The following is a 55,017-nucleotide window of genomic DNA, read 5'->3' as shown; positions in this document are numbered from 1 at the left end:
CATGTGAAACAGCAATGAAGCGAGCGCAAATCCTTGCAGCGCAAACCCTGTGGCCGTCAGCAGGAAGGCGCGACGCCGGTGTTCCGCGATCACGGTACCGCCCGGGGCCTTGGTATGCGCAGGCTGATTTGCCGATTCGGCTCGGGCAGCCTGTCGCGCAAGCCAGGTGATCCAGAAATGGACCGGCAGGCAGACGGCCAAATTGAGTGCGGCGAAGATCAGGTAAATCGCGCGCCACGAAAAATGGTCATGCAGTTCGACCGTGACCGGCCAGAAGATGGTCGAGGCAAAGCCGGCAATCAGCGTCAGATGCGTGATGCTGCGCTGGGCATTGCCGGGAATGATCTGCACCAGCGTTGCAAATGCTGCATTGTAGAGCACCAAAGCCGAGACGATCTCGATCGCGACGATGCCGGCGACATAGGCCACCGGATTGAAGGCGGAGGCGCAGATGATCAGGATGACGGCGGCGGCAGCCGAGCCGATCGTCATGATCCGGCTTGCCCCATACTGGTCCATCCAGCGCCCGACACGCGGCGCGATGAGGCCGCCCGCCAGAAGGGAGGCGGAGAAGATGCCGAAGACGACTTCCACCGGCCAGCCGAAGTCAGCCGCCATGTCCGGCGCCAGAATGCTGAAGCTGTAGTAGAGCGTACCGTATCCAATGATTTGCGTCAGCCCGAGACCGAAAATCAGGAGCAGACGGTTGCGCGGCGAGGGCGAGGTCATAAGCTTTTCAGCCCGACCCGTTGCTCCAGTTTTGCCGCATCCTCCTTACGCTCGCTATAACGGTCGGTGAGGTAGCCTGAAACATCGCGCGTCAAAAGCGTGAACTTCATCAGTTCTTCCATCACATCGACCACGCGGTCGTAATAGGCCGACGGTTTCATCCGGCCATTTGTGTCGAATTCCTGATAGGCCTTGGCGACGGAGGACTGGTTGGGAATGGTGATCATCCGCATCCAGCGCCCGAGAATGCGCATCTGGTTGAGCGCATTGAAGCTCTGCGAGCCACCCGAGACCTGCATGATCGCCAGCGTTCGCCCTTGCGTCGGCCGTACCGACCCGACCGACAACGGGATCCAGTCGATCTGCGCCTTCATGATGCCGCTCATGGCGCCGTGCCGCTCCGGGCTCACCCAGACCTGGCCTTCCGACCACAAGGATAGCTCACGCAATTCCTGCACCTTCGGATGGCTCGCCGGTGCTGCGTCGGGTAGGGGCAAGCCTTCCGGATTGAAGAACTTCACCTCCGCGCCGAAATGCGTCAGCAGACGGCCCGCTTCCTCGGCAAGCAGGCGGCTGTAGGAGACCGTCCGGAGCGAGCCGTAAAGAACGAGAATGCGCGGTGGATGACTGGAGCACGGCGCGCGTAACGCACCGATATCAGGCTTACGAAGATGGTCGAGGCTGGCTGCGGGCAGATCAGACAAGACGCTTGCCCCCGGCATCGAGCACCTGTTCGCCGTCTTCCTTGGCAAACGCGCCCTGATGCGTATCCGGCAGAATATCGAGCACGACTTCGGACGGCCGGCAGAGCCGCGTGCCGATCGGCGTGATGACGAACGGCCGGTTGATCAGGATGGGATGTGCCAGCATCGCATTCAGAAGCTGGTCGTCGCTGAGGGCCGGATCGGCAAGGCCAAGCGCGTCGTAGGGCGTGCCTTTTTCGCGGATCGCTGCGCGGACGCTGAGGCCAGCAGCCGCAATCATCGTCTTGAGCTGGTCGCGGCCCGGCGGGTTTTGCAGATAGTCGATCACTGATGGTTCGATCCCGGCATTGCGGATCATTGCCAGCGTGTTGCGCGACGTGCCGCAATCGGGGTTGTGATAGATGGTGACGGTCATGATTGGCCTCGGCGCGGATGTTTAAATGTTGGTGGAGGGCTGCCGCAGCAACCAGTTCATCAGGATAAGCGCACAAAGCGCGCCCAGAAGTTCGGCAATGACGAAACCCGGCAGATCGAGCGGCCGGATTCCGGAAAAGGTGTTGGTCAGCGAGCGAGCCAGCGCCACGGCGGGGTTGGCAAAGGACGTTGACGCGGTGAACCAGTAGGCGGCGGTGATATAGAGCCCGACCAGCCATGGGATGGCCTTCTGATCGAAACGGATGCCGGCAAGGATGACGGCGACGAGGCCGAAAGTTGCGATCCACTCGGAAAACCACTGGGAGCCGCCGGTTCGGAGCGTCACAGAAGCCTCGATCACCGGAAGATCGAACATCAGATGCGCCGCTATCGTCCCGGCAATGCCGCCCACAACCTGTGCCGCGACATAAAATCCGAGGTCGCGGCGCGCCATATCGCGCTTCAGTGCGAAAACCAGCGATACGGCCGGATTGAAATGCGCGCCGGAGATCGGCCCGAAAATGGTGATCAGCACCACCAGAATGGCGCCGGTCGCCAGTGTGTTGCCGAGCAGCGCCAGCGCCGTATCGTCCGTCAGCCTATCGGCCATGATGCCGGAACCGACCACGGTCGTTACCAGCAGGCAGGTTCCAAGCGCTTCGGCGACAAGACGGCGTGGCAGATCGAATGCCGGCATCATTCGGCTTTCGCCGGGTTGATCGATGCGCCTTCCATTGCGCCGATCTGGCGCAGATGTGTTTCCATCGCCAGCTTGTCGATTGAGCTGTGCGGCAGGCTGAGAAAAGCTGTGATCCTGTTTTTCAAGAAACGTGCGGCCAGCGAGAAGGCCCGCTCTTTCTCGAATTCGGTGCCTTCGACAGCGGCGGGGTCCTCGACACCCCAATGTGCAGTCATCGGATGGCCGATCCACACAGGGCAGGCCTCGCCGGCCGCATTGTCGCAAACCGTGAAAATGAAATCCATCCGCGGTGCGCCGTCGACCGCGAACACGTCCCAACTCTTCGAGCTGAAGCCGGTCGTTGGATAACCGAGCGCCTTCAATTCCTGCAAAGCGAGGGGATGAACGGTTCCCTTTGGATAGCTGCCTGCCGAATAGGCCTTGAAGAGGCCTTTTCCTTCAGCGTTCAGGATGGATTCGGCGAGAATTGAGCGGGCTGAATTTCCCGTGCAGAGAAAGAGCACGTTGTAGATGCGGTCAGGCATGGCCTTTTTCCTTCGGCGTACAGCAGGGAACGAGATCGGCGATCAGCGGCGCGCACAGATCGGGATGACCGGCGCAGCAATCTTTCAGGAGGAAAGTCACCACTTGGCGCAGGCTGTCGAGACTGGCGCGATAGACGATGGACCGGCTTTGCCGCTCGGCCGTGATCAGGTCGGCCCGTTGCAGGGTCGCCAGATGGGTCGACATGGTGTTGTGGGGGACCCCGAGCAGCCGGGCGATTTCGCCGGCTGGCAATCCGTCCGGCTCATGGGTGACGAGCAGCCGGAAGGCATCCAGGCGCGTGGTCTGGGCGAGGGCGGCAAAGGCATTGACGGTGGTTACATTGTCCATGTGTCGAGAACTATCGACATAATAATCATTCGTCAAGATCGATTTGCCGCCACCGGCTGGCGATGCTGATCATCGAACAGTCTGTCACGGACGCGCCGTCTTGCCGTTTTTCCGCGCGCATGAGATGCCAGAGCGAGAAGACGGCCCGGCGGTTCCGGGGCTGGACGAGGACAGTGACGATGCCGCAGCTGGTCGATGGGAAATGGGAAACCGGCGATGTCGCCGCCAGCGAGATGAAGAACGGCGCCTTTCACCGCGAGCCGACCAGCTTTCGCAACTGGATCACGGTGGATGGATCGCCGGGGCCTGATGGCCAGCCCGCTGTACCCGCCGAAGCCGGCCGCTATCAGCTTTTCGTCGCCTTCATCTGCCCCTGGGCCTCGCGCACCTTGATGATGCGCAATCTGAAAGCCCTGCAGGACATCATTTCCGTGTCGATCTCCGAGCCGGAACTGGGCGAAAACGGCTGGACCTATGCGCAGCCGCAGGATGCCGGCCCGCGTGCCGGCAAGATCCGTTACCAGCACGAACTCTATACGGCGTCCGACCCGCACTATACCGGCAAGGTCTCGGTCCCGGTGCTCTGGGACCGCAAGGAAGGACGCATCGTCAACAACGAATCGGCCGATATCATCCGCATCCTCAACACCGCCTTCAATCACCTGACGGGCGATAACCGGGATTTCTATCCGCACGCCCTGCGCCCGGACATCGACCGCTGGAATACGCCGGTCTACGAGCGGGTCAACAACGGCGTCTACCGCGCCGGCTTTGCCAAGACGCAAGGCGCTTACGAGGAAGCGGTGACCAGCCTTTTCGACATGCTGGATACGCTGGACGCCCATCTGTCCGCCAACCGCTACATCGCCGGGATCTATTTCACCGAAGCCGATATCCGCCTGTTCGTCACGCTGATCCGCTTCGATGCCGCCTATCACGGCGCCTTCAAATGCAATCTGCGGCGTCTGGAAGACTATCCGAACCTGTCGAACTATCTGCGCGAAATCTATCAATGGCCGGGCATTCGCGAAACGGCCAGGATCGATCATATCAAGCGCGGCTATTACTCCATCGCCCATATCAACCCGACCGGGATCGTGTCGCTTGGCCCGGTGCTCGATCTCGATCGCCCGCATGACCGCGCGAGGCTTGCAGGGCAGGGTGTTGCTGCTGGCTGACCGCCCGATTTGATAAGCAAATAAATCCTTGAGGGACCAGCAAAGCCATTGCCGAATGGTAAAACATCATTATTTTTAGTGGGTGTTCTGATGGATAGAGCTCCCCGACCGGGGCGCCCAGACGATTTGCCCGGCAGCCGGATGGCAACCGCTCTTGCGAATTGCTCACATTCCGCCCTCCCGGACGACGACGATGGCGCTCCAGCTGCGGTTCTTCTCGTTTCCGAACGTCCGGCAAAGCCGAGGCCGGCGGCACGTGACCATTCGCCAGAATGCTCTGCATCTGTGGTCGAGGTCCGGAAAGAACACAACATTTCTGAGAATTTTCCGACGGCTGGTTCAAAAAGGCAATCTGACACTCATCCTCTCGTCTGGAGAACGGGCGATTCTCGGCGACGGGTCCGGCGTTCCGGTCACCGTGCGGACGCTGGACGAGGAGGCCGAAAAGGCGATCCTGCGCGATCCGGGCCTGCGGTTCGGGGAAATGTATGTCGAGGGGCGCATCGTCATCGAGAAAGGCAACATTTTCGACCTGTTGTCGATGGTCAAGGCCAACGGTATGGAAAGGGCTGCAACGATCAGCAACACGGCGACGGCGCTCCTGCATGTGGCCGAACAGCAGATCAAAAGCCGCCTGCCGGTCAATCGCAACAGGCACAATGTCGCCCATCACTATGATCTCGACGGCAAGCTGTTCGACCTGTTCCTCGATCAGGACTGGCAATATTCCTGCGCCTATTTCGATCCGCCGGGCATCGGCCTCGACGAGGCGCAGACGGCAAAAAAGCGCCATATCGCCGCCAAGCTTTTGCTGGAGCCGGGCCATTCTGTGCTGGAGGTCGGCTCTGGCTGGGGCGGCATGGGCATGTATCTGGCCGAATCCTCCGGCGTCGATGTTACCGGCATCACGCTGAGCGAAGAACAGCTGAAAGTCTAACGCAGCCGGGCACAAAAGCGCGGGCTTGAGGATCGCGTGCGGTTCGAGCTGCAGGATTACCGTACGATGACCGATCGCCAGTTCGACCGTATCGTCTCAGTGGGCATGTTCGAGCATGTCGGCATGGTCAACTACGGCAATTTCTTCACCAGGATGGCAGGATTGCTGGCACCCAAGGGCGTGATGGTGCTGCATTCGATCGGCCAGGCGGAAAAACCCTGGGCGACCAATCCCTGGATCGAGAAATACATCTTTCCCGGCGGTTACATGCCGGCGCTGTCCGAGGTGGTGCCGGCGATCGAGAAGGCCCGGCTGGTGATCCGCGATATCGAGATCCTGCCGATGCACTATGCCCACACGTTGCGGGCCTGGCGCGAACGGTTCACCGCCCGCAAGGAGGAAGCGATCCGGCTTTATGACGAGCGTTTCTTCCGCATGTGGGAGTTCTATCTGGCATCGTCGGAAACGGCCTTCCTCTACGACAAGCTGTCGATCTTCCAGATCCAGCTGTCGCATGAACTGGAGGCCGTGCCCTATACGCGCAATTATATCGGCGAGCGGGAGGAGCGCCTGCGGGCGTTCGAGAGGACCCGCGCGCCACTGGAGCCAGTGGAATTCTGAGCCATCCGCCGGCACGGCACCGGTATCCACCTGTGGACGCCCCCAGGCGAGGGGGCGCCTTCACTTGGCCTTGATGGCATGTGCATCTATGCTCCCTGCCAAATCAGCGCAAACCACGGAATGCCATGTCCCTGCCATCAAAATCCATCGCCGTCCTCATCGCCCAGGAAATCAAGGCAACGCCCGCCCAGGCGATCTCGGCCATCGAGCTTCTGGACGAAGGTGCGACCGTGCCCTTCATCGCCCGCTACCGCAAGGAAGTGACCGGCGGGCTGGATGATACGCAGCTGCGCAATCTTGCCGAACGGCTGGTCTATCTGCGTGAACTCGAGGCGCGGCGGATTTCCATTCTCGATTCGATCCGCAGCCAGGACAAGCTGACGGCAGAACTGGAAACCAAGATCGCCGGCGTCACCACCAAGGCGGAACTGGAAGACATCTATCTGCCCTACAAGCCCAAGCGCCGCACCAAGGCCGAGATCGCCCGCGAACGTGGCCTGGGGCCGCTTGCCGAAGCGATCCTTGCCGACCGGACGATTGCACCGGCCGACCGCGCCAGCGCCTATATCACCGCCGATGTGCCGGATGTGAAGACGGCGCTCGATGGCGCCCGCGACATCATCGCCGAAGGCATCAGCGAAAATGCCGACCTGCTCGGCCGGCTGCGTGCCCATATGCGCCAGGTGGCGCTGATCCGGTCCAAGGTCGTAGAGGGTAAGCAGGAGGCCGGCGCCAAGTTTTCGGATTATTTCGATCATTCGGAGAAATGGGCAACCGTGGCCGGACACCGGGCGCTTGCCATGCTGCGCGGCTGGAACGAGGAATTCCTCTCCGTCGATATCGTCGTCGATCTCGACGACACGTCGCCGGTCAAGCCGGTCGAGCGCACCATCGCCGCCGTCTACCGGGTTGGCGGCACTCTGCCGGGCGACAAGTGGCTGATGGAGATGATCGGCTGGACCTGGCGCATCAAGCTCTCCATGTCGCTGTCGCTCGACCTGATGCGCGAACTGCGCGAGCGGGCCGAAGAAGAAGCGATCCACGTTTTCGCCCGCAATCTCAAGGATCTCTTGCTTGCTGCCCCCGCCGGTTCGCGTGCCACGATGGGCCTCGATCCGGGCATCCGCACCGGCGTCAAGGTGGCCATCGTCGATGGCACCGGCAAGCTGCTGGAGACCACCACGGTCTATCCGTTCCCGCCGAAGAACGACATTCGCGGCACGCAGGCCGAACTCGCCAGCCTCGTGCGCAAGCACAAGGTCGAACTGATCGCCATCGGCAACGGCACCGGCAGCCGCGAGACCGAACGTCTGGTTGCCGATATGCTGACGCAACTGCCGGCCGGCCCGAAGCCCACCAAGGTCATCGTCTCGGAAGCCGGCGCGTCGGTCTATTCCGCCTCGCAGGCCGCAGCCGATGAGTTCCCCGGCCTCGACGTTTCCCTGCGCGGCGCCGTCTCGATTGCCCGCCGCCTGCAAGATCCGCTTGCCGAGCTGGTGAAGATCGAGCCGAAATCGATCGGCGTCGGCCAGTATCAGCACGATGTCGATCAGGGCCGCCTCAACCGCTCGCTCGAAGCCGTCGTCGAAGATGCGGTGAATGCGGTTGGTGTTGATCTCAATACCGCTTCGGCCCCGCTGCTTGCCCGTGTTTCCGGTCTCGGAAAGTCCTCTGCGGAAGCCATTGTCGCCCACCGCGATGCGACCGGCGCCTTTACCAGCCGCAAGGAGCTGATGAAAGTGCCCCGCCTTGGCGCCCGCACCTTCGAGCAATGCGCCGGGTTCCTGCGCATCCGCGATGGCAAGGAGCCGCTCGATGCTTCCTCGGTGCATCCGGAAGCCTATGGCGTTGCCAAGAAGATCGTCGCCGCCTGCGGCCGCGACCTGCGCGCCATCATGGGCGACAGTGCCGCACTCAAGCAGCTTGATCCGAAAACCTTTGTTGACGAGCGTTTCGGCCTGCCGACGGTCAAGGACATTTTTGCCGAACTCGAAAAGCCCGGCCGCGACCCGCGCCCGAGCTTCAAGACGGCAACCTTTGCCGACGGCGTCGATGACATCAAGGACCTGAAACCCGGCATGCTGCTCGAAGGCACGGTCACCAACGTCGCCGCCTTCGGTGCCTTCGTCGATATCGGCGTGCATCAGGATGGGCTCGTGCACGTCTCCCAGCTTGCCGACCGCTTTGTCAAGGATCCGCATGAGGTGGTGAAAGCCGGCGATGTCGTGCAGGTGCGCGTCACCGAGGTCGATGTCCCCCGCAAGCGTATCGGTCTTACCATGCGCAAGGACGGTGCCGCTGAGTCAGGCGCTAACGAGATGAAGAGCGATCCGAAGGCCGCCCACCAGGCCCGTCAGACCCTGGCCCGCACCCAGCAGCAAAAGCCGCAGGCACCGTCGCAAGGCGCATTTGGCGCCGCACTCGCCGAGGCGATGAAGCGGAAATAGGACGCAGAGCATCGGGAGATCTGGTTGCCGGCATGTCCGGCATCCGGCAATCGGATTCCGTGCTGATTGTCTTCGTCTGCCGCCGGGGGTAAAACTCAAGATATGCAATGGAGCGATCAGGCCATCATCATCGGCGTCAAGCGGCACGGGGAAACCTCCGTCGTCGCCGAGGTGATGACGCGGGCGCGCGGCCGCCATCTCGGGCTTGTGCGCGGCGGCCGGTCGCGGACGATGCAGCCGGTGCTGCAGCCCGGCAATGAGGTCGAGGTCACCTGGCGGGCGCGGCTCGACGAACATCTCGGCGAATTCAGGATGGAGCCGGTGCGTCTTCGCGCCGCCCGGCTGATGGAGGCGGCAACCTCGGTCTATGGCGTCCAGGCCATGGGTGCGCTGCTGCGGCTTTTGCCCGAGCGCGATCCGCATCCGCATCTCTATGAAGCGCTCGATGTCATCCTCGAAAACCTGCACGATCCCAGAGACGCCGGAGAACTGTTCGTCCGCTTCGAGATCGCGGTTTTGAACGATCTCGGCTTCGGTCTCGATTTGGCGGAATGCGCGGCGACCGGCACGCGCGACGATCTGATCTATGTTTCGCCGAAATCCGGCCGCGCCGTCAGCCGTTCAGCAGGCGCGCCCTATGCCGACAAGATGCTGGCATTGCCCGGTTTTCTCGCCGAAGGTGGCGCTGCCGACTATGACAGTTTGGCCGCCGCCTTCCGCATGACGGCCTTCTTCCTCCACCGCCACGTCTACGAACCACGCGGCATCGGCCTTTCGACCGCCCGCGACGGTTTCGTCCAGGCCGCACTCAAGGCTCTGAAACCGCAAAGTGCTGCAGTCCCTCCATAAGGAATCCCGAAAGCATGAGCGTCGAACTCTACCCTGGAATGACCGTGTCCGGCATCGGCACGGTGCCGCTTGAGGCTGTTGCGCGCGACGGCGGATTGAAGGCGATGCTCGATCTGCTGGCAGGCGTTCATCCAGCACCTCCGATGGCCGCGACGCTGAAATTCGGCTTGAGCGAAGTCGAAGAGGGCAGGGTTGTCTTCAAGGGCCTGCCATCCGCCGAGCATCTCAATCCGCTCGGCACGGTGCATGGCGGCTGGGCGGCGACGATCATGGATTCCGCACTTGGCTGCGCCGTCATGACGACGTTGAATCCGGGCGAGGCCTATACGACCGTCGAGTTCAAGGTCAATCTGGTGCGCCCGTTGCTGCCCGGCATGGGCGAGGTGTTCTGCGAAGGCAAGATCGTCCATCGCGGCCGCACGCTGGCAACCTCGGAAGCCTGGTTGAAGGACAAGAACGGCAAGCTGCTGGCGCATGGCACGGAAACCTGCGCCATCTTTCCGGTCGAGAATCTGATGCGGTAGGCTTGTGTCCGTCCGATCCGGTTGGCGCCGCGCCTTCGTATGCTGCGCCGTTGAGACTTTGTCCGGGGAATAATCAAAGTTTGGCAATTTTCCCGTGAACAGATGGCCCTGCTCATCCGTCTCCGATTTGGCCTTTGGTTGAAAACCTGTATGGTCGGCAGCATTGCGCCGGTCCCGGTGCCAGGGAGAAAACATGCTCGAAGTCATTGCTTTCGTTGCTTTTGGTCTCGCGCTCGCAGCGCTTCTCAACGGACGCAAGACAGCCGAAAGGCTGGACACCGAGATTGCCGCACTGAAGGAACATCTGGCGCAGCTGGAGGCGCTTCGTCCTGTCGTTCCGAGTGTCGATGCGGCGGTTGAAGCCGCAGATCGGCCGGAGGTGCCGCAAAGCGCGCCGCAACCGCTGGACACGCCTCCCTTCGAACGCAAACGCCTGGCGGATATCAAGACGGGCGACGCGATCTTCGGCGGCCCGCCGCCCAGCCAGGATGCGGTCGAAAAAGCTTCGCGCGGCGAGCCCGTCGCTGCCCGCTCGAACGCAGCGACCACCATCGATGCCGTCGCCCCCCGCCAGAAGGAAAGCCTCGAAAGCCGCCTCGGCGCGCGCTGGGCGGTCTGGGTCGGCGGTATCGCGCTGGCGCTCGGCGGCATTTTCATGGTCAAGTATTCGATTGATGCCGGGCTGCTCAGCCCGGCTGTACGCCTGTTCATGGCGGCTATCTTCGGGCTGGTGCTGATGGCGATCGGCGAATTCATCCGCCGCCGCGCCGTGCCGCTGGTTGGCGACGCATTCCAGAATGCGATGATCCCCGGCATCCTGACAGCTGCGGGCGCGGTGACTTTGTTCGGCGTCTGCTATGCCGCTCACGGCGTCTACGGGTTCATCGGCCCGGTAACGGCTTTCGCGCTGCTGGCTCTGGTATCGCTTGCCACCGTCGCCCTGTCGCTGTTGCATGGTCAGGCGCTGGCCGGCCTCGGCCTGCTGGCGTCGCTGGTCACCCCGGCACTTGTCTCGTCTGAAAGCCCCAGCCCCTGGACCTTGTTCGGCTTTCTCGGCATCGCCTGGATCGCCACCCTTCTTGCCGCCCGCATCCGCCGCTGGACGGTCGTGCCGTCGATGGCCAATATCGGCCTTAGCCTCTGGGCACTCGCCTATATCGCTTCCTCGACGCCATTCGAAACCCGGCCGGTGACCCTGGTCATGCTGGTGATGATCGCCGGTATCGGCTTCGTCTGGCCCGGCCGGCAGGCCGGCATCATCGACAGCGAACCGGTAGAGACGGACCAACCGCTGGAGACTGCGCGCACGTCCTGGGAACGCACCATGACGCCGCCTTTCGTCGCGATCACGGTGACAGCCGGAATTTCCGCTTTGCTGACAGCGCTGGCGATGATCAGCCCGCTCGCCACCGCGTCCGGCTATCCGGTCATCGAGTTCGGGCTGATCGTTACTGCTCTGGCCGCACTTGGCGCGGTGCGCCGCTATGCCGTTTATCCCGCCATCTTGTCGGCACTCGTCGCTGTGATCGGCGTCTGGAGCATGACGGCGCTCAGCGGCCTTTTGACCTTTATCGACCCATCGATGCCTGGTCACATCGCAACGTTTACGGTGTCCGGCCACACCGCGATGTTGGCCAGCATGCTGCTGTCCTGCGCCTTCATCGCCCTTGGCGCCTGCGCCATCCACCTGCACGGCACGGAACGTCCGCCGCTGGCAACGATCTGGGCTGCCATCGCAGCCGTCGTGCCGGTCGCGCTCATCGGCATGTCGCTGCTGATGACCGGCAACCTGACATTCGACCTGCCGCACGGACTGTTTGCGCTGGCGGCGGGCCTGGTTCTCCTCGGGCTCACCGAATGGTTTTCGCGCAGAAAGGCTGCCAGTGACGGGCTCGATCTGCCACAGGCGTTTCTGATCGCCGGTTCGCTCGGCCTTTTCGTCATCGCCTTGCATGCCCTGACCGATGGTCTGGCAACCACGATCCTGATTGCGCTTTTCGGAACGGGCTATGTCGCGGCAACGCGCCTGCGGTCCTGGCCCGCATTGCCCTGGATGATGGTCGGCGCTGCCATTGCCGTGCTTGCCCGCATCGCCTGGGAGCCGACCATTGTCGGCTCGCTCCATCTTGGCAAAACACCGGTCTTCAATGCACTCCTCGCCGGCTACGGCATTCCGGCGCTGCTTTTGGTTCTCAGCGCATTCGAGCTTCGCCGGTGGCCGGACCTGCGGGTGCGCAATCTGCTGCAGGCGCTCGCCAGCCTGTTCGTGCTGCTGACGGTCGCCATCCTGGTGCGTCATGCCATGAACGGCGGCGTGCTCGACAGTGCGGTGCCGACGCTCGGTGAACAATCGATCTACACGCTGCTCGCCATCGGCGGCTCCGCCATCATGATGACGCTCGACCGAAAATCACCAAGCCCGGTCTTCCGTTATGGCAGCATGGTCATCGGCGTCCTGTCGATCCTGTCGATCCTTGGCGCCCATCTGATCGGCCTCAATCCCTATTTCAGCGGCGAACTGCTCGGCTCAGTGCCGTTCTTCGATCTGCTGCTGATCGGCTATCTGCTGCCGGGATTGGGCTATGCCGGTCTTGCCTGGTATGCGCGCGGCAAACGGCCGGTTCCTTATGTCACGGTGCTCGCCGTCGCCGCTGCCGTACTGGTGTTTGCCTGGGCAACGCTGTCGGTCCGGCGGTTCTGGCAGGGGCAGAACATTGCCGACTGGAAGGGTTTCCTGCAGGGCGAGACCTACACCTATTCGGTCGTTTGGCTGCTGCTCGGCGTCTTGCTGCTGGTGCTCGGCTCGCGCTTCAATGCCAAGAGCATCCGTATCGCCTCGGCGGTGCTGGTCTTCGTGGCGGTGCTGAAGGTTTTCCTGATCGACATGGCCAATCTCGAAGGTTTTCTGCGCGCGCTCTCGTTTATCGGGCTCGGTGCCGTGCTGATCGGCATCGGACTGTTCTACCAGAAGATCCTGTCCGGCAAGGCTGGCGCCGAGCCGCAAACGCCGGTGGACATCGACGCGCAACCCGGCCAAGTAAACTGACGACTACGATTCGACTGTTCTTTCGGCATGGATTTGACATGAGCCACACTGCCTCGCTTGCCGCAGCCTTTGCGCCTCACCAGGCCCTTGCGGAACAATTGCTGCCTTATGCCGTCTCCGGCAATGACGGTTCGCATGATGCTGCCCATCTGATCCGGGTGTGGAAGAACGCTCTGCGCATCCATGGCTCGGAGGGGGGAGACCTGCGCATCATCGCCGCCGCCGTGCTGCTGCATGATTGCGTCTCGGTCGAAAAGAATTCGCCCGATCGCGCCCACGCCTCGCGGCTTGCTGCCGAAAAAGCTTTCGAGCTGCTCGACGAACTCGGCTGGAGGACTGCGGAGATCACTGCGGTGGCCCACGCGATCGTCACCCACAGCTTTTCGGCCAACATCCCGCCGGAAAGCCTCGAGGCGAAAATCCTCCAGGATGCCGACCGGCTGGATGCGATCGGCATGATCGGCGCTGCCCGCTGCTTCTACATTGCCGGGCGCATGGGCAGCGGCCTTTATGATCCACTTGATCCCTTGGCGGAAGATCGTCCGCTTGATGACAAGGCCTTTGCCATCGACCATTTCGAGACCAAACTGTTCAAGCTGACGGATGGCTTCCAGACCGCGGCAGGCCGTGCGCTTGCCCGCCAAAGGCAGGAACGGCTGCGCGCAGTGCTCGGCATGCTGATCGAGGAAATCTAGCCAGTACAATGTGTTGGCCGGATTGCCGGAATCAGTACGCAATGCTCTTGAATCATAATCTGAATGCCTGGGAGTGACGACATGAAGGTGACCGGTCTCAACATCCATCCGCTGAAAAGCGGCCGCGCCATTGCACAGACCTCGGTTTCCATAAGGCACGACGGACTGGCCGGAGATCGCCGCTTCATGCTTGTCGATCCCGATGGAAAGTTCATCACCCAGCGCGAATTGCAGGCGTTGGCGCAGGTGGAGGCGACGCATGTGGCCGGCGGTGTGCATCTTAAAATGGGCACCCGCACGGCGACCGTGTCCTTCGATCCCGCGAGAAGGCTGGACGTCCGCGTCTGGGACAGCGAGGTCAACGCGGCCGTTTCCGAAGATCGCGCCAGTACGACGCTTTCCGGCTGGTTCGGCCGTCCGGTCAAGCTGGTGCTGATGGACGACCAGGCAAGGCGCGTCGTTGGCGATGAATGGGCAGACGAAGCGGCACCCGTCGGTTTCGCCGATGGTTTCCCGGTGCTGATCACCACCACCGCGTCGCTGGCCGATCTCAACGTCACGCTGATCGCCAAGGGCCAGGAGCCGGTCGGCATGGACCGTTTCCGCACCAATATCCTGATCGACAATGACGAGCCCTGGGAAGAGGACTTTTGGGAAAGCGTCGAGATCGGCGGCATCACCTTCGATCTCGTCAAGCCCTGCGCCCGCTGCATCATGACGACGCAGGACCAGGTGACCGGCGAGCGTATCGGCGGCAACCCGATCCAGGGGCTTGCCGAAAAACGCATGTCGGCCGACCGCCGGGTGCCGGGCGTTCTGTTCGGCTGGAATGCCATACCGCGCTCGGAAGGGACCATCAATCTCGGCGACGGGATGCGGATCGTCAGCAGACGGGAAGTGCGTTGGCCGATGAAGATCCGGGCTTAGTCAGATCAGCCTGCTTGGCCTGGGTACTGGTGAGGCCGGATACGCCTCGCTTGCCAATTTCAGTCGTCTATTCAGAGCTTTGAAGCTGCGCACACCGCAGGAATATCGCCACAGTTTCCGTGCGCGCTGCTGAACGAAGGCTTTCATACATCAATGTGGCTGATCCGAACGTCATTTTATTTCGCTTTTTTAGCAGGTTGTCACAGCGTAGATTGCCGCTTCAATCACACGGAGTCGCTTTATGTCCGCCGTTTCCACCGCTTCCGCCACGCGGGCGCCTGCCGCCAGTCCCGGTCTACCCTGGCTGATCATCATCGCCGGCTCCCTCATTGCCGTTCTGACGTTCGGGCCGCGCTCGGCCATGGGCTTCTTTCAGCTGCCGATGCTCGCCGATACCGGCTGGGACCGCACCACGTTCGGTCTGGCCATGGCCTTCCAGAATCTCGCCTGGGGCGTCAGCCAGCCGTTCTTCGGGGCGATCGCCGATAAATACGGCTCCTGGCGGGTGCTGGCCTTTTCCGGCCTCGTCTATGCGGGCGGCCTGATCATCATGGCCTTTGCCGATGCGCCGATCTGGCTGCATATCGGCGGCGGCGTCATGGTCGGCCTCGGCGTCGGTTCCGGCTCCTTCGGCATCCTGTTGTCTGCGTTTGCCCGCAATGTCACGCCGCAGCAGCGCTCGATGGCCTTCGGCATCTGCACGGCAGCCGGGTCGGCCGGCATGTTCCTGTTTGCGCCTCTCAGCCAGGGCCTGATCTCGGCTTTCGGCTGGTCGGATAGCCTGCTCTACATGAGCGCGCTGATGTTGCTCGTGCCGCTGTTTGCCATCCCGCTGCGCGGCAACTCCTCGTCCGGCAGCCAGAAGGAAGTCCAGTACAAGCAGTCGATCGCCGAAGCGCTGAAGGAAGCGCTTGGCCACAAGAGCTATCTTTTGCTGGTCACGGGCTTCTTCGTCTGCGGTTATCAGGTGGCTTTCATCACCGCGCATTTCCCGGCCTATATCGGTGATATCGGCATCGATGCGCGTTATGCGGTGATCGCGCTGGCCTTGATCGGCTTTTTCAACATCATCGGCTCGCTGGCCGCCGGTTTCATCGGGCAGCGCTATTCAAAACCCTATTTCCTGGCGTGGATCTATATCGCCCGCTCCATCGTCGTCTCTGCCTTCCTGCTCCTGCCGCAGTCGCCGGCATCGGTGATCATCTTTGCCGCCGTCATGGGCCTGCTTTGGCTATCGACGGTGCCGCCAACGAACGGCCTTGTCGCCATCATGTTCGGCACGCGCCATCTAGGCCTGCTCGGCGGTGTCGTTTTCCTGTCGCACCAGATCGGTTCGTTCCTCGGCGTCTGGATGGGCGGTTACCTCTACGACCATTTCGGCTCCTACGATCCGGTCTGGTGGCTCGGCGTGGCGCTCGGGATCTTTGCCGCCATCGTCCATTGGCCGATCGAGGAGAAGGCCGTCGCCCGCCCGGCCATGGCCTGAGCCCTGCGATTTCTTGCCCTCCCGCAGAAATAGCGGGAGGGCATTCTTGAAAATTGTCACAAAACTTTCTAAATCTCATCCACCGGCACTGCCGGTTTTGTTTTGATCCCATTATGCTCAATGTGAGCAAAATAGGATTGCCGCCGGAGGGGCGGCAAGAGGAGCAGTTCGATGACCATCGCACAGACCAATGCAGCTCCGCAGGCTTCCGGCGCGGTAAAGACCGCCGCCGAGCGCTTCGGCATCCTTGAACGGCCGGACCTGACGTTCACGCCGGAGATCGCCCGCGAGACGGCGCATCTCTATGAGCGCGTCAAACAGTTCGTCCCCGCCTTCGAATGGCCGGTCTATGCGCCCTATGTGCATGCCATCAACCGGCTGAAGAAGGAACGTGGCGCCGTCATCCTTGCCCACAATTACCAGACGCCGGATATCTTCCACTGCGTCGCCGATATCGTCGGCGACAGTCTGCAGCTGGCGCGCGACGCCACCAGGGTCGATTCCGAGATCATCATCCAATGCGGCGTGCATTTCATGGCCGAGACCTCCAAGCTCTTGAACCCGGAAAAAACCGTACTGATCCCCGACGGCAAGGCCGGCTGCTCGCTTTCGGAATCGATCACCGGCGCCGATGTGCGGTTGTTGAAGCAGCGCTATCCCGGCGTGCCGGTGGTCACCTATGTCAACACGTCTGCCGACGTGAAGGCCGAGACCGACATCTGCTGCACCTCGTCCAACGTGCTCGCCGTCATCGAAAGCCTGGAGAGCGACACCGTTCTGTGTATCCCCGACGAATATCTGGCGATGAACGTCGCCAAGCAGACCAACAAGAAGATCCTCACCTGGAAGGGCCATTGCGAGGTGCACGAGCGCTTCACCGCAGCCGAACTCCTGGCCTACAAGCAAGCCGATCCGACCATCGAGATCATCGGCCATCCGGAATGCCATCCGGACGTCATCGCCGTCTGCGATTTCTCCGGTTCGACCGCCGGCATGATCAACTATGTCAAGGACAAGCGCCCGCCGCGCGTGCTTTTGGTCACCGAATGCTCGATGGCCTCCAACATCCAGGCCGAGATCACCGGCGTCGATTTCATCAAGCCGTGCAATCTCTGTCCGCACATGAAGCGCATCACGCTGCCGAAGATCCTCGACAGCCTGCTGTTCATGACGGAGGAAGTCCTGGTCGACCCGGCAATCGCCGGCCGCGCCAGACTTGCCGTCGAGCGGATGGTGAATTTGAAGCAGTAAAGGGTAAGCCCCTCCCCCTTGTGGGGAGGGGTTGGGGAGGGGACTTTCTTTTAAATAAGGAAACCCCTCCCGGCCCTGCGGGCCACCCTCCCCACAAGGGGGAGGGAAAGTGCCAGTCCGGAGGAGGAAGAGCATGCTGACCGATCATTTCCGCCCACAGTCCTTCAACGGCATTGACGATATCGTCATCGTCGGCGGCGGTCTTGCCGGGCTTTTTTGCGCGCTGAAACTCAGCCCGCGTCCCGTCACCGTGCTCGCTGCGGCGCCGATCGGTCATGGCGCCTCGTCGGCCTGGGCGCAGGGCGGCATCGCCGCTGCCATGGGGCTTGGCGATACCATCGACAAACATGTCGCCGATACGCTGATTGCCGGTGCAGGTATCGTCGATGAAAAGATGACGCGGATGATGGTCGCCGAAGGCCCGGCCCGCATTCACGACCTGCTCGGCTATGGCGTTCCGTTCGACCGTGACCTCGAGGGCCAGCTGCTCTTGTCGCGCGAAGCCGCCCATTCCGAGCGCCGCATCGTCCGGGTCAAGGGCGACATGGCCGGCAAGGCGATCATGGAAGCCTTGATCGCGGCCGTGCGCAACACGCCGTCGATCCGGGTGCTGGAAGGTTATGTCGTCGAGGAGCTGGTGCGCCAGGGCCGCTTCATCTCCGGTGTCATCGCCCGCCCGGATGCCGGCCAGTCGAAGAAACGCGTGTCGTTCCCGGCCCGTGCCGTCGTGCTCTGCTCCGGCGGCGTCGGCCATCTGTTCTCGGTCACCACCAATCCGACCGAAGCCTGCGGCCAGGGCGTCGGCATGGCCGCCCGCGCCGGTGCCATCATCGCCGATCCGGAATTCATCCAGTTCCACCCGACGGCGATCAATATCGGCCGCGATCCGGCCCCCTTGGCCACCGAAGCCCTGCGCGGCGACGGTGCGCACCTGATCAATTCGGCCGGCAAACGCTTCATGCTGGATATCCACCCGGACGGCGAACTGGCGCCCCGCGATATCGTCTCGCGCGGTGTGTTTGCCGAGGTGCAGGCCGGACGCGGCGCGTTCCTCGATTGCACCAAGGCGGTCGGCGCCCATTTCCCCGAAGCATTCCCGACCGTCTACGCCTCCTGCATTTCGGCGGGTATCGATCCCGTCACGCAGCCGATCCCCGTGGTCCCGGCCGTGCATTATCACATGGGCGGTGTCTTGACCGACGCGGAAGGCCGCACCTCGATCGATGGTCTCTGGGCCGCAGGCGAGGTGACCTCCACCGGCGTCCATGGCGCCAACCGGCTGGCCTCCAATTCTCTGCTCGAAGCGGTGGTCTTTGCCGCACGCATTGCCGAAAACATCAAGGGCATGTTGCCGGAACCGAAGATCACCGATTGGGGCGACAATGCCGGCGAGAACGACGATCCGGTAACCTTGGAGGACAGCCCGCCATTGACGGCGCTGCGCCATGTCATGAGCGACCATGTCGGCGTCATCCGCAGTCAGGATACGCTGGTCAAAGCCATCCGGGCGATTGCCAACCTGGAGCGCCAGAACACCCGGCTGCGCTTCAGCAACATCGTCACCACAGCCAAGCTGATCACTACCGGCGCCTATCTGCGCACCGAAAGCCGCGGCGGCCATTACCGCTCCGATTGCCCGGAGCCAAGGCCGGAATGGAAGCACCGGACGTTCCTGACGCTCGCCGAGGCCGACCGGGTCGTTGCCGAGGTGACCGAAACGGAAAGTGTTTGAGACTTCCCTTCCCCTGCGGGGAGAAGGTGGCCCATAGGGCCGGATGAGGGGGGCTAAACACCCAGAATGTGCAGTGCCGCCCCCTCATCGCCTCGCAGTCGCTCGGCTCTTCTCCCCGCTGGGGAGAAGAGGAACTCACAACCGAAAGAAACCTGCCAATGACACCCACCGCCCTTCGTCCCGAACTGCCCGCCCTGATGGTCGAGGATCAGGTTCGTGCAGCCCTTCTCGAAGATCTCGGCCGCGCCGGTGACATCACCACCTATGCGACGATCGCGCCGGAGCGGACCGCGACTGCCGAAATGAATGCCCGCGAAACCGGCGTTGTTGCCGGCATGGCGCTCGCCCGCACCGCCTTCCGCCTGATCGACCCGGCGATCCGCTTCGAGGCTCTGGTGAAGGACGGCGACCATATCGCGCCCGGCACCGTGCTTGCCCGCATTTCCGGCCCGGCCCGTGGCCTGCTGTCGGCCGAGCGCGTGGCGCTGAATTTCCTCATGCATCTCTGCGGCGTCGCCACCTATACCTCGAAATTCGCAGCTGAAATCGCCCATACCGGCGCCAAAGTCTGCTGCACCCGCAAAACCATTCCCGGCCTGCGGGCGCTGGAAAAATACGCGGTCCGTCTCGGCGGCGGCTCCAATCACCGCTATGGCCTCGATGATGCGATCCTGATCAAGGACAATCATATCGCGGTTTCCGGCGGTGTCGCCTCCGCCGTCCATGCGGCGCGCGCCTATTGCGGTCATCTCGTCAAGATCGAGGTAGAGGTCGATGGGCTCGACCAGATGCGCCAGGCGCTCACCGCCAGCCCGGACGTCATCCTGCTCGACAATATGGGGCCGGATCTGCTGCGCGAAGCTGTTGCCATCAACGCTGCGCATTTGCAGCTGTCGGGCAAGACCTATCCCGCCGATCCGCGCCGGACCAAGCTCGAAGCCTCCGGCAACGTCAATTTCCAGACCATCCGTGCCATCGCCGAAACCGGAGTCGACTATATCTCGACCTCGAAGATCACCATGGCCGCACCGACACTGGATATCGGTCTGGATGTGGTCATCGGCTAGGACTATGCCGCGTCACGCATCGGCGGCATGACGGCGTTGCCATTCGTCGCCGACATCACCCATCGTCTTTGCCGCACCGTCCTTGATCCAGGCCATGAAGGCACGGTCGAACTCAAAGCCGGTGCCGCATTCGGCCGTCAGAAAACGGCGGACGTTTTGCGTGTTGCGGTAGGTCGGCGTGATTGGGGTGTCGCGGTCGATCGGATCGGCGTGCCAGTCGAAACCTGTCATCCGTCGTCTCCTATCGCTGCAGCACGAACGGGCAGACTACGCGTGCGCCGATCGTCAGCGTCTTGCCGCAGTCGTAGCGGCAGGTCTTGAATTGCCCGTTCAGGTCTTCGCTGCTCAGATTGCATTGGGTTACCGCCGGTTGGCCGGTGCTGCCATTGCCGTCGAAATAGTCGGGAATGGCAGGTTTTTCCTCTGGCGCGGTCAGAACGGCACCGGCGAGGAGAAGAGCTATCATCTTCATCGTTCGTCCTTTCGCTGTCACCACCTATTCAGCACAGCGCTGGTGAATTGCCGGGAAGGAACCTTTACTAAAAGGACGCGGTTGGCGCAAATACGCCGTCACACCGAATTTACCGTCCCCTGACGATTGCGGCCACCTTCGTCCTGACACTGGACTGGCCAGATCCGGGAGCGGCCGTGCGCCTCGTGCTCGGCAGTGTGCTTGCAGCCCTCAATCGATGCGCTGGCCGTCAAGCGTCTGGCGGTGCGGTCATTAACGATTACCGTTTTTCTTGGTGATCATCGCTAAATCGGCCACTCGGCTATACTGATCCACCGCCGGGTTTTCCAATCGCGCCGGTTGATCGTGGAACCGCTTGTCTCATCAGACGTTGCATGCTGAGGAAATCATCTCCACCGGAGGAATGTCTCATGAAACGCCTGTTCACCACGCTTGCCCTGGTTCTCGTCACGACAACCGCCGCGTTTGCGCAATCTTCATCCCAGACGGCCATCGCCAATTTCGTCGGCAAGGATGGCAAGGAAACCGGCCGGGCAGCCCTGACGCAGGGTAAGAACGGTGTACTGATCGAGGTTGAGGTCACCAACCTGCCGCCCGGAAAATGGGTGGCCTTCCATGTCCACGAAACCGGTAAATGCGACGCCGCGCACAATCACGAATCCGCCGGCAAACACTTCAATCAGGGCAAGACCGAACATGGGTTTCTTGCCGCCAACGGCCCGCACGCCGGTGATATGCCCAATCAATATGTCGGCGCCGATGGGGTCATGCGCGCCCAGGTCTTCAACAGCATGGTGGAGCTCGACAATGGCGAAGACGGTATTCGCGGCCGGGCGCTGATGGTGCATGCGAAATCCGACGACAACCGCAGCCAGCCCTCCGGCGATGCCGGCGACAGGCTTGCCTGCGCCGTCATCGAGTAGCGGATCAAGCGGCCGTAAACCTATCGGCCGCCGACTTTCAGGCCGGGGGCCGGCCGTTCGTCGAGAATCTGGCGACGGAAGCGGAAAAGCGCGGCGGGACGTCCGCCGGTCGCAGCCGTCAGCATGCCGGTCGGCTCGACCAGTTCGGCACCTTCGACCAGGCGGCGGAAATTCTGCTTGTGCAGGTGGCGGCCGGAAATCGCTTCCACCGTTGCCTGCAATTCGGTCAGCGTAAATTCCGGCGGCATCAGCTCGAAGATCACCGGCCGGTATTTGATTTTGCCGCGCAGCCGCGCGACGGCGGTGGCAACGATGCGGCGATGATCGTGGCGCATGGTCAGGCCCACCGGCGGAGTGCCGGTCGAAGCGGCGCGGCCGTCGATCACCGCTTCGCCGACAAGGCCGGCCTCATAGAGAAGTTCATAACGCTCCAGCACGCGCTCCTCGTCCCAAGGAAAATCGTCGAGCCCGAAGGCAAGGCGCGTGCGGGTCCGACGCTGCGGCAGGCCCATGCGCTCGTCGTGATGGCCGCCCTTTTCCCATTGGCGCAGCGCCGGCAGAATAAGCTGGTCGATCAGCACCGGTCGGCCTTGCCGCCAGTCTTCCCACGGCAGGTAGCTGTACCAGTCGCGCCAATGCGCGCCGGCCTCGGCCAGCCGCGCATTGTTTTCCGCGTCGGTGCGGGTCAGAGCCAGATAGCCGACCGACACCATATGGGTGCTGCTTTCGCCGGACGAACGGTGGCGGCCCTGGTCGCCGAATGTGTAGAGCTGTTCGATATAGCCGAGGTCGAGTGCCGTCTGCCGTTCGACGCTGTCGCGCAGGCTGGTTTCGAACGTCCGGTGACGGGCGGGATCGAACGGACCGAAGGGCAGGCCGTCGCGGCTGTCGCCTTGCTCTTCGCTGACCGCAAGGATGCGCGGCGCACGGTTGGTCACCGCGACGATCGCGGCGTTCAGGCCGATTTCGACGGTGACGGTCCGCTCAGCCGGCATGGACTGCAGGCTCCGGTAAAGGCGAGAAGACGAAGGGCACATTGCCGTCCGTATCGGCGCCACGGCCGATCGCCTTGATCGCCGCCACCAGCCGGCCATTGCGCGACAGCAAGCGGTCGCCGATCTCGATCAGCCGGGAATTGGGGGTGACATAGGCGGACGAGGCGCGCAGCCGCAGCGCAAGCGCGGTCTCGTCCTGATCGGGCGCGACAGCGAGAGCTGCAATGACGGCAGCGGCAGGCGAGCGCGAAATACCCATCCAGCAATGGATCAACAGCGGTGCCGACCGGTCCCATTGTTTCGCAAAGTCGATGATCTGCAGCACATGCTCTTCGCCCGGCGCGACAAGCGCCGCGTTGCCGGCAAAGGTGATATCGTTCATCCCGAGCAGCAGATGACGGTCGGCCGCGATCACGGCCGGACGGTGAAAGGCCTGTTCCTTCGCCATCAGGCTGATCATTTCGCAGGCACGGTGGCGCACGGCCATCTCGGCGATGCGCGACAAAGGCGAGACGACGATCACCGGCATCTCAGGACACCGCCCGCACGGCTGCGCGTTCCGCTTCGATGGCGGCAAACCGTTCGGCAAACAGCTTTTGTGCCTCGATGGCGGGCAGCGGATCGATCAGGATCATCTCGCGGGTAATGCCGCGCGGCTGGCCGAAGAATTTGCGGGCCTCTACAAGCGAAAATCCGGCCAGCACGGTCGCCTCGAAATAGGCGGCGATCTGGTCGGCCTTCTTGATCCGGGTCTTCAGCTCGGCCGGTGCCGCGGAGGGGAGCCCGAAGCGCAGATGGATGGCGCCTTCCAGCCGTTTCTCCACGACCTTGTAGCCGCCGCCGACCACCGCCTTGAACGGCGAGATCATGTCGCCGATCACATATTCCGGGGCATCATGCAGCAGCGCCATCTGGCACTCCTCGGCCGTGCAGGGAAACTGGCGGCGAAAGATTTCCTCGACCACAAGACTGTGCTGGGCGACGGAAAAGGCATGGTCGCCGTCCGTCTGGCCGTTCCAGCGCGCGACACGGGCAAGCCCATGGGCAATATCGGACAGTTCGACATCCAGCGGCGACGGATCGAGCAGATCGAGCCGCCGTCCGGAGAGCATGCGCTGCCAGGCACGGGCAGACATCAGGCGCTTTCCTCACCGGCTTCAACCGGGAAATCCAGGCCGGTCCAAGCGGGCAGGGTGAGCGTCACCGCGATGTCTCCGGCAAGGATTTGCTCGCCTGAGGCGATGGCGTCGCCGGCCTTGTCGATGCGCACGATCGCCAGGCCCGACGAGCCGATAACGCTACCCAGTACCCCAATCGACCGCCCTTTGGCGGTCAGCGGCGTTCCGGTTTCGGGCAAAGCAGTGCCGGCGGCGACGATGACGACACGCCTCCGCGCCGTGCCGCGGTGCTGCATGCGCGACACGACCTCTTGGCCGACATAGCAGCCTTTCTTGAAGGACAGCGCACCGTTCTTGTCCATCAGCACATCATGGGGAAATGCGTCCTGCAGTGCATAATCGGCGCCCGAGACGGCAATGCCATTCAGGATGCGCAGGCGGTCATAGTCATCGGTTCCGGCCGTCTCGCCCTCAGTGTCATAGGCGCGGTAGACCGTTTGCCCGGCTTTGGCGAACCGCGCGTCGCGATAGGCGCCCGGCGCTGCCTCGAAGCGGACGGTGACCCGGGCCGGATTGGTGAGTGCCAGCGAAATCGGTGCGCGCAGCTTGTACATGGTCAGCCGCTTCAACAGCGATTCGCCCTGGTCAGTGCCGGTTTCGAGGCGGATCGAGGTGCCGTCGCGGGTGACGATGAAGTCGAAGAGAATCTTGCCCTGCGGCGTCAGAAGCGCACCCGGTTTGGCTTCGCCGTCTTCGAGAAGATCCAGATCGGTGGTGATCAGCGCCTGCAAAAATTCCTGCGCGTCCTGTCCGGACACGGTAATCATGGCACGATCTTGAAGGGCGGCGGGCTGCATGGCGTTTGTCCTGTTCATCAAGTGAAACAGGTAGGATTTCGCAGGCGTCGCGGCAAGCGCTTTGCGTGGTCCTCAGTCGCCTGCCACGAAAAATTTCCACTGACCATCGGGCGTGATGCCGACGCGGTAGAAATTATAGTTGCCGCCTTCTTCCATCTCGGCGAAATCGCCGGCGGTCACCAGCCGGAACAGATCGACTTTTTCCGGCGGGGTGAGCGAAGCCAGCGGCTTTTCGGTAAAATAGGGCCAGACATAGGCTTCGTCGGGCGTGCCCTTTTCGGTGAGCACGAAGCCCGTCGACAGCACATCGAGCAGGATCGCCAGGATTTCGATGCCCTGCGGGTCGCCGGAAAGCCCCTTTAGCGTCTCGATAGGATCGGCGTCCGTCTCGCCGACCTGCGTCTGCGTCGGGCCCTTGCCGAGCAGGGGGCGCAGCCGCTCGATATCGCCAGAGGCGGCGGCTTCGACGATCAGTTCGCGCATCCGGGCAACCGGTTCGGGAATTTTCGAAACGTCCGACAACACCTCGACCGGGGCGGCGGGGGCCGTGTCTTCGACCGTGTCGTCCTTGGCATCGCGGGCAGGCTTGTTGACCAGAGGATCCGGCATAGGGATCTGCATCGGCGCTTTGTCGCGCGGCGTCTCTTCCGCCGGAACGTCGTTGGCTTTCTTGTCCTGGCCAACTTCGCCGGGAATCTGCTTCAATTCGCTGAGGGCCAGCGCGGCATGCGGCGTAAGGAGGGACGAACCAAACAGGCCAGCGAAAAGCAATGCGGAAAGGCGAATCGCACGCGGCCGGCATGCTGATATCTGACGTTCCATGATGGCCTCGAAACTACTGCAGGGTGCGTTCCGGCGAGAATTCACCGGCCAGCATACGCTCACGAAGCGAGTTCAGCATGGCCTCGGCACCGTTTTCGCCATGAAGGCGGATCGTTTCGCGCATGGCAAGCGCAATGGCGGCATCGGCGATGATTTCAGGCTCGATACCATCTGCCATGCCATCCGCCCAGGCTTCATTCTGGTGTTCCAGGGCTGCCTGCATCTTCTCATGAACAATCATGTCGTCGATGTCATTCAGACTTGGTTCCATCATTCGTTCCATGCCGTTTCACGCTCTTTACTTGGCACCAGACTCGGGGCGATGCCACTTCTTACCACTCTCTTAACAACCTTAGCAGCCTTTTCCCAAAACGACACGGGCTCCTGTAGAAAGAGGTTAATTTATCGTTAATTTCCAAAGCGGGCGGTTATTTCTGAAGCAAGTGTTGCTCCTTCGGCACGATATCGTTCGTCGGCAACCACGGCCGGAGGCGTACAGGCAGTATAAACGGAGGCGAATGCCCGGTACCCGCGATTGAAGGCAGCCGTCATGCGCGCCCGCCGCTCAGCTTCGCCCAGCGCCTCCTTGTCGAGCAGGTCCTGCATCGATTGCCGCCAGGTATCGGCGGCCGGATCCTTGCAGAGCGTGCGCAAATAGTGAACGGAACCAAGGATTTCCGACAGACGCAGCAGGCGCGCATCATAAGGAGCGGGTTTTTCGGTGGCTACTGCCGGGACGCCGAGTGGCGGCGTGCCCTGCGCCTGCGCACCGAGTGGCAGGCCGACGAAAGCCAGCAGCAGAAACGATCGTGTGGCCAGAAAACGGATCATTGCCCTTTCAAGCCCCGAATCATGTCGGGGAGCAAGGGGAATTTGGTGAGGCTCTTATCGCGGTTGCAGAGTCTGCAGTTTTTCGACGCATTGCCGCACGCTTTCGGGGATGGGCAGGCCAAAGATTTCATCGGCCGTATACCAGCCAAGACCGGCCGCATCGTCAGCTGCGACGGCGACACGATCCGGATCGGCATCGACCGTGAATACCGAAAGAAAGAAATGCCGGGCGCTCACCCCATCCGATTCGCTCGGCGGCAGATCGTAGGTCTCAAACAGCAGCGGATTGCGCGGCAAGATACCGGTCTCCTCGTGAAACTCGCGCACCGCCGTTTCCGCCGGCGTTTCCCCCGCCTCGGCGCGGCCACCCGGAAACGCATACATATCGGCCGATGGCGGATTGGCGCGGCGCACAAGCAGATAACGCCCGTTGCGTTCGAGAATGGCCGACGAGGCAAGTTGGGGAGAGGCCGGGGTCATATCGTCTTTCATCACAGGCATTCCTAACTTCTGGCCTATATTCTAGCTCGCCAACGAAATACAATGAACGCCAGCGAAGCAAGAGCATGGACATGACGGCACGCACGATAGATCGGGATGGCTTGGCGCTCCTTGCCGAAAAATATATCTGGTGGAAATCCCCGCAGGATGCGGTGGATGAGCCTGAACGTGTGATCGCGCAGGTGATGAATATAGGCGATTTCGAGGATATCCAGCGTGTCGAAGCATTGGCTGGAACCGAAATTCTAGCAGACGTTTTAACCCAGGCAGAGATCGGGCAATTCACCCCGCGCTCCTGGTTCTACTGGCATTACCGGCTTGGCATCGCTGAAATCGGCGAGGTACCGGCGTTGCCGTCGCGGAGATTGGGGTGATCACTTTCAATCCGCATCTGGAAACATTGCCGATAGAGCAGCAGGCAATCTGGCCGCTGCTAAGACCGGCTGCCGGACTTGGATTGGTGCTTTATGGCGGAACCGCAATCGCGTTGCGTCTTGGGCACCGGCAATCCATCGATTTCGATTTTTTCACCGAGCACTTCCTGGATTTTGACGCACTTTACGATGCGATGCCGTTTCTACGGCCAGCCACCGTCATTCAGCAGGAGCCGAGTACGCTGACTGTGCTCGCCACTTCAGCCGACTCGCCAGGCAGCCCCGTAAAAATATCCTTCTTCGGCCCTGTCCGTACGGGAAGGCTTGGTACTCCGCAATTCACAGACGATGGCGTCCTGTTAGTCGCATCGCTGGACGATGTGTTCGCGACCAAGGTCAAGGTTCTGCTCCAGCGAGTAGAGATGAAGGACTACCGGGATATTGCTGCGATGATCAGCGATGGGCGGGATTTGGCAAATGCGTTGGGCGGCGCGCGGGCGCTCTACGGGGCATCGTTCCAACCGAGCGAAAGCCTGAAGGCTCTCACCTATTTCGAAGGCGGCGATTTGCATCAACTGTCGCGACAGGATCGTCTGACGCTTGTCGATGCTGTCAAGGCAGTGAGGATCATCCCCAGCGTAGACATTATCAATAACAGCCTGTCGATCGGGGTAACGGTATAATGTGCGGACGATTTTCGCTGACGGCGACACCGGAGGAAATGGCGGATTGTTTCGGTCTCCTGGAAACCGACGACTTTCCGGCGCGCTTCAATATCGCCCCGACGCAACCGATCATCATCGTCATGTCCGGCGAGCGCCAAAAGCCGGGCAGCAATCTGCCGGACCGCAGGGCGCTTCTGGTCCGCTGGGGATTGACGCCGTCCTGGGTCAAGGACCCGCGTGATTTTCCGCTGTTGATCAATGCGCGCGCTGAAACGGCGGCTGAAAAGGCCTCGTTCAAGGCAGCGATGCGTCATCGGCGTGTGCTGATCCCGGCCTCGGGCTTTTATGAGTGGCATCGGCCATCGAAGGAAAGCGGCGAGGCATCGCAGGCCTACTGGATCAAGCCCAGAAACGGCGGCATCGTTGCGTTTGCAGGGCTGATGGAGACATGGTCCTCGGTGGATGGATCCGAGGTCGATACGGCCGCAATCTTGACCACGCATGCCAATGCGCGGATCGGCGATGTGCACGACCGCATGCCGGTGGTGATCAAGCCCGAGGATTTTGCCCGCTGGCTTGATTGCCGCACGCAGGAACCGCGCGATGTCGCTGATCTGCTGACGCCGGCCGATGACGATTATTTCGATGTCATCGCTGTGACGGACAAGGTGAACAAGGTGGCCAATACCGGCGCCGATCTTCAGACGCCGGTGCATGTATCCACGCGGCCTGCCTCAAACCCGCCTGCTTCACAGCCGCCAGCCTTAAAGCCGAAAGACCCACCTGCAGATCCGCAGCTGTCGCTCTTTTGAGCGATCAGGCCACACCTTCACTCAAGCGGGCTTTTTGACCGGCTTCGGCTTGATCTGCAGCGCGGCGGCAAGCACGGCCTTCAGGCCGAGCGGACGGTATTGCTCGACGAGATTGGCCGCCGCTCGCGGACTGTTCTTGTCTGTTTTTGTAGCAGGCATTTCAAACTCTCCTCAGATGCTTTCCCTAAGCGGAAACGCTTCGCCTATATGTTCTCCACCAGAACGGCGTTCCCCATTGTGCCCCAGGAAACAGGCTTTAATGTGCAAGTGCTCAAAGCCCTGCGTCCCCGGACATCTGGCCTCTCCAGATAAGCCAAATCATGACAAAACAATGACGAACAATACAGTATCGCACCATAAGATGCTGGTGCGCAGCTGACCTCTTGACCGGAACGGATCGAAGCGCGATAAAGCTCCCCATGAAAACGGTTATCTGCATCCTCTGCCGGATTATTATTCGCTAGCCCCACCGCTGGCCTGGCCGTTTTCGTCTCCCGAAATTCAAGATGACAACGCGTTGGTCCAGCCGGGCGCCTGCGTGATTCGGTGATATGCGGAATGGGAGATTGGAATGGACGGACTGCCGGAACTGAAACTGTACAACACGCTGACGCGGGAAAAGGCGATCTTTGCGCCGATCGATCCCGATAATGTCCGCATGTATGTTTGCGGCCCCACGGTCTACGACTTTGCCCATATCGGCAATGCCCGCCCGGTCATCGTCTTTGACGTGCTCTACCGGCTGCTGCGTCATGTCTACGGGGAAAGTCATGTGACCTATGCCCGCAACATCACCGACGTCGACGACAAGATCAACGCGCGGGCGCTGCGGGATTTCCCGGACCTGCCGCTGAACGACGCCATCCGGGCGGTGACGGAAAAAACCGAGACGCAGTTTCTTGAGGATGCGAAGGCGCTCGGCTGCCTTGAGCCGGACGTGCAGCCACGCGCCACCGACAACATCGCCCAGATGATCGAAATCATCGAGACGCTGATTGCCAAGGGCCATGCCTATGCAGCCGAAGGCGAGGTGCTGTTCGATACACGCTCGATGGCGGACTACGGGCAATTGTCGAAGCGCAATCTCGATGAACAGCAGGCCGGTGCCCGTATCGCCGTCGATGCGCACAAGAAGAACCCGCAGGATTTCGTACTGTGGAAACTGTCGTCCGACAAGGAGCCCGGCTGGGAAAGCCCCTGGGGCAGGGGCCGTCCCGGCTGGCATATCGAATGCTCGGCGATGAGCCAGCGCTATCTCGGTGAGACCTTCGATATCCATGGCGGCGGGCTGGACCTGATCTTCCCGCACCATGAAAACGAGATCGCCCAGTCACGTTGCGCCCATGGCACGCAGGTGATGGCCAATGTCTGGATGCATAACGGCTTCGTGCAGGTCGAAGGCCGCAAGATGTCGAAATCGGACGGCAATTTCGTCACCATCCATGATCTGCTGCATACCGAGACCTTTGGCGGCCGCAAATGGCCGGGCGAGGTGCTGCGCCTGGCCATGCTGATGACGCATTACCGCGAGCCGATCGATTTTTCGATGAAGCGGCTGGAGGAGGCGGAGCGCCTGCTGGCCAAGTGGCCTGCCGGAAAACCAGGCACTGCCACCCCGGATGCGTCCGTGCTCAACGCATTGGCTGATGATGTGAACACGGTGGCGGCGGTACAGGCCCTGCACGCTTTGGCCTCTGCCGCCAATGCCGATCCGGCCGTGCTGCCGGTCTTTGCCGCAAGTGCCGCTTTGCTCGGTGTTTTGCCGAAAGAGGCGGAGGTTGACGGCGCGGTTGCATCGGCGGTCGGCGCGCTGGTGGCGATGCGGCTCGAAATGCTGAAGGCCAAAAACTTTGCCGAGGCAGACAAGATCCGCGACGATCTCGCCGCCAAGGGCATCCAGTTGAAGGACGGCAAGGATGCTCAGACGGGGGAACGGATCACGATTTGGGAGGTCAAGCGATAAACTTGTCTTTCTGACGATGCAGGCATATGCTTTGGCCTATGCTGAAGGAGGCTGTCATGAATGTGATCCAGGTTGACCAGGGACGCGAGGTAAAACTCTTTCGCAACGGCCGCAATCAGGCCGTCCGTATTCCCGTGGAATTCGAACTCCCGGGAAACGAGGCGATCATGCGCAAGGAAGGCGACCGGCTGATCATCGAGCCGAAAAAGAAAAGCGGCTTGCTGGAGTGGCTTCGTTCCATTGAACCCTGGGATGAGGAATTTCCGGATCTCGATGAAAAGCAGTTGCCGCTTGAGGATGTCGATCTGTGAGCGTTTGGCAGTACATGCTCGACACCAATATTGTGTCGCACATGATCCGCGTTCCCGAAGGCGAGGTCGTACGCCGCGCTGAAAGTGTTGGAAGCGACAGGCTTTGCATCAGCGCTCTCGTCGCGTCAGAACTTCGCTGTGGCGCCTTGAAGCGAGGATCGGAGCGCCTGTCATCGCTGGTGGAAAACATGCTGGAACGCCTTGATATCGTAGCATACGAACCCGCCGCTGCAGTGCACTATGCGGAGATTCGTGATCATCTTGCACGCAGCGGCAATCTCATTGGTCCCATGGATATTTTGATTGCTGCCCATGCCCGTGCATTGGATCTTATTTTAGTGACCGACAACACTCGCGAATTTTCGAGGGTCGAGGGTTTGAATATCGAAAACTGGCTGGCGGCGGAGGATCTTCAATGACCGTTCTCGTCCATACCGGTGGGTGCCAGTGCGGCGCCGTTCGCTTTCGCGTCGATGGCGAACTTGGGGATGCCTCCGTCTGTCATTGCCGCATGTGCCAGAAGGCTGCGGGAAATTTCTATTTGCCGCTGGTTTCCGTGCGTCAGGCAAAGCTTTCCTGGACGCGTGGCGAGCCGAAGCGCTTCCAGTCCTCCAACGCAGCGTCACGCGGCTTTTGCGGCGATTGCGGCACGCCGCTGACCTATGAAGCGCCGGATGGCGTGGCACTCACAATCGCCGCGTTCGACACGCCGGAAGGCATCGTTCCGAAAATCCAATGGGGCATCGAGGCAAAGTTGCCCTATGTCGATCACATCCCGCATTTGCCGGGCGAGGATACGATGGCCGATCAGGATGCGACATCGTTTCTCGCCAATCTCGCCTCCTACCAGCATCCGGATCATGATACGGCAGAATGGCCGCCGGAGGAGCGCGGATGAGCATCAGCCGCATCTATACTGGTGGCTGCCAGTGCGGCGCGGTGCGCTACCGGGCGGAAGGAACGCTTGGCGATCCGCATCTGTGCCATTGCCGCATGTGCCAGAAGGCGTCCGGCAATTATTTCATGCCGCTCGCCAATGCGCCGCGCGTCAATTTCAGCATCACCCGCGGCGCCCCGGGCTGGTTCCGCTCGTCGCATCTGGTCCGGCGCGGCTTTTGTTTCCTCTGCGGCACGCCGCTGTTTTACGATATGCCTGAGGCCGATTTCATCAATATCGTGCTCGGCTCGCTCGACGATCCCTATGATGTGCGGCCGTTGACCCAATCCGGCGTCGAATCGCGCGTGCCCTGGTTTTCGCATCTGCCGGGATTGCCTGGCACGGAGACCGACAACGGCAGTGAGCCGATCACTGAACGGCATATTGCCATTCTCGAATCGAACCGCCAGCATCCCGACTACGATACTGAACATTGGCCACCGGAGGACTGAGATGACCGAAACCACTCGAACCGGAGGCTGCCAGTGCGGTGCCGTTCGCTTCAAGATTCATGGCACGCTCGGCCGCCCGTCGATCTGCCATTGCCGCATGTGCCAGAAGGCGTTCGGCGGCTTCTTCGGCCCGCTTGTCACAGCGAAAGGCGAGACGGAATGGACGCGCGGTGAGCCGAGCTACTTCCAGTCTTCCGTCAACATTGCCCGCGGCTTTTGTGCCGCCTGCGGCACGCCTTTGACCTACAAACATCCGGGCGGACTGGAAATCGCCATCGGCGCCTTCGACGATCGCTCCGATCTCGCGCCGCAGATCCAGGTGAATTTTGCCGCCCGCAATGCCTGGGTTACGACGATCTTCGAGCAGCCGGTGCACGAGGATCCGAACTATTACATGCAGCAGGAGCAGGTCATCTCCTTCCAGCATCCGGACCACGATACCGAGGTCTGGCCGCAATTTCCGCACATCTCCTGACCGGCCGCTTTAAATCATCCCTGAAAGCAGACAGCATGACCGAAATTCTCCGCACGCTCTATCCTGAAATCGAGGCCTATGCCTTCGGCCATCTCGACGTTGGCGACGGCCACACGATCTATTGGGAAAAATCCGGAACGCCGGGCCCCAAGCCCGCCGTCTTCCTGCATGGCGGCCCCGGCGGCACGATCTCGCCGAACCATCGCCGCCTGTTTGATCCGAAGCTCTATGACGTGACACTGTTCGACCAGCGCGGTTGCGGCAAGTCCACCCCGCATGCGGAACTGGAAGCCAACACCACCTGGCATCTGGTTGCCGATATCGAGCGGCTGCGCGAAATGGCAGGCGTCGAGCAATGGCTGGTGTTCGGCGGCTCCTGGGGTTCGACACTGGCCTTGGCCTATGCGGAAAAACACCCGGAGCGTGTTTCCGAACTGGTCGTGCGCGGCATTTATACGCTGACCAAGGCCGAGCTCGACTGGTACTATCAGTTTGGCGTCTCGGAAATGTTCCCGGATAAATGGGAACGCTTCCTTGCGCCGATCCCGGAAAACGAACGCCACGAGATGATGCACGCCTATCACCGGCGGCTGACCAGTGGAGACCGGGCGACCCGTGTTGCCGCCGCCAAGGCGTGGAGCATCTGGGAAGGCGAAACCATCACGCTTTTGCCGGAACCATCGACCTCGACGCCGTTCGAGCAGGACGAATTCGCCCACGCCTTTGCCCGCATCGAAAACCATTTCTTCGTCAATGCCGGCTGGCTGGACGAAGGACAGCTGTTGCGTGACGCCCACAAGCTCCACGGCATCCCGGGCGTCATCGTCCACGGCCGCTACGACATGCCATGCCCGGCAAAATATGCGTGGGCTTTGCACAAGGCCTGGCCGGAGGCAGAGTTTCATCTGATCGAAGGGGCGGGTCACGCCTATTTCGAGCCGGGCATTCTGGACAGGCTGATCCGCACGACGGATGGGTTTGCGGGGAAGAAGTGATATGACTGCGTATGCCGCTTACACCCCCCTCTGTCACTCCGTGACATCTCCCCCTCAAGGGGGGAGATCGTTCTTTTCTCTTATTTCGGTTAGGGATGAGAAAAGCTTGCGGCCAATCTCCCCCCTTGAGGGGGAGATGTCGGCGTCGCCGACAGAGGGGGGTGCGGTTCGGCAAACTCCGAGTGTGTCAATGCTGGAAGCACGCCCATGACCCGCGAACGCATCCACCTCTTCGACACCACGCTGCGTGACGGCCAGCAGACGCCGGGCATCGATTTTTCCGTCGAGGACAAGATCGCCATCGCGGCGATGCTGGACGATTTCGGCATGGATTACGTCGAGGGCGGTTATCCCGGCGCCAACCCGACCGATACCGAATTCTTCAGCAAGAAGCGCACCAAGGCGGCCCGCTTCGTCGCCTTCGGCATGACCAAGCGTGCCGGCGTGTCCGCCTCCAACGATCCGGGGCTGACAAGCCTTTTGCAGGCTGAAAGCGACGCGATCTGTCTTGTCGCCAAGAGCTGGGACTATCATGTCCGCGTCGCGCTTGGATGTACCAACGAGGAAAACCTCGAATCGATCCAGTCCTCGGTCGAGGCCGTTGTCGAGACCGGCAAGGAGGCGATGATCGACTGCGAGCATTTCTTCGACGGCTACAAGGCCAACCCGGCCTATGCGCTCGCCTGTGCGAAAGCCGCCTATGATGCCGGAGCCCGCTGGGTCGTGCTCTGCGATACCAATGGCGGCACGCAGCCGCCGGAAATCCGCGATATCGTCACAGCCGTCATTGCCCATGGCGTGCCCGGCGCCAATCTCGGTATCCATGCGCATAACGACACCGGTCAGGCGGTCGCCAATTCGCTGGCAGCCGTCGAGGCAGGCGTGCGCCAGATCCAGGGCACGCTGAACGGCATCGGCGAGCGCTGCGGCAACGCCAATCTGGTGACGCTGATCCCGACGCTGGCGTTGAAGGAAACCTATACGAGCCGTTTCGAGACGGCGATCGATGCCGACCGGCTGCAGGAACTCACTCAGCTGTCGCATGCCTTCGACGAGCTGCTCAACCGCTCGCCCGACCACCAGATGCCCTATGTCGGCGCCTCCGCCTTTGCCACCAAGGCCGGCATCCATGCCTCGGCACTGCTGAAGGACCCGCGCACCTATGAGCACGTGACGCCGGAAAGCGTCGGCAACCTGCGCAAGGTCATGGTGTCGGACCAGGGCGGCAAGGCCAATTTCATCAACGCTTTGAAGCGGCGTGGCATCATCGTCTCCAAGGACGATCCGAAGCTCGACAAGCTGATTTCCATCGTCAAAGAAAACGAAGCGACCGGTTATGCCTATGAAGGCGCCGACGCCAGCTTCGCCATTCTCGCGCAAAGAATCCTTGGCTCGGTTCCGGATTTTTTCCATGTCGAAAGTTTCCGCGTCATGGTCGAGCGCCGCTTCGATGCCAACGGCCATCTGAAGACCGTCTCGGAAGCGGTGGTCAAGGTTTCGGTCGATGGTGAAGCAACCATGTCGGTCGCCGAAGGTCACGGGCCTGTCAACGCGCTCGATCTGGCGCTGCGCAAGGATCTTGGCAAATACCAGTCGGAGATCGAGGATCTGGAACTGGTGGACTACAAGGTCCGTATCCTCAACGGCGGCACCGAGGCCATCACCCGCGTCCTGATCGAATCCGTCGATGGCACCGGCGCCCGCTGGTGGACGGTCGGCGTTTCCGACAACATCATCGACGCATCGTTTCAGGCGCTGATGGATTCGATCGTGTTCAAGCTGCTGAAGAACCGCGATCAGACGGGGCTGGCGGCGGCGGAGTAAAAAACAAGATGGGGCGACCGGCCTTCCACAACATGTTACTATTGCTGGACCATGCGCCGGGCACCATGAGGAAGCAGAATGAGCGAAATCCACCGGATTACCATCGATCCTGAACAATGCGGCGCACGCCCGACCCTGCGAAACCTTCGTATCCGTGTCAAGGACGTGTTGGATTTGTTGGCAGCGGGCGCAAGCCCCGCCGAAATCCTTGAGGATTACCCCCTGCTTGAAATGGGCGATATCCAAGCGGCGCTGGAATATGCCGCCCGCCAAAGCGACCATCCCGTGCTGCATGTTGCGTGATGAGGTTTCTTGTCGATGCGCAGTTGCCTCCGGCCCTGGCGCGGTGGATCACGCTCAATGGGCATGATGCGGCGCATGTTGCTGACATAGGCATGCAGGCCGCTACCGATCGGCAGATATGGGACTACGCTTTGGCGGAAGACCGGGTCATCATAACGAAAGATGAGGATTTTGCCCAGCGCAAGGTTCTGGCGCATCACAGTCCAGCAATTGTCTGGATGAGATGGCGAAATACGCGCCGCCAGGAGCTTCTGACCCGGTTCGAAACAGCTTTACCGGCAGTCCTCGCCGCACTGGCGCGCGGCGAAACCTTGGTTGAGGTGATCTGACCACGCTGTCAGCCTCACCTCACAACACCAGCCGAAACTTCGCAAACCCATCGGCGCCATCGCCCGCATCCTCGATCTTCACGCTCTTCACGTCAGCAATCAGCCCGCGTGCCTTCGGACCGCTTTCGAACAGCGCCGTCGCACCCGCCACCGGCGCAAAACTCCAGTTGCCGTCAGCGGATGGATTGATCGTGCCCTCGGCGATGATGTAGCGGACGATGACATCGCGGTTGGTGTCGGGGGCGGCGAAGACCACCTTGTCGGAAGCGATTTCCGGGAATTTGCCGCCGCCGCCGGCGCGGTAATTGTTGGAGGCGACGACGAACTTCTGGGCGGGATCGATCGGCTTGCCGTCGAAGGACAGGTTCTGGATGCGGTTCGAGCCTGGGTTTACTGGCTTGCCGTCGGCATCGTATTTGGCCGGCTGCGACAGGTCGATCTGGTAGGTGACGCCGTCGATGATGTCGAAATTGTAGGAGGGGAATGTGGTGTTGAGCAGCGCCACGTCCTTGGCGCCGGGTGCGACGGTGTTGAACATGCCGGCCGACATTTCCAGCCAGTTTTTTACCTGCGCGCCGGTGATGACCACGGCCTGCACGGTATTCGGATAGAGATAGAGATCGGCGACGTTCTTGATGGCGATATCGCCGGTGGGCACATCGGTATAATAATCCGCGCCGCCGCGTCCGCCCGCCTTGAAGGGAGCGGCTGCCGAAAGCACCGGAAAGTCCTTGTACTCGGTATCCTTCAGCATGTCCTTGATGTACCAGGTCTGCGCATTGGAGACGATCTGCACGGAGGGGTCGTCGGCCACCAGCGCGAAATAGGAATAGAGCGGTGCTGTGGTCTTGCCGACCGGCGTGCGGATATAGGCGAGCGTCGCCTCATGCTCGGCGCTGGCGGCGGCGATGACATCGGCGCGGTCGGGAACATCGGCGACCACCTTCTTGTCCTCACGGTGATAGATCGGCCGCGCCTCGGTGGTGAAATCGACGATCTTCCAGTTGTTGCCGTCTTTCTCAAGCAGAAGGTCGATCAGGCCGAGATGCGAGCCCCAGAAACCGCCCATCACCGCAGGTTTGCCGAGCAGCGTGCCCTTGACCGGATCGACGCCTTCGATGCCGTCGAAACTCTTGGGACCGGGGAAGACGAGGTGCTGGTGGCCGGTAAACACAGCATCGATGCCCTCGACACCGGCCAGATACAGCGAGGCATTTTCCATGCGGTCGCTCTGGCCTGAGCCGTCGATACCGGAATGGGAAAGCGCGATTATGATATCGGCGCCTGCCTCCTTCATGACGGGGACCCAGGCCTTGGCGGTCTCGACGATATCGCGCGTCTGCGCCTTGCTCTCGAGGTTCTTGATGTCCCAAAGCATGATCTGTGGCGGCACGAAGCCGATGATGCCGATCTTCAGTTCGCTTGCGGCGCCCGAACCGTCGGTGATGGTTTTTTCGATGATCGTGTAGGGCTTGAAGAACAGCGTATCGTCTTTGGGATTGGCCGCGAGTTGCCCCTTGGTCAGGTTGGCGCAGACATACGGGAAATTGGCGCCGCCCAGCACCTTGAACATATAGTCGAGGCCATAGTTGAACTCATGGTTCCCCAGCGTTCCGGCCTCGTAGCCGAGCACATTCATTGCCTTGATGATCGGGTGGACGTCGCCATCCTTCATGCCGTGCTGATAGGCCATGTAGTCGCCCATCGGGTTTCCCTGCAGGAAATCGCCATTGTCGACGAGGAAGGAATTGCCGGCCTCGGCGCGGATGGCGTCGATGATCGAGGCGGTGCGGGCAAGGCCCAGCGTGTCGTTCGGCTTGTCGCCGTAATAGTCGTAAGGGAAGACATGGACGTGGATGTCGGTTGTTTCCATGATGCGCAGATGCGCCTGATTGGCGGCCGCGCGCGCTGCAAAGGGGTGCAGAAGGACGAGGGCAGAGGTGGCTGCGACACCGCTCAGCAGCGAGCGGCGGGTAATCGGGTGGAGCGCGAGGATGGATGACATCTAAAATTCCTTCGTCTGACCGGTCATTGCCTGGAGGGAACGTAAAGCGCCAGACTGTGAAATGCACCCCGTAAAATCTGGGTGTTTTGTCGATCCCGTAACAATTCTCTTACCGTCGATTGTGAGCTTTGCTGTAGCAAGGTTCACGGAAATGAATTGGTTGATCAACCGTCTTTGGAGTACGACGGCCAAAATGACTTAAGGCTGCCGCAGGGCAAGCCTCAACGGGATGAAACGCCATGTCTGACGAGAAACACGCACCCGCGGTGCAAAATGGCGATTCCCCCCGGGGATTTGCCTTCGCGCTGACAGCCTATCTTCTCTGGGGCTTCCTGCCGTTCTTCATGAAGGCGATTGCCCATATCCCGGCTTCCGAGGTCGTGGCGCACCGCATCGTCTGGTCGGTGCCGCTGGCCGGTGCCGTTCTCATCCTGCTTGGCCGCACGGATGATATAAAGGTCGCTCTGCGCACCCCACGCATGCTGAAGATGGCGATGCTGACGGCAGTGCTGATCACCATCAACTGGGGCATCTACGTCTGGGCAATCGGGGCAGGGCGGGCGCTGGAAACGGCGCTCGGCTATTATATCAACCCGCTGTTCTCGATCTTTCTTGGTGCGGTGCTTCTGAAGGAAAAACTCAATCCGGCGCAGATCGTCGCGATCGTTCTGGCCGCCATCGCCGTCGTCGTTCTGGCCTTTGACGCAGGCGGGCTACCTTGGGTCTCGATCAGCCTGGCACTGTCCTGGGGGCTCTACGCCTTTTTCCGCAAGACGCTGCCGGTCGGCCCCAATCAGGGCTTTTTCCTGGAGGTTTTGCTGCTCAGCGTTCCCGCCCTCGGCTATATCGCCTATCTGGAATTTACTGGTCAGGGACATTTCCTCGATACCGGCTGGGCCGACGTTGCCTGGCTGATGGCCTGTGGCGTCGTCACCGCGATCCCGCTGATGATCTACGCCAACGGTGCCAAGCTGCTTAAGCTCTCGACGATCGGCATCATGCAGTACATCGCCCCGACGATGATCTTCATCATCGCCGTCTTCGTCTTCCACGAGCCCTTCGGCACGTCGAAGCTGATTGCCTTCATTCTGATCTGGGCAGCACTGGCGGTCTATTCAACATCAATGATCATGGAAAGCCGCGCCCGCCGGGCGGCGGTGCCAAACCCGGCCGAATAGTCAAGCATGATTCGCTAGACTGCGCTGCAGGTCTGCGAAAACGATACACCTTCAATCAAAGTCCTATGCGCGGTTAGCGATCCTAAAAAGATCGCGCCGGGCTTATGCGTCGTCCGGCCATCCACGAGCGCCGTCGGCTGCTCGTGGATTGCGCGTAGCGACGTAATCGCCGATGCGGGCAAGCTCCAGGAGATAGCGCTTCGTCCATACGATCCGCACGGATTTTATGTCGGGCTGTATTTGTTGAGAACCGCTGCAATGTCTTCAGCCGTGGCAAAGTCGCCGCGATCGGCTTCCTCGATGCCGTCCTGTACGCCCTCGATCCACTTCTCCTGCCAGGCAAGGGAGCGGCCGTTCGAAAGTGCGCCCTCAATGATCTGCTGGCGCGTCAGGGCGGAACGGGCGGTCAGTTTGTCGATGCGGCGGCTGAGGTCTTCGGAAATACCGTTCTTATCGCTCATGGAAATCATCTTCCTCGCTCGACCAATATCCCCGGCAGGATACAACTCTGCGGCAGAGCGATCAACACCGCTGAAACGGGCCGGATGGCATTGTCAAATGCCGTTCCGGCCGTAGCGTCACAGCTTGGCGATGATCCCGTCGTCGCCGTCGCGGTCGACTTGGCTTGCCCAATGGGCCAGAAGGGCCGGGACGACCTCGTCGGCGGCATCGATGACCAGCGGCTGGACGAGATGGGCCGTGTGGATGAAGCCGCTGTCGGCCATATGGTGGATCAGCTTCATCAGCGGATCCCAGAAGCCGTTGATATTGACGAGCACGATCGGCTTGCGGTGGCGGCCAAGCTGCGCCCAGGTCATCACCTCGACGATTTCCTCCAGCGTGCCGATGCCGCCCGGCAGCGTCACGAAGGCATCCGAGCGCTCGAACATCTTGTGCTTGCGCTCATGCATGTCCGGCGTGACGATCAGTTCGCTGAGTTGTCCCAGCGAATGACGGGTGGCCTCCATATCCATCAGGAATTCTGGTATGATGCCGGTAACGCGGCCGCCATGCGAAAGAACGCCGCTTGCGACGGCCCCCATGATGCCTTTGGTTCCGCCGCCATAGACCAGGCGCAGGTGATTTTCGGCAATGGATTTGCCGAGACTCCGGCCGGCTTCCATGAAGGACGGATCGCGTCCGGGCTGTGAGCCGCAATAGACGCAGATGGATCGAATCGGGATATTTTTCTCACTCATGGGCCAAAGAGACATCGCGGGGCAGCATGCGTCAAGAAAAATGACGGGAAACAGGGCTTTCGGCCGGTCTGAACATACGGCGATGCTTGTGGAAAACCTCGGGAATCGTTAGCAATTTTTAAGCATGAGCTGACGTTATGGACTGGCTGATTCCGGTCAGCAGAAACAAGCGGAAAGCTGCGGGCATAAAGGCTTGGAAAAAGCTGTCCTTCTGCGCCCATGTCGGGCGCAGGCGGTTCCGGGCCATTTGGAGATTTTGCATGATGAAGAACAAGGCCGGCTGGGTGGCCCTTATCGTCCTGGCAATTGCGTCGCTGCTGATGATTTTCTTTGTCATGCCCAATATCAACGGCAGCAAGGACAAGGTCACGGCGCAAGCGCCGGCCGATGGTGTGGCCAAGCAACCCGACGCCAAGCTGGCCGACGTCAAGCCTGCGGACGCCAACAGCGCCGACGCAAAGGGCGCGCGGCCGACGGCTGGGAGCGAAACGGCGAATGTTCCGGCAACCGATGCCACAGGCGTAAAGCCAGCCGATCCGGCAGCCGCATGGACGGTGCCGGGCTTCGACGTTCTGCGCGTCGAGCCGGATGGATCGACGGTGATTGCCGGGCGGGCACAGCCCAATACCAAACTCGAGATCGTCAACGGCGAAACTGTGGTTGGAACTGCCGATGTCGGCGCCACCGGCGATTTCGCCGCGATCTTCGATAAGCCGCTTCCGGCCGGCGACTATCAGCTGACATTGCGCAGCGTCGGCGAAAACGGCGTCACCAAGTCTTCGGAAGAAGTCGCGACCGTTTCGATCCCGAAGGACAAGACCGGCGAACTGCTTGCCATGGTCTCGAAGCCCGGTGAAGCAAGCCGCATCATCACCAAACCGGTGACTGACGCGGCTACTGCTGCTGCCGGTCAGGTGGCGAAGGTTGAGCCAGCCCCGACCGCAGCAACAGCGACGGATATCTCCAAGCCAGCCGATACTGCTGTTTCCACGCAGACCCCGGCGACGGCTGATGCCGCCACAGCAACCGGCGACAAAGCGCTTGTCGCCGTCTCCGCAGTCGAAATCGAAGGCAAGAAGATTTTTGTTGCCGGCAATGCCAAGGCCGGTGCGCTGGTGCGCATCTATGCCGATGACACGCTGGTGGGGGAAACCAAGAGCGACGAACAGGGCCGCTTCGTCGTCGAGGGCACGATCGAGCTGACTGTCGGTAATCACACGATCCGTGCCGACATGATGGGTGCCGATGGCCGCAAGGTCGAGCTGCGTGCCGCCGTGCCATTCGATCGTCCGGTCGGCGATCAGGTGGCGGCTGTGGCCCAGGGGAACGCTCAGGGCTCTGTCGTCCCGTTCGATGGAGGCAGCTTCGATGGCTTGCGCCTGGAGGCGACCAAGGCGCTCAGCCTGCTGAAAGGCTTGTTTGCCGGTGGCAAGGTGCCAACGGCAGAAGAACTGGCGGCTGCCCGTTCGGCCACAGAAATTGCCCTGAAGTCGCTTGCCGATTTCAAGGTTGCCGATAATCTGGACGCCAATGTCAAGGAAATGGCGGCCAAGACCGCTACGGCCGCGACGGATGCGCTTGCCATGCTGAAGGCGCTTCCGAAGGATGCGGCCAGCGTGTCGTCATCGCTGGGCAAGATCGAGACTGCAGTCGGCTCGGCGCTGATGCCGCGCACCGATGGTACGGGTAACGATGCCGTTGCCAGCCAAACTGCGACGCCGGCACCCGCTCAAGAGAATGCTGCAGCTGTAAGCACGGCACCCGCTGAAAATGTCGATCCTGCAAAGCCTGCGACGGCGGAAACCGCACAGAAGCCTGCCGTAGAGTCAACCGCGCCTTCCGCGGAGTCAGGCACGCCTTCTACGGCAACCGGCAACGCCGCTGTAGCCACCGGCCAGGCTTCTGCCGAACCGGAAACCGTCCAGCAGGCGCCGTTGCAGCAGAGCAAGACCTCGGTGATCATCCGCCGTGGCGATACGCTCTGGCAGATCTCGCGGCGCGTCTATGGCGCCGGTGTGCGCTACACCACGATCTACCTTGCCAACGAGGATCAGATCACCGATCCCGACCGAATCCTGCCCGGCCAGATCTTCGGCGTGCCGGACAAGGCAATGTCTGAAACCGAATCGGAAGAGATGCACCGCAAGCATGTGAAGCATCTGCCCTGATCGCTTTTTGCCGCGGGCTCCATTGCCGCAGGTGCTTGTAAGACCTATCTGAAACATAGAGCGGCGCCTTGAGAAGGGCGTCGCTTTCAATTGGAAAATTGCGTTTGTATGCCTTTGCCGGATGCCCTTCATCCGGGCGACATCCATGGCATGCAATGACGGCTGTCTCTGACAGGGCAACCGGGGAACGAAGGCGAGACAAGACGTGGCGCAGAAGAAGACGGTATCGGCGGATTCAGGCAATCCGCTGCAGACGATCATCAATCTCTGGCCCTATATGTGGCCGAGTGACCGCGCCGACCTGAAGATGCGGGTCGTCTGGGCGACGGTCATTCTTTTGATCGCCAAGGTCGTGCTGCTGCTCGTGCCCTATTTCTTCAAATGGGCGACGGATGCGCTGAACGGCAAGACCGACATTGTCGGCGTCCTGCCGGTGGTCTTTACCGGCGCCGTCATGCTGGTGCTGGCCTATAATCTTGCCCGCCTGCTGCAGGCAGGGCTGAACCAGCTGCGCGATGCGCTGTTTGCCAGCGTCGGCCAGCATGCGGTGCGCCAGCTTGCCTACCGCACCTTCATCCACATGCATCAGCTGTCGCTGCGCTTCCATCTGGAGCGCCGCACCGGCGGCCTGTCGCGCATCATCGAGCGCGGCACCAAGGGCATCGAAACCATCGTCCGCTTCACCATCCTCAACACGGTGCCAACCCTCATCGAGTTCCTGATGACGGCGATCATTTTCTGGTGGGGCTATGGTTTCAGCTACCTGCTGGTCACTGCGGTGACGGTGGTCATCTATATCTGGTTCACCATCAAGGCCAGCGACTGGCGCATCGGCATCCGCCGCGCCATGAACGACAGCGACACCGACGCCAACACCAAGGCGATCGATTCGCTGCTCAACTTCGAGACCGTCAAATATTTCGGCAACGAAGAAATGGAAGCGAAGCGCTTCGACCAGTCGATGGAGCGCTACGAGCGCTCGGCGACGCAGGTCTGGACTTCGCTCGGCTGGCTGAACTTTGGTCAGGCGGTGATTTTCGGTGCCGGCACGGCAATCATGATGATGATGTCGGCGCTGGCCGTCCAGCGCGGCGAGCAGTCGCTCGGCGATTTCGTCTTCATCAACGCCATGCTGATGCAGCTGTCCATCCCGCTCAATTTTATCGGCTTCGTCTACCGCGAAATCCGTCAGGGCCTGACCGATATCGAGCAGATGTTCGACCTGCTCGAAGTGGAGGCCGAGGTCATCGACAGCCCGGATTCGGTGGAGCTGGCGATCGGCAAGGGCGCCATCGCTTTCAAGGACGTGCACTTCGCCTATGATCCGGCCCGGCCGATCCTCAAGGGTATCTCGTTCGAAGTGCCAGCCGGCAAGACCGTCGCGGTCGTCGGCCCCTCCGGTGCAGGCAAGTCGACCCTGTCCCGGCTGCTTTACCGGTTCTACGACGTGCAGGAAGGCTCAATCACCATCGATGGCCAGGATGTGCGCGATGTGAAGCAGAAGAGCCTGCGCGCCGTCATCGGCATGGTGCCGCAGGATACCGTTCTGTTCAACGACACCATCGCCTATAACATCCGCTACGGCCGAACCTCGGCCTCCCAGGCCGAAGTCGAGGCCGCCGCCGACATTGCCCAGATCGGCGGCTTCATCAAGAGCCTGCCGGAGGGCTATGGCGCCATGGTCGGCGAGCGCGGCCTGAAACTGTCGGGCGGCGAAAAACAGCGCGTGGCGATCGCCCGCACCGTTCTGAAAAGCCCTCCGATTCTCATACTCGACGAGGCGACTTCGGCGCTGGACACCCGCACCGAGCAGGAAATCCAGACGGCACTCGACATCGTTTCGCAGAACCGTACGACACTGGTCATCGCCCACCGGCTTTCCACCGTCATCCATGCAGACGAGATTATCGTCTTGAAGGACGGCGGCATCGCCGAACGCGGTACCCATGGCGAACTGATCGACCGCGACGGCCTCTACGCCTCGATGTGGAACCGTCAGCGCGAGGCGACGCAGGCCGAGGAGACTTTGAAGAAGGTGCGCGAGAGCGACGATCTCGGCGTTGTGGTGCGCGGTCCGGCTGCGGTTTGAAAGTCAGATCACAGTCGCCCTTTGATCGAAGGCTGCCTGCTATTGCCGCCGGCGAATACCGTAATCGCATTGCCCGACCCGTCGTTTCACTGTAGGTGCTGGGGCCAGGAAAATATGGAGACATGAGTTCATGAGCTTGATCAATACGGTGCGCAACACGCTGGTTCCGGTGCACAAGGAAGGATATCCCTTCATCGCCGGTTTCTTCGTCGTTTCGCTGGTTCTCGGCTTTCTCTGGGAGCCGCTGATGTGGATCGGCTTCATCCTGACGGCCTGGTGCGCCTATTTCTTCCGCGATCCCGAACGCATGACGCCGCTTGACGATGACCTCGTCATCAGCCCGGCCGATGGCCGCGTCTCGTCGATCGCGATGATGACGCCGCCGGAAGAGCTTGGGCTCGGTACGGTACCGATGCTGCGCATCACCGTGTTCATGAACGTCTTCAATTGCCATGTGAACCGTGCGCCCGTGCGGGGGACCATCCGCCGCATCGCCTATCGCGCGGGCAAATTCGTCAATGCGGAACTCGACAAGGCGAGCCACGAAAACGAGCGCAACGGCCTGGTCATCGATACCGCCCATGGCGAAATCGGCGTTGTCCAAATTGCCGGCCTCGTCGCCCGCCGCATCGTCTGCTGGTCCGTCCCCAACGACACGCTGCAGGCCGGCGAACGCTTCGGCCTCATCCGGTTCGGCTCGCGTCTTGATGTCTTCCTGCCGGAAGGCGCCGAGCCCCGCGTCAGCCTTGGCCAGACCGCCATTGCCGGCGAAACCGTTCTGGCGGAATTCGGCTCCGCCAAGGGACCCGTGATCAGCCGGCGCGGCTGATGGACGAGCCTTCAGCGAAACAGGAACAGATCATGGAAACACCCTTTCCGCCCTTTGAACCGCACGGCCCGAACGACGACGATGAAGCGCGCGGGCCGCGCCTGCGGGAAATTCCGCTGCGGATGCTCGTCCCCAATGTCATCACGGTGCTGGCCATCTGCGCCGGGCTTTCGGGCGTTCGCCTCGCCTTCGAAGGGCGCTTCGAGCTTGCGGTGGCCATGGTGCTGGTCGCAGCTTTCCTCGACGGTATCGACGGCCGTGTCGCCCGTCTCTTGAAGGCCACGTCGAAATTCGGCGTTCAGATGGATTCGCTGGCCGATATCGTCAATTTCGGCGTCGCTCCGGCTCTGGTTCTGTTCGCCTATGTGCTGGACGAAGCCCGATCGATCGGGTGGATCGCCGCGCTGATCTACGTCATCGCCGCCGGTCTGCGTCTTGCCCGCTTCAACGTCATGGCCGAGCGCGATATCAAGGCCAAGTGGCAATCGGAATACTTTGTCGGCGTACCGGCCCCGGCTGGCGCCATGCTGGTGCTGCTTCCGGTCTATCTCGGGCTGCTCGGTGTAGAGCCGGACCATGTTATGGGCCTGATATCCTCTGCCTACACGGTGCTGATCGCCTTCCTGCTCGTCAGCCGGCTGCCGGTCTGGTCGGGCAAGTCCGAAAACCGCGTTCGCCGCGATCTGGTTCTCCCCGTCATCCTGTTCGTCGTCCTTTATGTCGCGACGCTGATGAGCTTTACCTGGGAAACCATGGTCGTCACCGCCGTCGGCTACCTGCTGACATTGCCGTTCGGCGCACGCGCCTGGCACAAGAAATACGGCAGCAAGTGGCCTGGGCACCCTGATCTGTCAACGCCGGGGGAAGATGGCCTGCCATTGGACAAAAGTTTGTAAGCGGCTGTTTGGCTGGCGATCAGCGCTTGCAGCCTGACGAGGTGTTTCATGCTGTCCAGACGAGCGTCCTGTGGTTGCGGCCAGTTGCAGATAGAAGTGCACGGCGAGCCGCTGGGTGTTGGCGTCTGCCACTGCCTTGCCTGCCAGCGGCGAACAGGCAGTGTCTTTGCAGCACTGGCCGCATTTGCGGTGCCCTATACGGTTTTCGGAACGGCTAAGGATTATGTCCGGACGGGCGATCAGGGCGCCCGGTTCCGGTTTCGCTTCTGCCCTGTCTGTGGAACAAATCTGTTTCACACTGAAGAAGAGGTGGATCAAGTCTCGGTGGCTGTCGCGGTCGGCGGTTTCGCCGACCCGGATTTTCCGGCCCCGCAGGACTCGGTTTACACCTGTCGCAGGCACTCCTGGGTTCAGTTGCCGGCGGGCATCACCATTTTTGACAAAGATCCGGTCTGATCTGAAGGTCAGTCCGGCAGGCGGTAATCGACGATGCGGTTTTCGCGGACGATGAACAGCTTGCCGGTTTCCGTCTGATCCGGGCCGACCAGCGGCAGGAGCTTTGCCGCGACCTCGGACGGGTGCGGTACGGTCGAAGGATCTTCGCCCGGAATGGCCTGGGCGCGCATGGCCGTGCGGGTGGCACCCGGATCGACCGAGAGGATGCGCAGCGGCAGGCGCTGCGTTTCACCGGCCCAGGTGCGTGCCAGCGCCTCGACAGCGGCCTTGGAGGCGGAGTAGGGCCCCCAGAACGGCTTGCACTTGTGGGCGGCGCTTGAAGACAGGATCAGCGCTCGGCCGGCATCGGATTGCTGCAGCAACGGATCGACGGACCGTATCAGCCGCCAGGTGGCCGTGACGTTGACGGTCATGACCTTTTCGAACACCTTGGCCTCGACATGGCCGACGGGGGAGATGACGCCGAGAACGCCGGCATTGGCGACGAGAATGTCGAGCTTGCCCCAACGCTCGTTGATGGCGCCGCCGAGCTTGTCGATCGCGGCCATGTCGGCAAGGTCGAAGGGAACCAGTGTCGCGGGCAGTCCGCCAGCCGACTTGATCGCGTCGTCAAGGTCTTCCAGCCCGCCGACCGTGCGGGCGCAGGCGATCACCTGCGCGCCGGCCTTGGCCAGTTCAAGCGCTGTGAAATAGCCGATGCCGCGCGATGCGCCGGTGACCAAGGCTATGCGCCCCTTGAGATCGATCATGTCTGGGTGGCTCCGAATTCATTGATGCGGGCTTGCTGTGCCACACGTCCGGGTTCTGACGCAAGTCAGGAACCGAATGTTCAGGGCGGCAAGCGCTCTTCCTCAAGCCCTTTCGGGCTCAGGCGAGTGGTTCAGCCATTGCTCGCGAGCATCGACAATTTCGGGCTTGTCGTATCGCCGTTCTTGTCGAGAAGCCGCGTCGGATAGTCGCCGGTGAAATAGTGGTCGGTGAACTGCGGGCGGGCATTGTTGCGGTCTTCGCCGCCGACGGCGCGGTACAGCCCGTCGATCGTCAGGAATTCCAGCGAATCGGCACCGATGAACTTCGCCATCGCCTTGATGTCGGTGTACTGGTTGGCGAGCAGCTTGTCGGCATTCGGCGTGTCGATGCCGTAGAAGTCGGGATAGAAGATCATCGGGCTGGCAACGCGGATGTGCACTTCCGTTGCACCGGCATCGCGGATCATCTGAACGATCTTCAGCGACGTGGTGCCGCGCACGATCGAATCATCGACCAGCACGACGCGCTTGCCTTCGATCATGGCGCGATTTGCGGAGTGCTTCAGCTTGACGCCGAAGGCACGGATCGACTGTGTCGGCTCGATGAAGGTGCGCCCGACATAGTGGTTGCGGATGATGCCAAGTTCGAAAGGAATGCCGCTCGCCTGCGCATAACCGATCGCCGCGGGGGTGCCGCCGTCCGGAACGGGAACGACCACATCGGCCTCGACCGGCGATTCCTTGGCAAGGTTGATGCCCATGTTCTTGCGCGCCACATAGACGTTGCGGCCGCCGACCACCGAATCGGGGCGGGCGAAATAGACATATTCGAACAGGCAGAGCCGTTCCGGCTGCGGATTGACCGGCTTGCGCGCATCGATCTGGATCGAACCATCCGCCTGGATTTCGCAGATGATCACTTCGCCGTTTTCAACGTCGCGAATGTACTTTGCGCCGATGATGTCGAGTGCGCAGGTTTCCGAGCAGAAGATCGGCTTGCCGTCGAGCTCGCCCATCACCAGCGGCCGGATGCCGGTGGGGTCGCGGGCGGCGATCAGCTTGGTGCGGGTCATGGCCAGCATCGAATAGCCGCCTTCCATCTGCCGGATGGCATCGATGAAACGGTCGGCCGTGGAGGTATGACGCGAGCGGGCGATGAGATGGAGGACGACTTCGGTGTCGGATGTTGACTGACAGATGGCGCCGGTGGCGATGATCTGGCGGCGCATCGTCAGGCCGTTGGTGAAGTTGCCGTTATGGGCAATGGCGATGCCACCGACTTCAAGCTCGGCAAACAGTGGCTGCACGTTGCGCAGCGCCACTTCGCCCGTGGTCGAGTAGCGCGTGTGGCCGATCGAGATGGTGCCGGGCAGCTTTGCCAGGATCGCCGGGTCGGTATAGTGATCGCCGACAAGGCCCATGCGCTTTTCTGTGTGGAACTGCTTGCCGTCGAAAGTGACGATACCGGCGGCTTCCTGGCCGCGATGCTGCAGCGCGTGCAGCCCGAGCGCGGTGAGCGCCGCCGCATCCGGATGTCCCAGAATGCCGAACACACCGCATTCCTCATGCAGCGTATCGCCATCCATTTCATCGTGAATTTCCGCGGCTCGCAAATGGGTCATCGCTGTTGGCCTTTGTGTTAACGGCTGGAACGCGTTTGGCATATCGTATTGGGTCTCTACAGCGCCGCGCGTCATTCACGACGCGCAAAGGTCGCTGTAGCACTTTCAGTTTCCTGGATAATTCTCAAATCGGTTCCGATTTAAGAATTATTCAGTGGGCCTTCAAGCCAATAAGGCCTGAGGGTTTCACATATCATCATTGCAAAATGGACAGAGCCCGCAAAAGCGGGCCCTCATTCTATCGTTCGGCCTTAGCCGTTGGTCGCTGTACCGTTGGTGGTAGGCGTTTCTTCAGCCGGAGGCTGGGTGGTCGTGCCGCCGGTGCCTTCGCTCTCGCCTTCGCCGGTCGTATCCTTGCCGCGCAGGCGGTCGAGGATGGTGGCATCGGCATTTTCAGGCAGGAGCGCGATCAGCTTGCCGCCGAGATTGTCGAGCAGCGGTTTGGATTTGGCGGTCGTGACCCAGACCGGCTGCTGCTGCGGCGCCACCAGCCAGTTGAAAAACAGCATGGCGACGACGACGAGCAGGACGCCGCGTGCAGCGCCGAACAGGAAGCCGAGTGTCCGGTCCAGCGCCCCGATACGGCTGTCGATGATGAAATCGGCGATCCGCATGGTGATGAACGAGACGATGATCAGCGCAACCAGGAAGACGACGCCGGCCGAGCCGATCATCGCGACCGTATCGCTGCTGGTGTAGTTCTTGGCGTAGGGCAACAGGTACGGGTAGAGGAAATAGGCGGCAGCCGCGGCGCCGAGCCAGCTTGCGACCGACAGAACTTCCCGGGAGAAGCCGCGAACCATGGCCAGGATGGCCGAGAAAAGCGCGACGCCGAGAACGATACCGTCGAGAATTGTAATGGGCATATTGTCCTACTCCGAAACCGCCTTGAAGCGACCTCACGCTGATTGTCCGCGAACCATATATGATGACGCGAGAGGCGTCTTTCGATGGTCCATGATTGAACACTGTTTTCACCGGAATTCGCCATTTTTAAGCGGCGGCCTCCTCAATCATCATTGTCGGCCTGCTTCAGGGCTCCCTTCGAGCCGGCAATGCGCGCCACCAGATCCGGCAGGCTTTCCATCTCGGCCCAGCTCATGCCGCTGCCCTTGGGCAGGTCGGCGGAAGCAGCAGGCAGGACGGCCTGTGAAAAGCCGAGTTTTTCGGCTTCTTTAAGGCGCTGGGCGGTATGCGCAACCGGCCGGATGGCCCCGGACAGACTGACTTCGCCGAAATAGACGCAATCGGAGGGAAGGGCAAGACCGGCAAGCGAGGAAACCAATGCGGAAGCGACCGCAAGATCGGCTGCAGGCTCCGAAATCCGGTATCCGCCGGCAATATTCAGATAAACATCGTGCTGGCCGAGCCTGACGCCGCAATGAGCCTCAAGCACGGCAAGGATCATCGACAGCCGGGCCGAGTCCCAGCCCACGACGGCACGGCGCGGCGTCCCGAGCGATGTCGGCGCCACCAGCGCCTGCACCTCGACCAGCACCGGCCGCGTTCCCTCCATGCCGGCAAAGACCGCAGCACCCGGCGATTTCGAGTTGCGCTCGCCGAGAAACAGTTCCGACGGATTGGTGACTTCGCGCAGGCCCTTGTCGGACATTTCGAACACGCCGATCTCGTCGGTCGGGCCAAAGCGGTTCTTCACGGTCCGAAGGATGCGGTAATGATGGCCGCGGTCGCCCTCGAAATAGAGCACCGCATCGACCATATGCTCGACGACGCGCGGTCCGGCGATCTGACCGTCCTTGGTGACATGGCCGACCAGAACGATGGCTGCACCCGTCTGCTTGGCAAAGCGGATCATCGCCTGAACGCCGGTGCGCACCTGCGTCACCGTGCCGGGCGCCGAATCGGCAGTGTCGCTCCACAGCGTCTGGATCGAATCGATGATGGCAAGATCCGGCCGCTTGCCTTCGCCGAGCGTCGCCAGAATATCCTCGACATTGGTCTCGGCGGCCAGCAGCACCTCGGTATCGGCAGCCCCCAGCCGCTGCGCCCGCAACCGCACCTGCGCAACCGCCTCTTCGCCGGAAACATAGATGACCCGATGCCCCTGGCGAGACAGGGCGGCGGCTGCCTGCATCAGCACCGTCGACTTGCCAATGCCGGGATCGCCGCCGATCAGCACCGCCGAGCCGCGCACGAACCCCCCGCCGGTTGCCCGGTCAAGCTCGGAAATCCCCGTCATGATGCGCGGCGCGTCCTCGATCTCGCCAGACAACGTCGTCAGCGCCACGGGGCGGCCCTTCTTCGGCGTCCGGCCGGGGCCACCGCCGATGCCGCCCATCGGGTCTTCCTCGACGATCGTGTTCCACTGGTTGCAGCCTTCGCATTTCCCCACCCACCGGGCGTGAATGGTACCGCAGTTCTGGCAGATAAATTGTGTCCGGGCTTTCGCCATCAAATTTCGCTTTCGGGGAAGTTTTCAGAGGTAATGTCCTGGCGGCCATGGAGGATACGCAGGACCGTCATAGTAGAATTATCCGCAAGGAAGTAGATGCATCGATCCCGATACGGGAAGGCTCGGAGGCCGGGGATGAAGTCGCGCGCAACGCCTGTCAGGCCACTTTTGGCGATCCACTCCATCTTGACGTTGATCCGGCTGACGAAGCGTTTTGCACTTATAGGATCGATGAGCGCTATGTATTCATAGACGTCGCGAAGGTCGCGAAGCGCGCGCGGGGTTAATTTCAGTTTGCGCTGCCGCATCCCGTTCGCCCTCAGACATATTCATAATATAGCGTGTCAAATCGTCAGCGCTTTCGAATTCAATGACTCGTCCGGCTTCAACATCGTCGATGCCTTCTTGGATCAGCCGCCGGAATTCGGCGATTTTGCCTTCCTTGCTTCTTAGAAGCCGTAAGCCAGCATGAACAGCCTGATCAGCATCCCTGTAGACGCCAGCACGAACCTCTTCATCGATAAACGCGCGATCTTCATCACTCAATTGGATATCAGACATGATGATCTCCTTTTGTTCCAGTTTAGAACATCATTTTCCGGATTCCAAGCCGCAATCTCGAAAAGCTATTCGGCCTCGATATACGCACGCTCATACCGCTTCCCAAGGCTGGTCAGCATCTCGTAGCCGATCGTGCCGCCAGCACGGGCAACATCATCGACGGCGACATTGTTGCCGAACAGTTCGATATAGTCGCCGGGCCGGACGGCATTGTCGGCGAAGTCGGTGATGTCGAACAGGCTGAGGTCCATGGTGACGCGGCCGAGATGCGGCACTTGTCTGCCATGCAGGAAGCCGTAGGCGCCTGACGGTGTCGCCTGGCGCAGGGTGACGCCGCCGCCGGAGACCGAACGGTGATAGCCGTCGGCGTAGCCGATGGCGACGATCGCCACGCGGCTGTCGCGGGCAAACTGCGCCGAGCCGCCATAGCTTGCGGTCTCGCCGGTTCGAACACGGCGGATCTGCAGGATGCGTGCCTCGGCCGTCACCACCGGTTTCATCGGATTGGCCAAGCCGTTGACGGCTTCGCCGCCATAGGTGGCGATCCCCGGCCGGGTCATGTCGAAATGAAAATCGGACCCAAGATGAATGCCGGCCGAATTGGCAAGGCTTGATTCGATGCCTTCGAAAGCGGCAGTAACCGCCCGGAATGATTCGAGCTGTCTCCGGTTCAGCGGATGCGCCTGATCGTCGGCGCAGGCGAGATGGCTCATCACCAGAACGGGCGAGAAGCTTGCCGGGCGGGCAGGATCACCGGCCAGCGCCAGCGCTTCATCACGCGTCAGCCCCAGGCGGTTCATGCCGGTATCGACATGCAGCACGCAAGGGTGATCGCCGCGCTGCGACAGCACCGACATGAAGAAAGCCAGTTGTTCCTCGGAGTTGATGATCGGCACAAGGCCATTGTCGAAGAACAGCTGTTCGTTGCCAGGCCACATGCCGGCAAGAATGTGGATGCGTGCGTCCGGCACGATCGGGCGAAGCGCCACGCCTTCCTCGACGCTGGCGACGAAGAAATCCCGCGCACCGGCGGCGTAGAGCGTCCGTGCCGCCGGCTCGATGCCGATACCATAGGCGTTGGCTTTCATAACCGCTGCCGCCCGCGCCTTGCCGGACAGCCTGTCCATATGACGCCAATTGTCGGCAAGCGCACCGAGGTCGATGGTCAGGCGGTTGGATGCAGCCTCAAAGGCAGGATCGGCGAAAAGGGGAGTGTGCAAATTGGCCATGTCGAGAGAAATACAGCCAAGCGGCAGCGGCTGCAATCGCCTCCGTTGCCAATCCGCGAACGCTGTCGAAGAGGTCGCGGATTGTCGTTGCAGGCGGGAGGCCTCACCGTCTTTCAGCCAAGGGGCCGACTACATCAGAGACGATGTGATCAGCGGCTCAACTTCCATAAAGCCCTCGTAGATCATCTTCAGCGCGACGAAGAGGATGATGGCAAGGCCGAGATAGGAGACCCAGGGGAACCTGTGCAGCAGCTTGGCGATAAACGATGCGGCGATGCCCATCAGCGCCACCGATACCGCAAGCCCGAGAATGAGGATGTTCGGGTGCTCGCGCGCGGCACCGGCAACGGCCAGAACGTTGTCGAGCGACATGGAGACGTCGGCAATGACGATCTGCAGGGCCGCCTGTTTCAGCGTCTTGCGCGGCGCGCCGTTGCCGACGGTGCCACTCTTGTCCATGTCTTCGCCGGTCAGCGTTTCCAGGCCCTCGTTTTCTTCCTTCGCAGACGTCCGCAGCTCGCGCCACATCTTCCAGCAGACCCAGAGCAGCAGGATGCCGCCGACCAGGAGCAGGCCGAGGATCTGCAGCAGCTGGGTTGCGAGGAGGGCGAAGATGATGCGCAGGACTGTGGCAGCGGCGATGCCGATCAGGATGGCCTTGCCGCGCTGTTCCTTGGGAAGTCCGGCTGCCGCAAGACCGATAACGATGGCATTGTCGCCAGCCAGAACAAGGTCGATCGCAAGCACTTGCAGCAGCGCGATAAAAGCTTCCATGAACAGATTCCCCAGGCTGATGACAATAATCGCGGCAAAATGCCGCGAAGGCTTTGCTAAATTTCTTTCCGCTTAACCGCATGCCTGGAGATTTGCAACACGGCCAGTGACCGTTCTGGGGTTCGGCGGCATTTTTCGCCGGTCAGTGTTCCTCGTATTGGGTGAACGACGGATCGGCGAGATCGGTGAAGCGGGTAAACTCCGCCTGGAAGGCGAGCTTGACCGTGCCGGTCGGCCCGTGGCGCTGCTTGGCGATGATCACGTCTGCGGTGCCCTTGACCGCTTCGAACTTCTGCTTCCACTCTTCGTATTTCGGGTCGAACTCGTCGCGCGGCTCCATGTTCTTCACGTAATATTCCTCGCGGAACACGAACAGCACGACGTCGGCGTCCTGCTCGATCGAGCCGGATTCACGAAGGTCGGAGAGCTGCGGGCGCTTGTCCTCGCGGCTTTCCACCTGACGGGAGAGCTGCGACAGCGCGATGATCGGCACGTTCAGTTCCTTACCGAGCGCCTTCAGGCCCGTGGTGATCTGGGTGATTTCCTGCACGCGGTTGTCGCCCGACTTGCCCGAGCCGGTCATCAGCTGGATATAGTCCACCACCAGGCAATCAAGGCCGCGCTGGCGCTTCAGGCGGCGGGCACGGGCGGAAAGCTGGGCGATCGAGATACCACCGGTCTGGTCGATATAGAGCGGCGTCTTCTGCATC

The 55,017-nt window shown here is 61.4% G+C and carries 60 protein-coding genes and 1 pseudogene (2 of these 61 running past the window's edge); 32 read left to right on the top strand and 29 right to left on the bottom strand.

The genetic code is table 11. The annotated features are described in order from the left end of the window. The 6 genes in view from arsK to ACP7E6_RS22355 are tightly spaced (at most 21 nt apart) and all read right to left on the bottom strand, a layout consistent with a single transcriptional unit that may run on beyond the window. On the bottom strand, positions 1–729 hold the 5' portion of the coding sequence (arsK, locus tag ACP7E6_RS22380) for an arsenite efflux MFS transporter ArsK (protein ID WP_426231914.1). Its footprint begins 498 nt before the window's first position; 729 of the gene's 1,227 nt are visible here — the first part of the coding sequence; it begins with the start codon at positions 727–729; its stop codon lies off the left edge, out of view. Beyond that, positions 726–1,451, bottom strand: a complete 726-nt coding sequence (arsH, locus tag ACP7E6_RS22375) for an arsenical resistance protein ArsH (RefSeq protein ID WP_426231913.1) — start codon at positions 1,449–1,451, stop codon at positions 726–728. Before arsH ends, arsK begins: the two co-directional genes overlap by 4 nt. Next, entirely contained in the window at positions 1,426–1,848 is a 423-nt protein-coding gene (arsC, locus tag ACP7E6_RS22370) for an arsenate reductase (glutaredoxin) (RefSeq protein ID WP_426231912.1), read from the bottom strand. The genes arsH and arsC overlap by 26 nt, the downstream gene beginning before the upstream one ends. A gap of 21 nt (positions 1,849–1,869) precedes the next feature. Continuing rightward, positions 1,870–2,544 (bottom strand): MIP/aquaporin family protein, encoded by a 675-nt coding sequence (locus tag ACP7E6_RS22365; protein WP_426231954.1) that lies wholly within the window; start codon positions 2,542–2,544, stop codon positions 1,870–1,872. After that, positions 2,544–3,071: an arsenate reductase ArsC gene (locus ACP7E6_RS22360; protein WP_426231911.1), complete on the bottom strand. Its 528-nt coding sequence runs from the start codon at positions 3,069–3,071 to the stop codon at positions 2,544–2,546. Before ACP7E6_RS22360 ends, ACP7E6_RS22365 begins: the two co-directional genes overlap by 1 nt. Next, on the bottom strand, positions 3,064–3,420 hold the full coding sequence (locus tag ACP7E6_RS22355) for an ArsR/SmtB family transcription factor (protein WP_426231953.1): 357 nt from the start codon (positions 3,418–3,420) through the stop codon (positions 3,064–3,066). The genes ACP7E6_RS22360 and ACP7E6_RS22355 overlap by 8 nt, the downstream gene beginning before the upstream one ends. A 179-nt stretch (positions 3,421–3,599) precedes the next feature. Here ACP7E6_RS22355 and ACP7E6_RS22350 point away from each other — a divergent pair, with 179 nt between their 5' ends. From ACP7E6_RS22350 to nadC, 12 genes and pseudogenes are all read left to right on the top strand, one after another. Beyond that, the gene (locus ACP7E6_RS22350) at positions 3,600–4,598 is read left to right on the top strand and encodes a glutathione S-transferase family protein (protein ID WP_426231910.1); all 999 of its coding nucleotides are present in this window, start codon (positions 3,600–3,602) and stop codon (positions 4,596–4,598) included. Between the two features lie 283 nt (positions 4,599–4,881). Then, a pseudogene (locus tag ACP7E6_RS22345) lies at positions 4,882–6,156 on the top strand (class I SAM-dependent methyltransferase). Between the two features lie 125 nt (positions 6,157–6,281). Beyond that, positions 6,282–8,603: a Tex family protein gene (locus ACP7E6_RS22340; protein WP_426231909.1), complete on the top strand. Its 2,322-nt coding sequence runs from the start codon at positions 6,282–6,284 to the stop codon at positions 8,601–8,603. A 102-nt stretch (positions 8,604–8,705) separates the two neighbouring features. Beyond that, positions 8,706–9,452 carry a DNA repair protein RecO gene (gene recO, locus ACP7E6_RS22335; protein ID WP_426231908.1) on the top strand — a complete coding sequence of 249 codons (747 nt, stop codon included), beginning with the start codon at positions 8,706–8,708 and terminating at the stop codon, positions 9,450–9,452. Positions 9,453–9,466: 14 nt separating this feature from the next. Beyond that, positions 9,467–9,976, top strand: a complete 510-nt coding sequence (locus tag ACP7E6_RS22330; RefSeq protein ID WP_426231907.1) for a PaaI family thioesterase — start codon at positions 9,467–9,469, stop codon at positions 9,974–9,976. Positions 9,977–10,169: 193 nt separating this feature from the next. After that, positions 10,170–13,022, top strand: coding sequence for a DUF2339 domain-containing protein (locus tag ACP7E6_RS22325; RefSeq protein ID WP_426231906.1), 2,853 nt, complete (start codon positions 10,170–10,172; stop codon positions 13,020–13,022). A gap of 38 nt (positions 13,023–13,060) precedes the next feature. Further along, on the top strand, positions 13,061–13,717 hold the full coding sequence (locus ACP7E6_RS22320; protein ID WP_426123362.1) for an HD domain-containing protein: 657 nt from the start codon (positions 13,061–13,063) through the stop codon (positions 13,715–13,717). An 81-nt stretch (positions 13,718–13,798) separates the two neighbouring features. Further along, positions 13,799–14,644 carry an MOSC domain-containing protein gene (locus tag ACP7E6_RS22315; RefSeq protein WP_426231905.1) on the top strand — a complete coding sequence of 282 codons (846 nt, stop codon included), beginning with the start codon at positions 13,799–13,801 and terminating at the stop codon, positions 14,642–14,644. A 241-nt stretch (positions 14,645–14,885) separates the two neighbouring features. Further along, on the top strand, positions 14,886–16,130 hold the full coding sequence (locus ACP7E6_RS22310; RefSeq protein WP_426231904.1) for an MFS transporter: 1,245 nt from the start codon (positions 14,886–14,888) through the stop codon (positions 16,128–16,130). A 171-nt stretch (positions 16,131–16,301) separates the two neighbouring features. Further along, complete coding sequence (gene nadA, locus ACP7E6_RS22305; protein WP_426231903.1) at positions 16,302–17,381, top strand: quinolinate synthase NadA; 1,080 nt, start codon at positions 16,302–16,304, stop codon at positions 17,379–17,381. Positions 17,382–17,514: 133 nt separating this feature from the next. Beyond that, a complete protein-coding gene (locus ACP7E6_RS22300) occupies positions 17,515–19,113 on the top strand; it encodes an L-aspartate oxidase (RefSeq protein WP_426231902.1) in 1,599 nt (532 codons plus the stop codon). A 158-nt stretch (positions 19,114–19,271) separates the two neighbouring features. Beyond that, on the top strand, positions 19,272–20,180 hold the full coding sequence (gene nadC, locus ACP7E6_RS22295; protein WP_426231901.1) for a carboxylating nicotinate-nucleotide diphosphorylase: 909 nt from the start codon (positions 19,272–19,274) through the stop codon (positions 20,178–20,180). Between the two features lie 12 nt (positions 20,181–20,192). Here nadC and ACP7E6_RS22290 read toward each other — a convergent pair whose 3' ends face one another. Next, on the bottom strand, positions 20,193–20,411 hold the full coding sequence (locus ACP7E6_RS22290; RefSeq protein ID WP_426231900.1) for a DUF6434 domain-containing protein: 219 nt from the start codon (positions 20,409–20,411) through the stop codon (positions 20,193–20,195). A 10-nt stretch (positions 20,412–20,421) separates the two neighbouring features. Next, complete coding sequence (locus ACP7E6_RS22285) at positions 20,422–20,652, bottom strand: hypothetical protein (RefSeq protein ID WP_426231899.1); 231 nt, start codon at positions 20,650–20,652, stop codon at positions 20,422–20,424. 410 nt (positions 20,653–21,062) lie between these two features. Between ACP7E6_RS22285 and ACP7E6_RS22280 the strand changes: the two genes are divergently transcribed. Next, the gene (locus ACP7E6_RS22280) at positions 21,063–21,575 is read left to right on the top strand and encodes a superoxide dismutase family protein (protein ID WP_426231898.1); all 513 of its coding nucleotides are present in this window, start codon (positions 21,063–21,065) and stop codon (positions 21,573–21,575) included. A gap of 20 nt (positions 21,576–21,595) precedes the next feature. Here ACP7E6_RS22280 and ACP7E6_RS22275 read toward each other — a convergent pair whose 3' ends face one another. The 8 genes from ACP7E6_RS22275 to ACP7E6_RS22240 all read right to left on the bottom strand — a co-directional run bounded on the left by ACP7E6_RS22275 (position 21,596) and on the right by ACP7E6_RS22240 (position 26,690). After that, positions 21,596–22,570, bottom strand: coding sequence for an NUDIX hydrolase (locus tag ACP7E6_RS22275; RefSeq protein ID WP_426231897.1), 975 nt, complete (start codon positions 22,568–22,570; stop codon positions 21,596–21,598). Continuing rightward, a complete protein-coding gene (locus ACP7E6_RS22270) occupies positions 22,560–23,099 on the bottom strand; it encodes a tyrosine phosphatase family protein (RefSeq protein ID WP_426231896.1) in 540 nt (179 codons plus the stop codon). Before ACP7E6_RS22270 ends, ACP7E6_RS22275 begins: the two co-directional genes overlap by 11 nt. 1 nt (position 23,100) lies before the next feature. After that, positions 23,101–23,709, bottom strand: coding sequence for an HD domain-containing protein (locus tag ACP7E6_RS22265; protein ID WP_426231952.1), 609 nt, complete (start codon positions 23,707–23,709; stop codon positions 23,101–23,103). Continuing rightward, positions 23,706–24,545, bottom strand: a complete 840-nt coding sequence (locus tag ACP7E6_RS22260; RefSeq protein ID WP_426231895.1) for a YgfZ/GcvT domain-containing protein — start codon at positions 24,543–24,545, stop codon at positions 23,706–23,708. Before ACP7E6_RS22260 ends, ACP7E6_RS22265 begins: the two co-directional genes overlap by 4 nt. Before the next feature lie 72 nt (positions 24,546–24,617). Continuing rightward, a complete protein-coding gene (locus ACP7E6_RS22255) occupies positions 24,618–25,367 on the bottom strand; it encodes a hypothetical protein (RefSeq protein ID WP_426231894.1) in 750 nt (249 codons plus the stop codon). A 13-nt stretch (positions 25,368–25,380) separates the two neighbouring features. Continuing rightward, complete coding sequence (locus tag ACP7E6_RS22250; protein ID WP_264265995.1) at positions 25,381–25,650, bottom strand: hypothetical protein; 270 nt, start codon at positions 25,648–25,650, stop codon at positions 25,381–25,383. A gap of 125 nt (positions 25,651–25,775) precedes the next feature. After that, positions 25,776–26,198 (bottom strand): TIGR02301 family protein, encoded by a 423-nt coding sequence (locus tag ACP7E6_RS22245; RefSeq protein ID WP_426231893.1) that lies wholly within the window; start codon positions 26,196–26,198, stop codon positions 25,776–25,778. A gap of 54 nt (positions 26,199–26,252) precedes the next feature. Continuing rightward, a complete protein-coding gene (locus tag ACP7E6_RS22240) occupies positions 26,253–26,690 on the bottom strand; it encodes an NUDIX hydrolase (protein ID WP_426231892.1) in 438 nt (145 codons plus the stop codon). Between the two features lie 80 nt (positions 26,691–26,770). Between ACP7E6_RS22240 and ACP7E6_RS22235 the strand changes: the two genes are divergently transcribed. The 3 genes from ACP7E6_RS22235 to ACP7E6_RS22225 are packed head-to-tail and all read left to right on the top strand — an operon-like array spanning position 26,771 to position 28,550. Then, positions 26,771–27,073, top strand: coding sequence for a hypothetical protein (locus ACP7E6_RS22235; protein ID WP_426231891.1), 303 nt, complete (start codon positions 26,771–26,773; stop codon positions 27,071–27,073). After that, a complete protein-coding gene (locus ACP7E6_RS22230) occupies positions 27,070–27,756 on the top strand; it encodes a nucleotidyl transferase AbiEii/AbiGii toxin family protein (protein WP_426231890.1) in 687 nt (228 codons plus the stop codon). The genes ACP7E6_RS22235 and ACP7E6_RS22230 overlap by 4 nt, the downstream gene beginning before the upstream one ends. Next, positions 27,756–28,550, top strand: a complete 795-nt coding sequence (locus ACP7E6_RS22225; RefSeq protein ID WP_426231889.1) for an SOS response-associated peptidase — start codon at positions 27,756–27,758, stop codon at positions 28,548–28,550. Before ACP7E6_RS22230 ends, ACP7E6_RS22225 begins: the two co-directional genes overlap by 1 nt. A gap of 21 nt (positions 28,551–28,571) precedes the next feature. Here the strand turns inward: ACP7E6_RS22225 and ACP7E6_RS22220 are convergent, their stop codons facing one another. Continuing rightward, on the bottom strand, positions 28,572–28,709 hold the full coding sequence (locus tag ACP7E6_RS22220) for a hypothetical protein (RefSeq protein WP_426231888.1): 138 nt from the start codon (positions 28,707–28,709) through the stop codon (positions 28,572–28,574). A 412-nt stretch (positions 28,710–29,121) separates the two neighbouring features. Here ACP7E6_RS22220 and cysS point away from each other — a divergent pair, with 412 nt between their 5' ends. The 10 genes from cysS to ACP7E6_RS22170 all read left to right on the top strand — a co-directional run bounded on the left by cysS (position 29,122) and on the right by ACP7E6_RS22170 (position 36,139). Then, positions 29,122–30,513: a cysteine--tRNA ligase gene (cysS, locus tag ACP7E6_RS22215; RefSeq protein ID WP_426231887.1), complete on the top strand. Its 1,392-nt coding sequence runs from the start codon at positions 29,122–29,124 to the stop codon at positions 30,511–30,513. Between the two features lie 56 nt (positions 30,514–30,569). Further along, a complete protein-coding gene (locus ACP7E6_RS22210) occupies positions 30,570–30,824 on the top strand; it encodes an antitoxin (protein WP_426231886.1) in 255 nt (84 codons plus the stop codon). Beyond that, a complete protein-coding gene (locus ACP7E6_RS22205) occupies positions 30,821–31,243 on the top strand; it encodes a type II toxin-antitoxin system VapC family toxin (protein WP_426231885.1) in 423 nt (140 codons plus the stop codon). Before ACP7E6_RS22210 ends, ACP7E6_RS22205 begins: the two co-directional genes overlap by 4 nt. Further along, positions 31,240–31,722, top strand: a complete 483-nt coding sequence (locus tag ACP7E6_RS22200; RefSeq protein ID WP_426231884.1) for a GFA family protein — start codon at positions 31,240–31,242, stop codon at positions 31,720–31,722. The genes ACP7E6_RS22205 and ACP7E6_RS22200 overlap by 4 nt, the downstream gene beginning before the upstream one ends. Continuing rightward, the gene (locus ACP7E6_RS22195; RefSeq protein WP_426231883.1) at positions 31,719–32,213 is read left to right on the top strand and encodes a GFA family protein; all 495 of its coding nucleotides are present in this window, start codon (positions 31,719–31,721) and stop codon (positions 32,211–32,213) included. Before ACP7E6_RS22200 ends, ACP7E6_RS22195 begins: the two co-directional genes overlap by 4 nt. A 1-nt stretch (position 32,214) precedes the next feature. Then, positions 32,215–32,688: a GFA family protein gene (locus ACP7E6_RS22190; RefSeq protein ID WP_426231882.1), complete on the top strand. Its 474-nt coding sequence runs from the start codon at positions 32,215–32,217 to the stop codon at positions 32,686–32,688. Between the two features lie 35 nt (positions 32,689–32,723). Beyond that, entirely contained in the window at positions 32,724–33,683 is a 960-nt protein-coding gene (pip, locus tag ACP7E6_RS22185; protein WP_426231881.1) for a prolyl aminopeptidase, read from the top strand. Between the two features lie 207 nt (positions 33,684–33,890). Continuing rightward, positions 33,891–35,507 (top strand): citramalate synthase, encoded by a 1,617-nt coding sequence (gene cimA / locus ACP7E6_RS22180; protein ID WP_426231880.1) that lies wholly within the window; start codon positions 33,891–33,893, stop codon positions 35,505–35,507. Positions 35,508–35,585: 78 nt separating this feature from the next. Further along, complete coding sequence (locus ACP7E6_RS22175) at positions 35,586–35,810, top strand: DUF433 domain-containing protein (protein ID WP_426231879.1); 225 nt, start codon at positions 35,586–35,588, stop codon at positions 35,808–35,810. Then, positions 35,810–36,139 (top strand): DUF5615 family PIN-like protein, encoded by a 330-nt coding sequence (locus ACP7E6_RS22170; protein WP_426231878.1) that lies wholly within the window; start codon positions 35,810–35,812, stop codon positions 36,137–36,139. The genes ACP7E6_RS22175 and ACP7E6_RS22170 overlap by 1 nt, the downstream gene beginning before the upstream one ends. A 19-nt stretch (positions 36,140–36,158) precedes the next feature. On the opposite strand, the gene ACP7E6_RS22165 is transcribed toward ACP7E6_RS22170, so the two are convergent. Then, positions 36,159–38,144 (bottom strand): bifunctional 2',3'-cyclic-nucleotide 2'-phosphodiesterase/3'-nucleotidase, encoded by a 1,986-nt coding sequence (locus tag ACP7E6_RS22165; RefSeq protein ID WP_426231877.1) that lies wholly within the window; start codon positions 38,142–38,144, stop codon positions 36,159–36,161. A 239-nt stretch (positions 38,145–38,383) separates the two neighbouring features. On the opposite strand from ACP7E6_RS22165, the gene rarD reads away from it, so the two are divergent. Beyond that, a complete protein-coding gene (gene rarD / locus ACP7E6_RS22160) occupies positions 38,384–39,322 on the top strand; it encodes an EamA family transporter RarD (protein ID WP_426231876.1) in 939 nt (312 codons plus the stop codon). A 224-nt stretch (positions 39,323–39,546) separates the two neighbouring features. On the opposite strand, the gene ACP7E6_RS22155 is transcribed toward rarD, so the two are convergent. Both ACP7E6_RS22155 and ACP7E6_RS22150 read right to left on the bottom strand, forming a co-directional pair. Beyond that, on the bottom strand, positions 39,547–39,783 hold the full coding sequence (locus tag ACP7E6_RS22155) for a transcriptional regulator (RefSeq protein ID WP_426231875.1): 237 nt from the start codon (positions 39,781–39,783) through the stop codon (positions 39,547–39,549). A 117-nt stretch (positions 39,784–39,900) separates the two neighbouring features. Then, positions 39,901–40,521 (bottom strand): TIGR00730 family Rossman fold protein, encoded by a 621-nt coding sequence (locus ACP7E6_RS22150; RefSeq protein ID WP_426231874.1) that lies wholly within the window; start codon positions 40,519–40,521, stop codon positions 39,901–39,903. Positions 40,522–40,781: 260 nt separating this feature from the next. Here ACP7E6_RS22150 and ACP7E6_RS22145 point away from each other — a divergent pair, with 260 nt between their 5' ends. From ACP7E6_RS22145 to ACP7E6_RS22125, 5 genes are all read left to right on the top strand, one after another. After that, complete coding sequence (locus tag ACP7E6_RS22145) at positions 40,782–42,689, top strand: LysM peptidoglycan-binding domain-containing protein (protein ID WP_426231873.1); 1,908 nt, start codon at positions 40,782–40,784, stop codon at positions 42,687–42,689. Positions 42,690–42,894: 205 nt separating this feature from the next. Continuing rightward, positions 42,895–44,778 carry an ABCB family ABC transporter ATP-binding protein/permease gene (locus tag ACP7E6_RS22140; protein WP_426231872.1) on the top strand — a complete coding sequence of 628 codons (1,884 nt, stop codon included), beginning with the start codon at positions 42,895–42,897 and terminating at the stop codon, positions 44,776–44,778. A gap of 130 nt (positions 44,779–44,908) precedes the next feature. Further along, the gene (locus ACP7E6_RS22135; RefSeq protein ID WP_426231871.1) at positions 44,909–45,607 is read left to right on the top strand and encodes a phosphatidylserine decarboxylase; all 699 of its coding nucleotides are present in this window, start codon (positions 44,909–44,911) and stop codon (positions 45,605–45,607) included. Positions 45,608–45,639: 32 nt separating this feature from the next. Further along, the gene (pssA, locus tag ACP7E6_RS22130) at positions 45,640–46,503 is read left to right on the top strand and encodes a CDP-diacylglycerol--serine O-phosphatidyltransferase (RefSeq protein WP_426231870.1); all 864 of its coding nucleotides are present in this window, start codon (positions 45,640–45,642) and stop codon (positions 46,501–46,503) included. 48 nt (positions 46,504–46,551) lie between these two features. After that, positions 46,552–46,959, top strand: a complete 408-nt coding sequence (locus ACP7E6_RS22125; protein WP_426231869.1) for a GFA family protein — start codon at positions 46,552–46,554, stop codon at positions 46,957–46,959. 8 nt (positions 46,960–46,967) lie between these two features. Here the strand turns inward: ACP7E6_RS22125 and ACP7E6_RS22120 are convergent, their stop codons facing one another. From ACP7E6_RS22120 to ACP7E6_RS22080, 9 genes are all read right to left on the bottom strand, one after another. Next, positions 46,968–47,708 carry an SDR family NAD(P)-dependent oxidoreductase gene (locus tag ACP7E6_RS22120; protein WP_037107202.1) on the bottom strand — a complete coding sequence of 247 codons (741 nt, stop codon included), beginning with the start codon at positions 47,706–47,708 and terminating at the stop codon, positions 46,968–46,970. 131 nt (positions 47,709–47,839) lie between these two features. After that, on the bottom strand, positions 47,840–49,330 hold the full coding sequence (gene purF / locus ACP7E6_RS22115; RefSeq protein WP_426231868.1) for an amidophosphoribosyltransferase: 1,491 nt from the start codon (positions 49,328–49,330) through the stop codon (positions 47,840–47,842). Between the two features lie 251 nt (positions 49,331–49,581). Then, on the bottom strand, positions 49,582–50,196 hold the full coding sequence (locus tag ACP7E6_RS22110; protein ID WP_426231867.1) for a CvpA family protein: 615 nt from the start codon (positions 50,194–50,196) through the stop codon (positions 49,582–49,584). 143 nt (positions 50,197–50,339) lie between these two features. Continuing rightward, positions 50,340–51,743 (bottom strand): DNA repair protein RadA, encoded by a 1,404-nt coding sequence (radA, locus tag ACP7E6_RS22105; protein ID WP_426231866.1) that lies wholly within the window; start codon positions 51,741–51,743, stop codon positions 50,340–50,342. Beyond that, on the bottom strand, positions 51,743–52,051 hold the full coding sequence (locus ACP7E6_RS22100; protein WP_426231865.1) for a type II toxin-antitoxin system RelE/ParE family toxin: 309 nt from the start codon (positions 52,049–52,051) through the stop codon (positions 51,743–51,745). Before ACP7E6_RS22100 ends, radA begins: the two co-directional genes overlap by 1 nt. Further along, on the bottom strand, positions 51,990–52,304 hold the full coding sequence (locus ACP7E6_RS22095; RefSeq protein ID WP_426231864.1) for a type II toxin-antitoxin system ParD family antitoxin: 315 nt from the start codon (positions 52,302–52,304) through the stop codon (positions 51,990–51,992). Before ACP7E6_RS22095 ends, ACP7E6_RS22100 begins: the two co-directional genes overlap by 62 nt. A 65-nt stretch (positions 52,305–52,369) precedes the next feature. Beyond that, the gene (gene alr / locus ACP7E6_RS22090; protein WP_426231951.1) at positions 52,370–53,533 is read right to left on the bottom strand and encodes an alanine racemase; all 1,164 of its coding nucleotides are present in this window, start codon (positions 53,531–53,533) and stop codon (positions 52,370–52,372) included. Between the two features lie 129 nt (positions 53,534–53,662). Further along, positions 53,663–54,307, bottom strand: a complete 645-nt coding sequence (locus tag ACP7E6_RS22085; RefSeq protein WP_426231863.1) for a TerC family protein — start codon at positions 54,305–54,307, stop codon at positions 53,663–53,665. A 142-nt stretch (positions 54,308–54,449) separates the two neighbouring features. Continuing rightward, on the bottom strand, positions 54,450–55,017 hold the 3' end of the coding sequence (locus tag ACP7E6_RS22080) for a replicative DNA helicase (RefSeq protein ID WP_426231862.1). Its footprint extends 935 nt past the window's final position; only the last 568 of its 1,503 coding nucleotides appear in the window; the start codon falls outside the window, past its right edge; its stop codon occupies positions 54,450–54,452.

This window comes from Pararhizobium sp. DWP3-4 (assembly GCF_049898205.1).
In the GTDB taxonomy this organism is placed as follows: Bacteria; Pseudomonadota; Alphaproteobacteria; order Rhizobiales; family Rhizobiaceae; genus Pararhizobium.
The sequence above is the reverse complement of the archived record's forward strand: the minus strand, read 5'-3'. Positions and strand labels throughout refer to the sequence as shown.

Coding starts and splice junctions, on each gene's coding strand:
- ACP7E6_RS22220 (WP_426231888.1), bottom strand. CDS start 28,709: ATGCCTGCTACAAAAACAGACAAGAACAGTCCGCGAGCGGCGGCCAAT.
- ACP7E6_RS22260 (WP_426231895.1), bottom strand. CDS start 24,545: ATGCAGCCCGCCGCCCTTCAAGATCGTGCCATGATTACCGTGTCCGGA.
- ACP7E6_RS22170 (WP_426231878.1), top strand. CDS start 35,810: ATGAGGTTTCTTGTCGATGCGCAGTTGCCTCCGGCCCTGGCGCGGTGG.
- pssA (WP_426231870.1), top strand. CDS start 45,640: ATGGAAACACCCTTTCCGCCCTTTGAACCGCACGGCCCGAACGACGAC.
- ACP7E6_RS22245 (WP_426231893.1), bottom strand. CDS start 26,198: ATGATCCGTTTTCTGGCCACACGATCGTTTCTGCTGCTGGCTTTCGTC.
- ACP7E6_RS22360 (WP_426231911.1), bottom strand. CDS start 3,071: ATGCCTGACCGCATCTACAACGTGCTCTTTCTCTGCACGGGAAATTCA.
- alr (WP_426231951.1), bottom strand. CDS start 53,533: ATGGCCAATTTGCACACTCCCCTTTTCGCCGATCCTGCCTTTGAGGCT.
- ACP7E6_RS22085 (WP_426231863.1), bottom strand. CDS start 54,307: ATGGAAGCTTTTATCGCGCTGCTGCAAGTGCTTGCGATCGACCTTGTT.
- recO (WP_426231908.1), top strand. CDS start 8,706: ATGCAATGGAGCGATCAGGCCATCATCATCGGCGTCAAGCGGCACGGG.
- ACP7E6_RS22255 (WP_426231894.1), bottom strand. CDS start 25,367: ATGGAACGTCAGATATCAGCATGCCGGCCGCGTGCGATTCGCCTTTCC.
- ACP7E6_RS22240 (WP_426231892.1), bottom strand. CDS start 26,690: ATGAAAGACGATATGACCCCGGCCTCTCCCCAACTTGCCTCGTCGGCC.
- rarD (WP_426231876.1), top strand. CDS start 38,384: ATGTCTGACGAGAAACACGCACCCGCGGTGCAAAATGGCGATTCCCCC.
- ACP7E6_RS22350 (WP_426231910.1), top strand. CDS start 3,600: ATGCCGCAGCTGGTCGATGGGAAATGGGAAACCGGCGATGTCGCCGCC.
- ACP7E6_RS22250 (WP_264265995.1), bottom strand. CDS start 25,650: ATGGAACGAATGATGGAACCAAGTCTGAATGACATCGACGACATGATT.
- ACP7E6_RS22290 (WP_426231900.1), bottom strand. CDS start 20,411: ATGACAGGTTTCGACTGGCACGCCGATCCGATCGACCGCGACACCCCA.
- ACP7E6_RS22110 (WP_426231867.1), bottom strand. CDS start 50,196: ATGCCCATTACAATTCTCGACGGTATCGTTCTCGGCGTCGCGCTTTTC.
- ACP7E6_RS22125 (WP_426231869.1), top strand. CDS start 46,552: ATGCTGTCCAGACGAGCGTCCTGTGGTTGCGGCCAGTTGCAGATAGAA.
- ACP7E6_RS22365 (WP_426231954.1), bottom strand. CDS start 2,544: ATGCCGGCATTCGATCTGCCACGCCGTCTTGTCGCCGAAGCGCTTGGA.
- ACP7E6_RS22135 (WP_426231871.1), top strand. CDS start 44,909: ATGAGCTTGATCAATACGGTGCGCAACACGCTGGTTCCGGTGCACAAG.
- ACP7E6_RS22100 (WP_426231865.1), bottom strand. CDS start 52,051: ATGCGGCAGCGCAAACTGAAATTAACCCCGCGCGCGCTTCGCGACCTT.
- ACP7E6_RS22235 (WP_426231891.1), top strand. CDS start 26,771: ATGACGGCACGCACGATAGATCGGGATGGCTTGGCGCTCCTTGCCGAA.
- ACP7E6_RS22310 (WP_426231904.1), top strand. CDS start 14,886: ATGTCCGCCGTTTCCACCGCTTCCGCCACGCGGGCGCCTGCCGCCAGT.
- ACP7E6_RS22325 (WP_426231906.1), top strand. CDS start 10,170: ATGCTCGAAGTCATTGCTTTCGTTGCTTTTGGTCTCGCGCTCGCAGCG.
- ACP7E6_RS22095 (WP_426231864.1), bottom strand. CDS start 52,304: ATGTCTGATATCCAATTGAGTGATGAAGATCGCGCGTTTATCGATGAA.
- cimA (WP_426231880.1), top strand. CDS start 33,891: ATGACCCGCGAACGCATCCACCTCTTCGACACCACGCTGCGTGACGGC.
- ACP7E6_RS22280 (WP_426231898.1), top strand. CDS start 21,063: ATGAAACGCCTGTTCACCACGCTTGCCCTGGTTCTCGTCACGACAACC.
- ACP7E6_RS22285 (WP_426231899.1), bottom strand. CDS start 20,652: ATGAAGATGATAGCTCTTCTCCTCGCCGGTGCCGTTCTGACCGCGCCA.
- ACP7E6_RS22320 (WP_426123362.1), top strand. CDS start 13,061: ATGAGCCACACTGCCTCGCTTGCCGCAGCCTTTGCGCCTCACCAGGCC.
- ACP7E6_RS22145 (WP_426231873.1), top strand. CDS start 40,782: ATGATGAAGAACAAGGCCGGCTGGGTGGCCCTTATCGTCCTGGCAATT.
- ACP7E6_RS22175 (WP_426231879.1), top strand. CDS start 35,586: ATGAGCGAAATCCACCGGATTACCATCGATCCTGAACAATGCGGCGCA.
- cysS (WP_426231887.1), top strand. CDS start 29,122: ATGGACGGACTGCCGGAACTGAAACTGTACAACACGCTGACGCGGGAA.
- pip (WP_426231881.1), top strand. CDS start 32,724: ATGACCGAAATTCTCCGCACGCTCTATCCTGAAATCGAGGCCTATGCC.
- ACP7E6_RS22355 (WP_426231953.1), bottom strand. CDS start 3,420: ATGGACAATGTAACCACCGTCAATGCCTTTGCCGCCCTCGCCCAGACC.
- ACP7E6_RS22190 (WP_426231882.1), top strand. CDS start 32,215: ATGACCGAAACCACTCGAACCGGAGGCTGCCAGTGCGGTGCCGTTCGC.
- ACP7E6_RS22165 (WP_426231877.1), bottom strand. CDS start 38,144: ATGTCATCCATCCTCGCGCTCCACCCGATTACCCGCCGCTCGCTGCTG.
- ACP7E6_RS22210 (WP_426231886.1), top strand. CDS start 30,570: ATGAATGTGATCCAGGTTGACCAGGGACGCGAGGTAAAACTCTTTCGC.
- ACP7E6_RS22155 (WP_426231875.1), bottom strand. CDS start 39,783: ATGAGCGATAAGAACGGTATTTCCGAAGACCTCAGCCGCCGCATCGAC.
- ACP7E6_RS22150 (WP_426231874.1), bottom strand. CDS start 40,521: ATGAGTGAGAAAAATATCCCGATTCGATCCATCTGCGTCTATTGCGGC.
- ACP7E6_RS22200 (WP_426231884.1), top strand. CDS start 31,240: ATGACCGTTCTCGTCCATACCGGTGGGTGCCAGTGCGGCGCCGTTCGC.
- nadA (WP_426231903.1), top strand. CDS start 16,302: ATGACCATCGCACAGACCAATGCAGCTCCGCAGGCTTCCGGCGCGGTA.
- nadC (WP_426231901.1), top strand. CDS start 19,272: ATGACACCCACCGCCCTTCGTCCCGAACTGCCCGCCCTGATGGTCGAG.
- ACP7E6_RS22270 (WP_426231896.1), bottom strand. CDS start 23,099: ATGCCGGTGATCGTCGTCTCGCCTTTGTCGCGCATCGCCGAGATGGCC.
- arsH (WP_426231913.1), bottom strand. CDS start 1,451: ATGCCGGGGGCAAGCGTCTTGTCTGATCTGCCCGCAGCCAGCCTCGAC.
- ACP7E6_RS22225 (WP_426231889.1), top strand. CDS start 27,756: ATGTGCGGACGATTTTCGCTGACGGCGACACCGGAGGAAATGGCGGAT.
- purF (WP_426231868.1), bottom strand. CDS start 49,330: ATGACCCATTTGCGAGCCGCGGAAATTCACGATGAAATGGATGGCGAT.
- ACP7E6_RS22300 (WP_426231902.1), top strand. CDS start 17,515: ATGCTGACCGATCATTTCCGCCCACAGTCCTTCAACGGCATTGACGAT.
- ACP7E6_RS22315 (WP_426231905.1), top strand. CDS start 13,799: ATGAAGGTGACCGGTCTCAACATCCATCCGCTGAAAAGCGGCCGCGCC.
- ACP7E6_RS22195 (WP_426231883.1), top strand. CDS start 31,719: ATGAGCATCAGCCGCATCTATACTGGTGGCTGCCAGTGCGGCGCGGTG.
- radA (WP_426231866.1), bottom strand. CDS start 51,743: ATGGCGAAAGCCCGGACACAATTTATCTGCCAGAACTGCGGTACCATT.
- ACP7E6_RS22275 (WP_426231897.1), bottom strand. CDS start 22,570: ATGCCGGCTGAGCGGACCGTCACCGTCGAAATCGGCCTGAACGCCGCG.
- ACP7E6_RS22340 (WP_426231909.1), top strand. CDS start 6,282: ATGTCCCTGCCATCAAAATCCATCGCCGTCCTCATCGCCCAGGAAATC.
- arsC (WP_426231912.1), bottom strand. CDS start 1,848: ATGACCGTCACCATCTATCACAACCCCGATTGCGGCACGTCGCGCAAC.
- ACP7E6_RS22120 (WP_037107202.1), bottom strand. CDS start 47,708: ATGATCGATCTCAAGGGGCGCATAGCCTTGGTCACCGGCGCATCGCGC.
- ACP7E6_RS22330 (WP_426231907.1), top strand. CDS start 9,467: ATGAGCGTCGAACTCTACCCTGGAATGACCGTGTCCGGCATCGGCACG.